35 protein-coding genes are annotated in these 42,738 nt (G+C 60.5%); 22 read left to right on the top strand and 13 right to left on the bottom strand.

From position 1 onward, the window contains the following. The 12 genes from IG629_RS14265 to IG629_RS14320 form a co-directional block, all read right to left on the bottom strand. The coding region (locus tag IG629_RS14265) for a glycosyltransferase (RefSeq protein WP_193172615.1) at positions 1 to 964 on the bottom strand (964 nt) is incomplete at its 3' end. Beyond that, positions 921 to 2,021, bottom strand: coding sequence for a glycosyltransferase (locus IG629_RS14270; RefSeq protein WP_226886735.1), 1,101 nt, complete (start codon positions 2,019 to 2,021; stop codon positions 921 to 923). The genes IG629_RS14265 and IG629_RS14270, both read right to left, overlap by 44 nt. Beyond that, complete coding sequence (locus IG629_RS14275; RefSeq protein WP_193172616.1) at positions 2,018 to 3,517, bottom strand: GumC family protein; 1,500 nt, start codon at positions 3,515 to 3,517, stop codon at positions 2,018 to 2,020. The genes IG629_RS14270 and IG629_RS14275 overlap by 4 nt, the downstream gene beginning before the upstream one ends. After that, a complete protein-coding gene (locus IG629_RS14280; protein WP_193172617.1) occupies positions 3,514 to 3,864 on the bottom strand; it encodes a hypothetical protein in 351 nt (116 codons plus the stop codon). The genes IG629_RS14275 and IG629_RS14280 overlap by 4 nt, the downstream gene beginning before the upstream one ends. Before the next feature lie 45 nt (positions 3,865 to 3,909). Continuing rightward, entirely contained in the window at positions 3,910 to 6,291 is a 2,382-nt protein-coding gene (locus IG629_RS14285) for a hypothetical protein (protein WP_193172618.1), read from the bottom strand. Next, complete coding sequence (locus IG629_RS14290) at positions 6,288 to 7,427, bottom strand: glycosyltransferase (protein ID WP_193172619.1); 1,140 nt, start codon at positions 7,425 to 7,427, stop codon at positions 6,288 to 6,290. Before IG629_RS14290 ends, IG629_RS14285 begins: the two co-directional genes overlap by 4 nt. 1 nt (position 7,428) lies before the next feature. Beyond that, complete coding sequence (locus IG629_RS14295; RefSeq protein WP_193172620.1) at positions 7,429 to 9,096, bottom strand: asparagine synthase-related protein; 1,668 nt, start codon at positions 9,094 to 9,096, stop codon at positions 7,429 to 7,431. Positions 9,097 to 9,109: 13 nt separating this feature from the next. Further along, complete coding sequence (locus IG629_RS14300; RefSeq protein WP_193172621.1) at positions 9,110 to 10,294, bottom strand: glycosyltransferase family 2 protein; 1,185 nt, start codon at positions 10,292 to 10,294, stop codon at positions 9,110 to 9,112. Between the two features lie 8 nt (positions 10,295 to 10,302). Then, a complete protein-coding gene (locus IG629_RS22885; RefSeq protein ID WP_036553156.1) occupies positions 10,303 to 11,031 on the bottom strand; it encodes an acyltransferase in 729 nt (242 codons plus the stop codon). A gap of 5 nt (positions 11,032 to 11,036) precedes the next feature. Then, positions 11,037 to 12,827: a glutamine--fructose-6-phosphate transaminase (isomerizing) gene (gene glmS, locus IG629_RS14310; RefSeq protein ID WP_193172622.1), complete on the bottom strand. Its 1,791-nt coding sequence runs from the start codon at positions 12,825 to 12,827 to the stop codon at positions 11,037 to 11,039. Positions 12,828 to 12,884: 57 nt separating this feature from the next. Beyond that, positions 12,885 to 14,336, bottom strand: coding sequence for an O-antigen ligase family protein (locus IG629_RS14315; protein ID WP_193172623.1), 1,452 nt, complete (start codon positions 14,334 to 14,336; stop codon positions 12,885 to 12,887). Positions 14,337 to 14,339: 3 nt separating this feature from the next. Next, positions 14,340 to 15,278 carry a glycosyltransferase family 2 protein gene (locus IG629_RS14320; protein WP_193172624.1) on the bottom strand — a complete coding sequence of 313 codons (939 nt, stop codon included), beginning with the start codon at positions 15,276 to 15,278 and terminating at the stop codon, positions 14,340 to 14,342. Positions 15,279 to 15,350: 72 nt separating this feature from the next. On the opposite strand from IG629_RS14320, the gene IG629_RS14325 reads away from it, so the two are divergent. The 17 genes from IG629_RS14325 to IG629_RS14405 all read left to right on the top strand — a co-directional run bounded on the left by IG629_RS14325 (position 15,351) and on the right by IG629_RS14405 (position 37,188). Beyond that, positions 15,351 to 16,532 (top strand): glycosyltransferase, encoded by a 1,182-nt coding sequence (locus IG629_RS14325; RefSeq protein ID WP_193172625.1) that lies wholly within the window; start codon positions 15,351 to 15,353, stop codon positions 16,530 to 16,532. Continuing rightward, the gene (locus IG629_RS14330) at positions 16,532 to 17,920 is read left to right on the top strand and encodes a lipopolysaccharide biosynthesis protein (protein ID WP_193172626.1); all 1,389 of its coding nucleotides are present in this window, start codon (positions 16,532 to 16,534) and stop codon (positions 17,918 to 17,920) included. Before IG629_RS14325 ends, IG629_RS14330 begins: the two co-directional genes overlap by 1 nt. Before the next feature lie 12 nt (positions 17,921 to 17,932). Beyond that, entirely contained in the window at positions 17,933 to 18,625 is a 693-nt protein-coding gene (locus IG629_RS14335) for a sugar transferase (protein WP_193172627.1), read from the top strand. A gap of 15 nt (positions 18,626 to 18,640) precedes the next feature. Next, the gene (locus tag IG629_RS14340) at positions 18,641 to 19,006 is read left to right on the top strand and encodes a PilZ domain-containing protein (protein WP_193172628.1); all 366 of its coding nucleotides are present in this window, start codon (positions 18,641 to 18,643) and stop codon (positions 19,004 to 19,006) included. Next, on the top strand, positions 19,003 to 20,370 hold the full coding sequence (glmM, locus tag IG629_RS14345; RefSeq protein WP_193172629.1) for a phosphoglucosamine mutase: 1,368 nt from the start codon (positions 19,003 to 19,005) through the stop codon (positions 20,368 to 20,370). The genes IG629_RS14340 and glmM overlap by 4 nt, the downstream gene beginning before the upstream one ends. Positions 20,371 to 20,468: 98 nt before the next feature. Then, on the top strand, positions 20,469 to 24,053 hold the full coding sequence (locus tag IG629_RS14350; RefSeq protein ID WP_319025092.1) for a PAS domain S-box protein: 3,585 nt from the start codon (positions 20,469 to 20,471) through the stop codon (positions 24,051 to 24,053). A gap of 673 nt (positions 24,054 to 24,726) precedes the next feature. Then, positions 24,727 to 25,065: a Nif11-like leader peptide family natural product precursor gene (locus tag IG629_RS14355; protein WP_193172631.1), complete on the top strand. Its 339-nt coding sequence runs from the start codon at positions 24,727 to 24,729 to the stop codon at positions 25,063 to 25,065. Positions 25,066 to 25,308: 243 nt separating this feature from the next. Then, complete coding sequence (locus IG629_RS14360; protein ID WP_193172632.1) at positions 25,309 to 26,382, top strand: helix-turn-helix domain-containing protein; 1,074 nt, start codon at positions 25,309 to 25,311, stop codon at positions 26,380 to 26,382. Positions 26,383 to 26,685: 303 nt separating this feature from the next. Further along, on the top strand, positions 26,686 to 27,933 hold the full coding sequence (locus IG629_RS14365) for an NHLP bacteriocin system secretion protein (RefSeq protein WP_193172633.1): 1,248 nt from the start codon (positions 26,686 to 26,688) through the stop codon (positions 27,931 to 27,933). Between the two features lie 15 nt (positions 27,934 to 27,948). After that, positions 27,949 to 30,096 carry an NHLP family bacteriocin export ABC transporter peptidase/permease/ATPase subunit gene (locus tag IG629_RS14370; RefSeq protein ID WP_193172634.1) on the top strand — a complete coding sequence of 716 codons (2,148 nt, stop codon included), beginning with the start codon at positions 27,949 to 27,951 and terminating at the stop codon, positions 30,094 to 30,096. A 6-nt stretch (positions 30,097 to 30,102) separates the two neighbouring features. Next, on the top strand, positions 30,103 to 32,973 hold the full coding sequence (locus IG629_RS14375) for an NHLP bacteriocin export ABC transporter permease/ATPase subunit (protein WP_193172635.1): 2,871 nt from the start codon (positions 30,103 to 30,105) through the stop codon (positions 32,971 to 32,973). A 36-nt stretch (positions 32,974 to 33,009) separates the two neighbouring features. Then, entirely contained in the window at positions 33,010 to 33,291 is a 282-nt protein-coding gene (locus tag IG629_RS14380; RefSeq protein ID WP_193172636.1) for a hypothetical protein, read from the top strand. A gap of 206 nt (positions 33,292 to 33,497) precedes the next feature. Beyond that, positions 33,498 to 33,914, top strand: coding sequence for a Nif11-like leader peptide family RiPP precursor (locus IG629_RS14385; protein ID WP_193172637.1), 417 nt, complete (start codon positions 33,498 to 33,500; stop codon positions 33,912 to 33,914). Positions 33,915 to 33,986: 72 nt separating this feature from the next. Further along, entirely contained in the window at positions 33,987 to 34,406 is a 420-nt protein-coding gene (locus IG629_RS14390; RefSeq protein WP_193172638.1) for a hypothetical protein, read from the top strand. Positions 34,407 to 34,479: 73 nt separating this feature from the next. Then, positions 34,480 to 34,854: a hypothetical protein gene (locus IG629_RS14395; RefSeq protein ID WP_193172639.1), complete on the top strand. Its 375-nt coding sequence runs from the start codon at positions 34,480 to 34,482 to the stop codon at positions 34,852 to 34,854. A gap of 316 nt (positions 34,855 to 35,170) precedes the next feature. Continuing rightward, entirely contained in the window at positions 35,171 to 35,539 is a 369-nt protein-coding gene (locus tag IG629_RS14400; RefSeq protein ID WP_193172640.1) for a Nif11-like leader peptide family RiPP precursor, read from the top strand. An 83-nt stretch (positions 35,540 to 35,622) separates the two neighbouring features. Next, the gene (locus IG629_RS14405) at positions 35,623 to 37,188 is read left to right on the top strand and encodes an FAD-binding oxidoreductase (RefSeq protein WP_193172641.1); all 1,566 of its coding nucleotides are present in this window, start codon (positions 35,623 to 35,625) and stop codon (positions 37,186 to 37,188) included. A gap of 22 nt (positions 37,189 to 37,210) precedes the next feature. Here the strand turns inward: IG629_RS14405 and IG629_RS14410 are convergent, their stop codons facing one another. Further along, positions 37,211 to 38,698 carry a TolC family outer membrane protein gene (locus tag IG629_RS14410; RefSeq protein WP_193172642.1) on the bottom strand — a complete coding sequence of 496 codons (1,488 nt, stop codon included), beginning with the start codon at positions 38,696 to 38,698 and terminating at the stop codon, positions 37,211 to 37,213. 384 nt (positions 38,699 to 39,082) lie between these two features. Between IG629_RS14410 and IG629_RS14415 the strand changes: the two genes are divergently transcribed. The 5 genes from IG629_RS14415 (at position 39,083) to IG629_RS14435 (ending at position 42,408) form a co-directional block, all read left to right on the top strand. Next, positions 39,083 to 39,277, top strand: coding sequence for a PLDc N-terminal domain-containing protein (locus tag IG629_RS14415; protein ID WP_193172643.1), 195 nt, complete (start codon positions 39,083 to 39,085; stop codon positions 39,275 to 39,277). Between the two features lie 5 nt (positions 39,278 to 39,282). Further along, positions 39,283 to 40,422, top strand: coding sequence for an AI-2E family transporter (locus IG629_RS14420; protein ID WP_193172644.1), 1,140 nt, complete (start codon positions 39,283 to 39,285; stop codon positions 40,420 to 40,422). Between the two features lie 221 nt (positions 40,423 to 40,643). Then, a complete protein-coding gene (locus tag IG629_RS14425; RefSeq protein WP_193172645.1) occupies positions 40,644 to 41,537 on the top strand; it encodes a PRC-barrel domain-containing protein in 894 nt (297 codons plus the stop codon). An 80-nt stretch (positions 41,538 to 41,617) separates the two neighbouring features. Next, on the top strand, positions 41,618 to 41,962 hold the full coding sequence (locus tag IG629_RS14430) for a DUF883 family protein (RefSeq protein ID WP_193172646.1): 345 nt from the start codon (positions 41,618 to 41,620) through the stop codon (positions 41,960 to 41,962). 2 nt (positions 41,963 to 41,964) lie between these two features. Next, the gene (locus IG629_RS14435) at positions 41,965 to 42,408 is read left to right on the top strand and encodes a hypothetical protein (RefSeq protein WP_193172647.1); all 444 of its coding nucleotides are present in this window, start codon (positions 41,965 to 41,967) and stop codon (positions 42,406 to 42,408) included. Positions 42,409 to 42,738 lie beyond the last annotated feature (330 nt).

The raw sequence follows: 42,738 nt of genomic DNA on the forward strand, positions 1-42,738 counted from the left end.
AGCACTCGTCCCGGACATACTCCCAGCACCGCATGCCAATGATGTAACGCTCAGCTTCTCCGAGGCGGGACCAGACCCGGATCGCGTCGCGCAATGCATCCGCATCCTGGGCCGGTGCACACCAGCCACGTCCGGCATCTGTCAATTGCCGTAGCGCCCCGACATCGAACGCGGCAACCGGAATACCCTGTGCCATTGCTTCGAGCGCCGCCATGGGCAGGCCCTCCGCGCGGGACGGCATCACCAGCAGGCCGATGGCGGGCCAACGACGATCCAGATCCTCTACAGCTCCGTGAAAGGTCACGTTTGCAGGCGCGCCGGCTTTCAGAGTGTCGCCCATTGCGCCGTCGCCATAGATGCTGAAAGTGAGATCGGGCAGGCCGCGCGCGATGTCGCAGAAAAGGTCGGGGCCTTTTTCGTGCGAAAGCCGTCCGACGAATGCGATCTCAAGCCCGCGGCGCTCGGGGAAACTCCGAGGAACCGGCACACCGTTCGGGACCACGGCGGCGCCGCCCAATATCTTGGCTGCGATATTCTGGTTCACCGCGACGGCTTTACCGAGCGGCGCGCTCAGCCTGTCCAGCAGGGTGTAGAGCCGGACTTTGCCGGTTCCGGTATCACCGTTGTGAAAGGTCGAGACCAGTGGTGTCCTGGTGCGTCTGCAGGCGATCCGGCCGAAAATGTTGGCCTTGTAACCGTGGGTGTGAACCAGCGCCGGTTGCTCCTCCGCGATAGCCGTCACGAGATCCTTCATGGATCCCGGGAGGCAGCGCCACGGAATACCGGCTCGGTCCAGCCGGTCGCGGAGTGGATGTGCGCCATGATTGGCCAGGAAAATAACCCGGGTCTCCCGGCCAGCCTCTCGTTGTGCCTTAGCCAGTCCGAGAACATGGGTTTCAATTCCGCCGATAGCACTTGAATCAAGCAGCTGCCATGTCGGTCGGCAGGTCAGGTGTGCTTCCATGCCAGAGCTCCTCATAGTCGGTCATCATGCGGTCGAGCGAATAGTGCTCCATGACGAAATTTCGCGGGTTCGAGATCTGCATTCGGGCGAGAGACCCATATATGGCGTCGACCACGGCCGCTTGATCCGCTCTGGCTGCGATGAAACCCGATCCGGGATCCATGGCGTCGAGAACGCCTCCGACATTCGTCGCGACTACCGGGATGCTGCAGGCCTGCGCTTCAAGTAAGGAGAGAGGCAGGCCTTCGGCCCGGGAACTCAGGCAGAACCGGTCCAGAGCGCGATAGAAGTCGACCATGGCATCGACCCGGCCAAGGAAATGTATCCTGCCGGCCATGCCGTTGACGTTGACGCGCCGTTCCAGAGCTTCCCGCTCGGAGCCGTCTCCGGCGATTGCCAGATGCAATTCGGGGAATTCGGTCATCGCGTCGATAAGGATATCGACACCTTTCACATGCTCGAGACGTGCGGCGATGCCGAACAGAGGAACGCCGGATGGCAACCCCAGTCTGGCGCGCGCTGTCTCTGTGTCTCCGGGGGTGAAACGCTGGGTATCGACCCCGTTCGGAACCACCATGATATTCTCGAAGCCGAGATGGTGGCTCATTTGTCCGGCAACGTTCGGGGCGTCTGCGACAAGCAGTGGACGGAATGTCTGCATGGCGGTTCTGACAATGAACCTGCGGCGCGGTGAGTCGAGATGCCAGGCGTCATGCTCGGTATGAACAAGCCTGGAAATCCCGGCGAGACGCGCTGCGGCCCCACCGTAGAGAAGCGGGCCGACATGGTGCGTGTGTACGACATCGGCACCGATCTCGTTCAGTGTTTGCGCGAGCGAAAAAACCAGCCGTGGCGAAAGCCCCGGAGGTTTCTCCATGAACAGGATCCGGTCGGAGATTTCCTGCAGCCGCGGCCAGGCACTGACGGCTTCTTCCCGTGATCCCTCCAGGGAGATGATTGTGCTCCGGCAATGGCTTCGACGAAGCAGATCCAGGACCAGACATTCAAGGCCGCCGGGGCGCAGGTGCTGGACGATTTGGACGACATGATTGCTCATGCTTTTGCCTCCTGTCTGAAGAAGCGCATAAGGCGGCTTCCGCGATTGTTGCTTTGTGGGGGGGCGTAGCCGGCGACGCGGGGCAACCGGGTCAGAACCTTCAGCCCCGAGATGCGTTCCACATGGTCTGTGGTGCGAATGGTTGTGTCCGAAATGTCGACGACCACGGCGAGACCAATTCCGAGCGCGAAGCCGGCGACAACACCCAGAACGGTGTAGAATAAGGTCGGCAGGCCGCTACGGGCCTTGGGAACCAATGGCGGGTTAACGATCTTCACGGTTTCAGAAGAATCGAAGCGGCCGAGAGATCCGGTCACCTGTGCCATCTCAAATCGTTCGGCGAGTTGTCCCACGATCTTCCGGCGAACAGTCACGTCGCGTTGCAGGCTGGTCAGGGTTTGCTCGACCATGCCGAAGGTATTGACCCTCTCGCGCAGTACGACTTCCTCTCCACCGAGGGTCTCGATTTCTTTTTCGAGCCGCTCGATTTGATCCTTCGCTTCCTGCAATCTCTCCAGCTGGGAGACGACGAGCCCCTGTCCCTCGGCCACGCCGGAGGAAATCATGTTCCAGAGCCGGTCCGGATCGTTGTTCAGAAGGTTGCGGCCAAGTGCGATTCTTTCGCCGCGCTCCTTTTCAAGCTGACCGAGCTGACGGAGCACTGCCTTGACCATGCTGTGCTGGTCCGTATAGCGGGACCTCAGGATCGAGAGTTCTGTGCGCGCGGCGACCAGCGCCTTGTCCAGCTGCCCGACGACGGGATCGGTCTCCACAAGCTTCATCTTGATCGAGGCGAAACTCGCCCGGTCTCCTGCGAGCTGGCTTTTCTTGTCGGCAAGAAGGCGGCGAACTTCGGCGAGGCGATCGACGTTGCGGGTATGCAGCTCCGGCAGGGAGTCGGCATGCTCCGATTTGAAGTCGGCGAGCTGACGCTCTACCGTTTCCAGTTCAAGCCGTTTGGATTGCAGTTGTTTTCGCAGAAATTCTTCCGAGCCGTCGACGGCTGTCTGTCCGGGCGCCAGTAGTCTGGTCACGAATTGACGACTGATCTCGTTCAGCAGCTTGTCCATGCCCTCCGCCACGTTTGAGCGATAGGTAATCTCGACGACTTCGCCGCCGGTCAGGCGAAACATCAGGCTGGCATTGAGTCTTTCCGCCATCTGTTCGACTTGGCGCAAAGGGGTGTCCTTTGTGATCCAACCGAGATTCCAGAGAACTTCCTGAAGCGATTTCCGGATGCGAATCTGCTCCACAAGCGCGTCCATGCGATCCTTGAGACGCGTCGATATGGCGAGGTCCTGCAGAAACGGGTTGTGACTGGTCGGCTCCTGAATGAGCAACGTTGTCTTCGCCGTGAAATAGCGCGGCGTCACGATGCCGATGGCGGTGCCAACAAGGGGCATCAACAGGATAGGAACGACGATGAGATAGCGTCGCTGCCAGGCCGCAGAAGCGATCCTGAGAATGATGTCCCGCAGTGACAGGATCGAGATCATTTGCAGCCCGTGTCGGCGGTATCGACCTCTCTGGACGCGACCTGGCGTCGCAACTCCTCGAGCGTGATGTCCTCAGTCAGATCAGATCCTGCACCGGCCACAAAGTTGGTGCCGGACATGCCGTGCGTGGTGCCGGCCGTTTCGGCTGCGGGAGGCATGAAATCGCCACGTACCCGAGCCAGCATGACCTCGACGGAAAGCGGGTCGGACGGGACGATATCCCGGTCTGATTTCATGAGCGCGAGATCTGACGGTGCGATCAGATCGAATGGCGACTGGGCACAGGCGCCGGTGGCCAGTACGGCCAACAAGGCAAAGGCTTTCGCTGTGTTACGGAACTTCTGCATCGGAACCTCCTCGTCCGGCTCGTGCCGGATGCAAACTGAGACAACTCAGTCCGGGATCCGCAGGTTCCGTGCCAATGTCGCGATGCTCTCCCGCAGGTGAAATAAATCCATGTGACTCAAGTTCTTATCCGTCGACCAGTCGCCCGCGACGCGATCAAGTATGACCTCGCGAAGTGCGACGGCCGTTGCATTTCGCGTCGCTTCCTGGTCGAGCCACAAGAGCCAGCGCAGATCGGTGATACCATCGGCCATATCGAGCAGGCCGCGGTCGATATCGGGAACGCGCGGGCACTCGTCCGGCGTCGGATAGAGCCACTGCACGTCAGCCTCGCGACCATCGGTCGGATCGAACGGGTCTGCGGTGGGCATCCGGGCGTGCCATTGCAGGTAGCCGTCGAGATCGTTGCGCCAGAGGAAGGTGCCGGCAGCCAATCGGGTCTGGCCGACATTGTAGATCATGGTTCTGGTTCCGTTATCCCTGAGCGCATTGATCGAGTCCTGATCGAGCCCGTATCCTGAATTTATCAGGGCGAGGTCAAACAGGGGGGCGACCTCCTGATCGCGCTCTGCATTGAAATGGCCTGCTATACGAGCCGTCGGTGCCGCCTTGCGGATCTCGCCGATCCAGGCCCGGAGTTTTTCCAGGTCGTGACCGTCATTGGAGACTTCGTCTGCTGCCGACCAGTAGATGTTCTCTCCTCTGCCGGTAAGCACGGTTTCCGCCTGCAGCAGCAGGTCCGTCCAGTTGTCCCGGCCCTGGAGGCGTTTCAGCGGCGTATAGCCGAGCAGCGGCGTGGAGAACCCGGCGAGCCTGACGACCTGGATATCCCGCATCATCGCTTCACGCGCGTCGGCGGTCTTCGGTGCGGTCATGGGAGGCGCTACGCCGGTCAGACCGAGAGACTTCAGCGCGGAGAGATCGCAAAGCCGCGCTTCTGTCGCGGAAGTCTTGAACCAGCGGTGCAGGGGCAGATCTTCGAGGTAGAGCCCGATGGTCTTGTCTGTTTCAGGAAGTGCGATGTCGAGCACGTCGACCGAGATCGGCAAGGCCCGGCCAGCAACCGTGATCTGGCCCCGGTAAAGCCCGGGAGGAGTGGCCTCCGGTACCGGAACGAGCACTGTGTAGCGTCTCGGCAACCCTGGAACTATGGAGAGGGCATCTGCATCGCCACGCAGGTGACGGTCATCGGCGACGAGCAGAGTTGACGCTGTTTCCGGTCTGGTCAGGCGCCAGTGTCCCGCGAAAATGGTTCCCGGCAGGAAGGTGCCGTGGCGCTCGGGCGCGGCGAGAGACGGGGCCGGGTCGATGATTTCATGCGGTGAGCGTGCGGTGATTTCGAACCTTGCATGCGTCCCCGGCGCGGCGAAGACGGTGCCGCCGCCGGTGAGTTTGAGGGTGTCCGCCGCGGGTTCAGCCACTATGTCCGGCGTCTTGAAACGCCAGGTCTCGTCGAACCGTTTCCGGCGCTCCGCCTCGATGTTTTTGAGAGTCTGGGCATCACCGACAGATGTAAGGACAAGGCCGGACAGGAAAGTGGCCGAGAGATTGGAGCCGGCGAATTCGATGCTGATCTGGCCGTCGGGGCTGTCGACCACATGCGTCACTTTTCCGCCGCGCCGTGCTCCGAAACCGTCCCAGGCGGTTTTGCCCAGATGCCATTCGTGACCACGGCCCTCAAGATAGATCTGGCGCCGCCAGTCGGCATGGGTCATCCGGCGGTAGAATGCGGTCTCGCCGTTGATCCGGATACGCCGTTCGAGGGCATGGGGCAGGTACTCCCATTCGCCGACATCCTCGGTCCAGAGAGTCACCTGCCAGACGCCGGGACGGTGCTTGAGAACTAGGCGTTCTATGCCCTCGATACCGTCGGCGACCAATGCGTCTCCGCCCGGGCGGTCGCGGGTGTGCAGGTTTCGTCCGATCATCATCGGGTCGCCGGGAGCGACCTTTGCAAATCCGGGGAAGATCGCACCGTCTTCGGGACCGAAATCGAGGGCGATCACATCGCTTGCCGGAGCGTGTACCGGTACGGGAATCTCGACCGTCGCATGCTCGACGGCGACGCGTTGATCGGAAGGGGACGCGAACAGCTTGGCGAGTGTCAGCGTCTGCCGGTCAAGGGGATGCCGGCGCGGTGTCTTCAAAGAGGCAATGGGAACGCGAAAGGTGAACAATCCGGGCGGTACTTTGCGCTCAAGATTGACCCGGCTCCAATAGTCGGTCGATTGCGCATCGTCGATCCGCAGAACGATGACCGCCGGTCCGTCGAGGCCGTTCTTGCCGGTAACCACGATCTCGGCATCGTTGGGAGCCGATGCAAGCGCGTTAATCGGCAGGTCGTAACCGGTTGCGCCGGCATTGTTGTGGAACCAGGCGCCGCCGGACAGGAGTGCCGCGATCAGTACGGCGAATATGAGGGTTTTCATGCTGCGATCCCTTCGAGCGCAGAAAGAGCCTGATCCGCCCGGGCGTGCCAGGTCTCGGATGCGACAAGTTGTTTGCGGGCCGCCCGCGCCGCCGGACTGTTATCGATCCGGTCGAGAGCGGCACTGAAATCCGCTGTGTCGGCGACGACAGAAACGGCATCTCTATAAGGGGCGAGGCTGCGGAATTCGGTGCTGATCACCGATGTCCCACTGGCGAGATACTCGCGCAGTTTCAGGGGATTGCAGGCCCGGATCTGCGGCGTGTCCAAAAACGGCAGCAGGGCGACATCCGCATGCTGGACGTAGCCCGGCAGGGCGTGGTGTGGACGCGGGCCAAGCAGGCGGATGTTGGCGATGGATGAGAGCCGGTCCAGGGAAATATCGGCCTTGCCAATCAGGACGAAAGTCCAGTCGGGCCGGGCTTCGGCCGTGCGCGCCATCAGATCCTGATCGAGCCAGTCCGAAATGCTGCCGTAAAACAGGGCAATCTTGCCGTCGGGAAGGTCGGCAGGTCGGTCCGCCGGACGGTCGAAAAGATCGAAATCGACGCCGTGCGGCAGGGCCGAGATCCGGGATCCCTCGAATTTTCTCTCCAGCGCCTCATTGGTCACGAAGACAATGTCGGACTGCTGCGCGAGCTTCTTTTCCATTCGTGTGACCGGCATGTGGTCGACGCCGACAAGTCCGGAGAAATCATCGCAGCAGTAATAGGCGACTGCCGCTTCGCCGAGAGTTCCGACAACGTCGACGGCGGTCGGCAGCGAGGCCCAGAGAATGGGGTTTTCAAGGTCTTGCTGTTTGAGCGCCGCCCTGATCTGGGCGCCGAGACTGGCACGATTGATGGCCGACGCTAGCGTGTTTCCGGGCCAGGAAACGGCGCGGGGGTGAATGATTGTCAGGTTATCCGGCTTGTCCTGCGCTGCCGGGACCGCGGCCGGTTTCTGGTTGCTGCGTCCCATCGACCGGAGTTTGCGCAGGACGCGCCCGGCGTCGCTCGCATTCAGCCGCGGCCGCCGAAGGCCGATTGAGTTGACCCAGATGACAGGGCGATCAGCGGCAAAGCGTTTTGCCAGGTGCTGGCTGCTACTGGGAAGGCCGCCCCAGTCTTCTCCGAACATGACGAGCGGACGTTTCATCTCACGCGGCCTCCGAATGATCGTTGCGGGCGAATGCCGAGATGCTGGCCAGGGCGGACAGCGTGCCGGTGGCTCGGAGCTGGTCGAGACCGGCCGCCCAGTTGACGAAGGACGTGCGGTTTTGCCCGGCAACACCGGTCCAGTCGGCCACATGTCCCGCGAGCTGCGATACGTCTGCGCCTCGGGCCCAGGCCGAGTAGTCGGTGAGAGGCGCGCCTGATTTTCCGTAACGTGCCGAAACGCCGACCCGCGCGGCCAGTCCCGGCCAGCGCTCGGCAAGGGTCAAGCCCTCCGACAGAGGACGTCCGGTCTTGTCCCAGTCGATCGCGGCAAGCTCCGGAGCCAATCGTTTGATGGCCCAGCGATGGAAGCCTCCGGCCATACGGCGATGAACCGGCAAACCCGACATTGCTGTAACGACATCGCGGTCGAGGAACGGATGGAAACGGGGGTGAACATCGTCCAGAAGCTGCTGTCCCGCGACAACGAAACGCGGAACGCGAAGGCGCAGATAGGCGAGGTCGAGACCAGTGGCGAGTGTGTCCGTCTGTTCCAGAAGGCAGGAGACTTCCTGTTCCAGCCTGGCCAGGGCCTCTTGGCCCATCGCCACCCCGGATGAGGCAAGTGCTTCGAGACGCCCGCCGGACATATGTTCCATCACATACCGGAGCGCCCTCGGAGCGAGGTGTTTGCGTGCCAGTGATGAGCCGAGCAACTCAAGTCCCGGAGCGCCGCGGTCGTAGTAGAAGCAGCGGAATGTTTCAGAACCCGTGCCGGTGATCAGCGGCCGTCCGGCGATCTCTGTCAGCGTCTCGGCGGCGAGAAGACCATGGGCGTGGTTTACGGCGACCTCTCCGGCGCCGATCCAACCGACTCTGTCGGCGTGACAGGCAATCTGCTCGGCCTCGATGTCGGCTTCGAAATGCCAGCATTCTGCGGCACCGGCGAGACCGAGTGCGATGCGCCGGTCGGAGCTCGTCCGGGCGCCGTAACTGAAGGTGTCAGGCTGATGGCCGGAAGCGAGGGCACAGGCGAGCAGGAGGCGGGAATCCAGCCCGCCCGACAGCGGGATCATGGCCTCGGGAGAGGCCCGGAGGCAGCGGTCGACGGCGCTGACCAATGTGTCCAGTGCTTGTCGCGGGCTGCTGCTCGTGGCGCCGAGTGTCGGGTATGTTTCGCTCAGTTGCTTGGGTGCGTGACCAGGTTGCAGGCAAACCAAAGCGCCTGGGCGACACTGGTAAACCATCGGAAAAACGGTTCGGTTGCCGAGGAGCTGGCCGAGGCCGAGCAGTTCGGTCGCGGCGGCGGGATCGCCGCTGCTTGCCAGTTCGGGACGATTTTCGAGGATCGTCGCGGTCGCGCTTGCCGCACCGATTTCCTTGTCGGAACGGAATAGCGAGACGGGATAGAGGCCAAGGACGTCCGTTGCGGCGACGATCCTGCCCCGGAGTTGGTCGAACATAACGGCACTGGTGCCCCAGAGTTCCGGAGCCCGGCCATCGCTGAGGGCCGTGAAGAGTGCCGTGGCGTCGACAGGCGTGCCTGGGTCGCCCCAGGCAATCAGAAGGCCTGAAGGGACATCGAAGCGGTGTATTTCAGTCGCACGGTTTGCGGAAAAGGCGACGGTGGAAATGTCACCGTTTTTCAGAGTGGCGAAAAATGCGGCCATCGCGCGGATCTCCTCAGGTGACGATGCGGCGCCAGGGGCCGCGCTTCGGGTTCCGAAGATAGTCGAGAGCGCCGATGCCGTTGGCGACATGGGCCTGGACCAGATAGTGGACGGTGCGGCCGACACGCCCCCATGGCAGGCCGGGGGCAATCTGCACCAGGGCGGCCAGCAGGTAGCCCGCGCTCTGGCCAGCGGCGAGTACGGCGAAGACCGGCGATGTCGGGGCGAGTGCAAGTGAGCCGAGCCAGGCGAGAACCAGGATCAGGGGCATGAAAGCCCGCAGGAATTTGCTGGAGAAGAAGGCGAAGGCCATGCCGCCATGCCGGGGATGGAGCAGGCCGACGAGGCGGATAGCCTGCTGCATGTTACCGGCGCCAATGCGCTTGCGGCGTTGACGGTCGACCGAGAGAGATGTGCCGTCGAGCTCATAGGTCAGGACCTCCGGGTCATAGACGGTGCGCAGACCGTTTGCCGCGATACACATCGGGATTACGAAGTCGTCATTGATCGTATCGGCAGGGATCGGCCGGAAGCTGGAGCGGCGGATTACATAGAAGGCGCCATGGGCACCGATCAGGCCGCCGATCCGCGCTTCCGCGGCTTTCATCGCGGTCTGAAAGCGCCAGTAGGCGGCTTCACCGGCTGATCCGGGCTCCATCAACTGGTAGGTCCCGGACACGACGCCGACCCGCCAGTCGGCAAAATGCCGGGCGGCGTGGAGAAGAGCGTCGATGGCGAGAATTGAGGATGTGTCGGTAAGCGCGACCAGATCTGTATCGCAGCGCTCGATCTGCTCGTTCAGGACGGCTGTCTTGCCCCGGTTTTCGAGGCAGTTGACGACTGTCACGCGCCCCAGGGCCTGTTCGTCGAATTCGACCGCGCGCGAGGCTTCCGCGTAGGTCTCGTCCGTGCATCCGTCGCAGATAATCCGCAACTCGAGCCGATCCGCCGGATAGTCCAGGCTGAGGATATTGGCGATCTTCTGGGCGATAGCCTTCTCCTCGTTATAGGCGGGGACCAGAACTGTCACGCTTGGCAGATCGCTGTCCGCCATGGTGGCGAGGAAGTCGCGCCCGGACGCTTTGGCGGGTTCGTTGCCGCGCCGGGCGATCACACGCAGCAAAGCAGGGTAGAAAGCGTGGTGATAGGCGACGAGGCCGGTTGCGGCGAGGGTCACGGATTCGAGAAATACGGACATGTCGGACCTCAGGCAGCTTCGTTCGTTGCCGCGAGCGGCACGAGAAGGCGAATGGGACGGGCTGGAACGCCTGCAGCGAGAACGCCCGGCGGCAGGTCTCGGGTAACCACGCTTCCGGCGGCGACGACGGTTCCGGCACCGATGCGGACGCCGGCACTGACAGTGACACCGGTTGCGAGCCAGACACCGTTCTCAAGGACGATGTCGCCGACCTGATCTTCGGTTTCAGGCTCGCCTGCGGCCCGAGCGAGCGGGTCGAGCGGATGGCCGGGATAGCCGGCGAGGAAGGCACGACCAGCGATCCGCACATCGTTGCCGATGACGACACGGCTGCCGACGGCAATCGTCGTCTGCCAGCCGATGTCGCAATTGCGGCCAACGCTGAGTGTCGGGCGGGGGGTAGCCCGAGTACGGCCGCTGATCGTGACCTGGGTGGACAGGCGAACGTCGTCGCCTATCTCGATTTCGACCGGTCCGAGCACAAGGGGCAGACCGGCGCCGTCCAGATAGAGCTGGCGGCCGGAGCGCGCGAGGCGGCTCCTGAATATCGGTGTCCGGTAGAAGATCCGGGTGCAGTCCCGGAATGCGGACACGACGCTTCCATGCAGATGGTAAAGACCCTTGTGAATGCCGGGAATAACCGGAACTTCAAGATGACGCCGCGCCGTGGCGATGCCGTAGATCGCCTTCGCGACGGGATGGCGGCGTTCCTTCACCCAGTGCCTGAAACCGCTCATGTCCGTCACTCCACCGTGACCGACTTGGCCAGGTTGCGCGGCTTGTCCACGTCGAGGCCGAGTTGGCTGGAAGTGTGATAGGCGAGGAACTGCATGGCGACGACATGCAGGATCGGTGCAATGAACGGGCTTGCCTGCGGCACGCGAATAACGTCGTCGGCAGCGTCACATTCGAGTTCTCCCCGTTCCGTAATCAGGACCGTGTAGGCACCGCGGGCCTTTACCTCGGCGAGGTTGGAAAGAGTCTTTTCCAGCGTTGGGCCGCGGCTGGCGCAGGCGATTACCGGCAGGCCATCGGCGATGACGGCAATAGGACCGTGTTTGAGTTCGCCCGCCGGGTAGGCCTCGGCATGAATGTAGGAGAGCTCTTTCAGCTTGAGGGCACCCTCGGCGGCCGACGCATAGTCGGCGCCGCGGCCGAGGAACAGACAGCTTTCGGACGTCTTGATACGGGAGGCGATATCACGTGCCTGCGCTTCACATCCGAAGATGTTCCGGATTGATGATGGAAGGCGGCAGAGTTCGGCCTGCAGTTCCACGGCCCGTGAGATCGATACCTCGCCTTTTAACCGGGCAACGCGCAGGGCTAGCTGGGCAATGGCGGTGAACTGCGAGACAAAGGTCTTCGTGGCCGCGACCCCGATCTCCCGACCGGCACTCGTCGGCCAGAAATAGTCGGCGCGCCGTGCGAGCTGGGAGCGGGCGACATTGACGATCGCGACGGTCGGCACGCTATTGGCTTCAAGAAGGTCGAGGGCGGCGATGGTGTCCGCCGTCTCGCCGGACTGGGATATCAGGATGGCGGCCGTCTTGTCGGTGTCGAGCATCGGACGCGTGGATAATTCGGATGCGATTTCGAGATCGACCCGGATATGCGCAAGTTCCTCGAACCAGCGCCGGGCCAGCATGCCGGCATAGTAGGACGAGCCGCAGGCGACGATCTGGATACGGTCCGCATTCACCAGACATTCCGGAATGTCGAGATTGGCGAGATTTCGCAGTGTTGTGGCGACAGCCGTCGGCTGCTCGTCGATTTCACGGCGCGTATGGTCGGGCCATTCGGTCGAGGCGGTTGTGCTTTGGCTCTCTTCGACGGGCGCCCATTCGCGGTCAACAACGGTACCTTTTTTGTCCAGGATCTTTATCTCGGAGCGTTTCAGGATGGCGATGTCGCCTTCCTCAATGCTCGCGATATCGGTCACGCGGTCGGTCAGGGCGACATCGTCGGACGCGACCCAGGCACCGTTGTTTCCGCGCCCGATCACAAGGGAGCTGCCCATGTGCAGGGTCACGATGGTGTCGCGATCCCTTTTGTCGAGCACGGCGATCGAATATCGGCCGCGCATACGCGCCGCGGCGCGCCGGATTGCGCTGACGAGATCGCTCGACCTGGCAAGTTCCTCGACGATCAAGTGTGGAATGACTTCTGTGTCGGTTTCGGAGAGGAAGCTGTGTCCGGCGGCAATCAGCTCGCGTCGCAGTTCCTGATGGTTCTCGATGATCCCGTTCTGCACGACAGCGATGCCGTCATGGACGTGCGGATGGGCATTGATCTCACTTGGCTTGCCGTGTGTGGCCCAGCGTGTATGAGCGATCCCGATGCTGCCGTCGGCAGGACGGTCGCGCAGCAGAAGCTCGAGCTGGTCGACTGGACCGACAGCGCGTCGAACTTTGATGCGTTCGCCGAGCACTGCGATGCCTGCGGAATCATAACCACGATATTCCAGCTTACGCAGGCCGTCGATCAGGGCGTGGGCCATGAAGCTGCCGTTTACTCCAGCGATTATCCCGCACATAGGATCCTCCAAAGATTGTTCAACCCAGCTTCCGCAAGTGGTGTGCCAGAAGTTAAGTTATTGAATTTTATTGATTTTTGTATTTTCGAGGACGGGAGATTCGCAACCTGCATCGGAGCTTGCATTGCGTCCTGCAACGCCGGGGAGAATACCGATGCGATCTGGCGAAATGCGGTCTGCGGCAACGATCAGGGCATGCATGATGTAGAAGGGCCAGATGAAGCCCTGGGTCAGGAACGTGCCCGAAACACAGAACCCGGCAAGTCCCGCCAGCAATGCTTCCCGGGTCGCACCTGTCCAGGCAACGCCCCGGTCCAGATGGGCCGGCCACTGGCGCGCTTCCTTCTCGCTCACTATGGCGCGGCGCAGGGTCACCCCGACCATGGTGCAAAAGACGCCGAAACCCAGGAAACCTGACTCAGCAAGGACACCGAACCAGGTGCTGTGCACAGCATGGTTCTTGCCGTCCCAGTGCGAGGAATAGAAAAAATAGTTGGCGTAGAAATTGTCGAGGCCGACCCCGGAAAGGGGATTGGAGAGGGCCATCCGGAACGCTGCCTCCCAGGCGTAAAGACGCCCCATGGAGGACTCGTCGATACCGTCTGCCGCAGCAACGACCGAACGGTCTCCGACACCGGCCAGGACGAAGAGAACAGCCCCGGCGGCTCCTCCGGCCAACACCAGCAGCATCTTGTTCTTTGTCCGGTTCCAGGCGTAGACGCCACAGACCGCCATCAAGCCGAGCAATCCGCCGCGGCTCTGTGTGTAGACGATCCCGAGGATGACTGTCGCCAGACCGGCGAGGCCGATAAGACGGTCATGAAATCCGAGCCCTCGGCGCAGGATCATTGCGACTGCGAAGCTGGCCGGAAACAGAAGCACCAGTGCAAGGTCGTTCGGATCCCCGAGCATCGAGCCGAAGCTTCTGCCGATGGTCACGCGCGTGCCTTCGACAAGACCGATCCCGTTATGCCGGTTCTGGATTGCGACCAGAGCGACCAGGAAGCCGGCTATGACGAACACCCGGCTGGCAAGCGCGAGGTCGCCCGGTTTCTGGACCAGCCAGGCAATGGCGAAGACCATGATCGCGATCTTCACGAAAGTGCCGCTCCAGAAGCCGAACGCCAGTCCGAAGTTGCTCGCGAATATGACGCCGAGAGAGACCAGTATGAAAAACGTGAGGGCGACTTTCAGTTCCGGGGTCAGAAACAGGGTCAGGCGCCGCGTCGCGAACTGATAGCCGAGGGTGGCCAGTGCCCCCATCGCCAGGAGCTGCGGAATGCGCAGCGAATAGAGCATCGGATAGGCTTCGTGAATCCTGAACAGTGAGAACACGACGAAGCCGACAACGATCGCGACCGGGAAGCGGAAAACGATCAGAACCGCGAAAGGTGCCAGTGCGAGAGCCAGCGCGGCCAGAGGGGTTTTGGTTGCATACCAGGCTGCACCTGCGAAGCAACTGATCCCGACAGCGGCCAGTGTCTGACCTATCCGAGAGCTCAAAAACATGGTTCAGGCCACTAGCAGATTGCGCATGTCGGCAATGGCCGAGCGTGCCGTGCGGCGGGTCGGATTGGCGCGCAAGGCGCGGAGATGGAAGCGCAGCGACTGGGAATGATCTCCAGTTTCGCGGGCCATCTCGGCGCGCGCTATATCGATTCTGGCCTTTGCTGCACGAACCGCGTGCCGGTCCATCGGCGCGATCAACGGCTCATAGGTCTCGACGATGCTGTTCATGCAGGAAATCCGGAGTGCCCGGTTGCTGGTGACCGAGCCGGGCATGACGAGATAGTCCATTGCCGGTTCAGTCGAGTAAGCGGCCGGGCCGCGTAGCGCGAGCCGCAGCCACAACTCCCAGTCCGAGGCGGACCGGAGGTCCGGGTCGAACCCGCCGCTCGCCTCAAAGGCATCCTTGCGGATGACGACCGTGGATGTGCCTACGGCGTTCTCCGCAAAGATCAGCGGGGCGGAGTTTTCGATCCGGCCGAAGTCCGCCCCTGTTTGGGGGAGCGCCTTGTAGAGAGGCCAGAATGGGAAGGCGAGGCCGAGAGACTGACCGGCGGGTGTGAAGTGCTCATAATCGGTAAAGCTGAGCAGCACGTCTGAATGGGCCTCGTGAAAGGCAACCTGCCGCGCCAGTTTGCCGGGCCGCCATCGGTCGTCCGCATCCAGAAAAGCGATGAGCGGCGCCTCGGCATGTTTGATCGCGAGATTACGTGCCGCCGCCGGTCCAATGCCGTCGCTGTGCAATTGCATAATGCGATAATCGTTGCGGCTTGCATCGGTCAAAACCGCATCCGTGCCGTCGGTCGAACCGTCATTCACGACAATATGCTGAAACTTGTCGATGCCTTGCGAACGGACGCTTTCCAGCGCCCCGGGCAGGTCTTCTGCGGCATTGCGGGCCGGTGTGACGATCGTAACGAGCGGTGTTTCGGTTCCGTGAGGCATGGTTTTCATCCTTGGCATTCATGTTGCGACTTGCCGGGTAAGCAGCAGCTACCGTGCCAAGGAGGTTTCCGGATGAAGCGCATCGCTTTCCTGATCGACGAGTTCCCTGTTCTCTCTGAAACCTTTGTCGGAAACGAGATCCGCGCCGTTGCGGCGCTCGGCCATCCGGTTGAAATCATCGCCATGCGGCGCCCGCAGGGGAAAAGCCAGCCGGCGGATGAAGCTCTGGCGGCGCAAACGGTCTATCTGGACGAGATCGGTTCGCTCGACGCCGGGCTGGAACTGATGCGCTCAGGCAGCCGGATCGGCCGGGCCTGGGAATTCATCTCGGAACAGCGCGGCCTTCCAGGCCGTTCGCTTCTGTTCAATGCGGCCAAGATCGCGTCCGTTCTGCATCGCCGGAACTGCGAACACATTCATGCCCATTTCGCCTGGGGCGCAGCCGGACATGCCATTGCGGCAGGACGCCTTGCCGGTATTTCGGTTTCCTTCGTAGGACATGGAACGGATGTCTTCGGGACCCCGGCCGATCTGGATACGAAGCTGAGACACGCGGATTTCGCGGTCGCGACGTGCGAGGACACACGCGCGCATTTCCTTGACCTGACCAGCAACGCCATCGTCGCCTCGATTGCCTGCGGGATCGAGGTGGACCGGTTCAAACGACCGGAAAGCGACGGTAACCCCGGTGAGCCGAGGTTGATATATGTGGGGCGTCTGATCGAGCGCAAAGGCGTTCAGGATGTGTTGAGTGCCCTGTCGCGGCTCGCACCGTCCGAACGCCCGGCCTTCGATATCGTCGGCGACGGGATAATGCGCTCCGAGTTGGAAGAACAGACCGTTGCCCTCGGACTGTCGGCGAGCGTGACCTTTCTCGGATCGCGTCCGGCCGAATGGCTGACAGCCAATCTCGGGAGTTACACGGCCTTGCTCGCTCCTTTCTTCGAGGGTGAGGACGGCGGCCGCGACACGGGTCCGCTGGTCACCAAGGAAGCAATGGCAATGGAAGTACCTGTCATTGCCTCGACTTTCATGGGGCTCAAGGAAATCGTCAATGAGAGTTGCGGCATTCTCGTGCCGCCGCGCGATCTTGATGCGCTCACGGCGGCGATCCGGACCGCGGTCTCCTGGTCGCCGGAAGAGCGGTATCGCCTGGGGCAGGCCGGACGGCAAAGGGTCATCACCAATTTTACGACCCGCCGTCAGGCGGAGTACCTGACGGCGGTTGTCTCGTGTCTGGGGCGGGCAGCTTGATGAAAGCACTGATCTGTAACCCGGCTGTCCGGAGCGCCGCGTTCTACGCGGTCGCCCTTGTTTTCGGTAAAGGCGTGTCATTCCTGATGCTGCCGCTGGTCACGGGACATCTCAGCCCCGCCGAATATGGCGTGGTCGAGCTTCTCGCATCCGTCGCCGACGTTGCCGGAATCGTCTTCGGGCTCGGGCTTGCGGATGTGCTTTTTCGTTTCGGCCGCGAGGAGGGAATGCCGTCGACCCTGCTCGGCTTTTCGCTGTCAGTCGGACTGCTGCTGGGGATCGCGGGGCAATTTGCAGCTCCCGCCCTGGTCGAAATGACGCCGGTGCCGGTCGCCCTGATCGACCTGCGGATTCTTTCCGCTTCGCTTGCCCTTACCGCGGCAATCCAGGTGCCTCTGGCTTATCTTCGATACCGGGATCGGCCGGCCCTGTTCGCGGTGGTATCTGTCGGGAAGGCAGCGGTTCAGGCCAGCCTGGTAGCGGTTTTCCTGATTGCCGGCGGCGGTGTTACAGCGGTGCTGGCTGGCGGTCTGATTGCCGATGGTCTGGTTGCTGTGATTCTGGTCGGCTTACAGGTCCGGGAAGCGGGGATCGGTATCCGGCGGAAGCACGCCAAGCTGGCGCTCGGCTACGGCATGCCTCTGGTTGCGAGTGGTATGGCCGGATTCTGTCTCGGCAGTTTCGATCGCTGGGTGCTTGCAGGACATGTTTCCGTGGAAGACCTCGCCTTCTACGGCCTGGCTGCGAAATTCGGGCTGATCGCGGCGCTCGCGATGCAACCGTTTGAGATGTGGTGGTTCCCGCGGCGCTTCAGCCTGCTTGAGACCGAGGAAGGGCGGCGCCAGAGCGCTGACATCGTCGGCATCGGCTTTGTCTATGGCGTTATGGTCGTCAGCGGGGTCGCCGCTCTGGGGCCATATGTCATCACCTGGATGACACCGCTCGCTTATCATCCGGCGGCCGGCCTGGTTCCGTGGCTGGCACTGATCGCACTGCTTCACACGACCTCCAATCTGGTCAATGTCGGCTGCTATGCCGGGCAGACCACGGTCCTGCCAATGTGCCTCAACGGCTTGGCTGCGGTGGTCGCCGTCACGGGATACATCCTTCTGATTCCGCCTTTCGGCGTGATGGGGACAATCGCGGCGACCCTGATCGCGCAGTCTGTTCGTCTTGTCCTCTTTTTCGTTTTCAGTCAGCGGCGCGTTCGCATTCCGCATCACCTGTTGCGTTCTGCGCTGCTGGCCTCTGCAACAGTGCTACTGTTTGTCGGGATGGGGGTTATTCAACTATCTGATTTTTATATATTTATTCCTTTGGCGTCACTTGGCGCGGCGTTTGCTCTTGGACTATTGAGAGCCCCTGAGCGGGGCGCCAATCCGGCCTGAGGAGTGATTGCCATGACGATTGAAATCGCCAAAACCTATGAACCGCTAGCGAACAAGGATCCTGTTTCGCAGCAGCCGTTTGTTCACCCGGTTGTGGTGGTTGCAAAACGCTTGGTCGACATCCTCGGAGCAGGCAGCTTGCTGATCGCGGCCCTGCCGCTGTTTCCCCTGATCGCGCTTGCTATCAGATTGGAGAGTCCGGGGCCGGTATTGTTCCAACAACTTCGCGTGGGGCGGACGACCGACTCGTTCTCCGAGTTATTCCAGATGAACAAGTTCCGTTCCATGAGGTCCGACGCAGAGAGCCGCTCAGGTGCGGTCTGGGCCTCTAAGAATGACAACAGGATCACCCGTGTCGGGAAGTTCCTGCGCAAAACCCGGCTCGACGAGTTGCCGCAGCTGATCAACGTCCTGCGCGGCGAGATGTCTCTTGTGGGACCCCGGCCGGAGCGACCGAGCTTCTGCCGCAAGCTGGAGCAGGAGATCCCGTTCTATATCGAGCGCACCTGGGGATTGCGTCCCGGCATTACCGGCTGGGCGCAAGTCAACCAGGGTTACGACGAGACACTCGACGATGTCCGGTCGAAGATTCTTTACGATTTCAGCTATGCGCTGGCGATGCGGTCGCCCTTTTCCTGGCTGGTTATGGAAGCCAAGGTCGTCTGCCGGACCGTGATGGTCATGGCATTCGGTCGAGGCCAGTAGAGAGAGGAGAGAACAATGGCCCGGCATCGTACAGCTTCCCACAAGCGTACCAATGGGCGGACCTGCCGTCCGCTCTGGATCGATATCGATCGCGTGCCCTATCTTGCGGCGAACTGGAGCCTTGGAGGGTTCCTACTTGCAGAAACGATTCCCAGTCTGGAGGTCGGCGACCGGGTGCTCACGCGGCTGTCGCTGGATCCGATTACGGAATCCCCGTTCGCTTACATTTTTGCGCGCGTGGTGCGGATTAATGCGTCAGGAACCGGCTTCGCATTCACCGAAATGCCGCAACTCGCCTTCGATTTAATGGAACGCGCGATTTTCGCGCGCAGCCCGATGGAAAAGCGCGCCGGTGGCGCGGGAAAAACGAGGTCAAAATGACTGATGCCCTCTTTGGTACAGACGGAGTTCGCGGCAAGGCAAATGCCGGTAACCTGCGTCCCGACGTTGTTGTCCGTATTGCCCAGGCTGCAGGGAGCCTGCATCCCCCGTCATCGGGCGAGCGCCACTCTGTCGTGATAGGCAAGGATACGCGACTGTCCTGTTACATGATCGAAAACGCCCTGGCCGCCGGTTTTGCGTCGGTCGGGATGGACATCGTGCTGACGGGGCCGCTCCCGACCCCGGGTGTGGCGATGGTAACCCGCTCAATGCGGGCAGATCTTGGAGTGATGATCTCGGCGTCGCACAATCCGTTCGACGACAATGGTATCAAGCTATTCGGTCCTGACGGACGCAAGGTGAGCAGCGATGTCGAGCGGCGAATTGCCGACCTTGTCGCCGCGCCCGAACAGATTACGCTCGCGGATGCCGGGTGTGTCGGACGTGCCCGCCGGGTCGAAGACGCGATCGGCCGGTATGCGGAGTTCGTAAAGGCGAGCTTCCCCCGCGAACTCAGCCTGCGTGGCATGAGGATCGTCGTGGATGCCGCCAACGGCGCGGCGTACAAAGTGGCGGAGAGCGTGCTCTACGAACTCGGCGCCGATGTCATCGCAATCAATGTCAGTCCGAATGGCCGGAACATCAATGACACCTGCGGTGCAGTTGAGCCCCAGGCACTTTCCGAAGCGGTGATCACATACCGGGCGGACTTGGGCCTTGCGCTCGATGGAGATGCCGACCGTGTCATGCTTGTCGATGAGCGTGGCCATATTGCTGACGGTGACCAGCTTCTTGCCTGCATCGCCCGGCGCTGGTCGTCGGCAGACCGCCTTACCGGCGACGGAATTGCGGCGACTGTGATGTCCAATTTCGGACTTGAGCGCTGGCTCGGCGAGCAGGGTCTGAAACTTCACCGTACCCAGGTCGGCGACCGGCATGTTGCCGAATGTATGTGGGAAAAGGGGCTTAACCTCGGCGGCGAGCAATCCGGCCACGTGCTTTGTGGTGATATCGCAACGACAGGCGACGGGCTTATCGCCGGCTTGCAGGCTATCGCGGCAGTGATCGAGACTTGCCGGCCGGCGAGCGAGGTTCTGCGCCTGTTTGAACCGGTGCCTCAACACCTTGTCGCCGTTCAGTGCAGGGACAGATCCGTTGTCCAGAGAGACGCCGTCAGGTCCGCGGTGTCGGAAGCTGAACGCGCGATTGCTGGTAAGGGGCGCGTTCTCGTGCGGCCGTCGGGCACCGAACCCGTTATCCGGGTCATGGTCGAGGGCGAGGCTCCCGCGCTTGTCGAGTGCCTGCTGGCGACCTTGACGGATGTGATTGCCTCCGAAGACCGTGTCACCAGCAAGGCGGCTTGAGGAAGCGCTTGCCTGAATCTGTTCAAAAGCTCTGCGCTCGTCGCTAGGATGGCTTTTGGGCAGGCTCGGGTTTGACGGGGGGAAGTCAGAACTTGAACGTGGAATCCAAGCGCTCGGTGCCGCTGGCTCTGGTTATTGCCAGTTTTGTCCTGTTCACGGCCATCTTTGGCATTGCCCTTTACACATTGATCGACCGTCACGAGAAATCGGAACGGGAAATGGGTGCTTTGCGGACCGCAGAGAACCTCACGCAGGGAATCTCTGCATTTCGCTCCTACTACTCGGAGCGGGTTCTGCCGCGCGCGATCGAGGCGGGTAGCGATATTGCCCACGGACCGGATGCCGAAGGCGGAAAAGCGCTTTTGCCTTTCACCATGGCCATGGACTTCAGCAATTTCCTGCGCGAACGCGGAGCCAAGCTGAATTACCTGCTCTTTAGCCGCCACCCCTTTCCAGGCCGGGAAGGCCGGATTTTGGACGATGCTGAGCGTCAGGCGCTTGAACGGCTTGAGGGGCACGAAGTCAAGAGCGTCTCGGTCCAAACTCATATCGATGGCCGGGATATGATTCGATATTTCACCCCGGTTCTGATGGCCCAGTCCTGTGTCGACTGCCACAATTCGCACCCCGAGAGTCCGAAGAAAGACTGGACGGTCGGAGCCGTTCGCGGCGTCCAAGAAGTAATCGTCCCTGTCGATGCTGCAGACGGCAGCTCCGAAGCGGCCGACGAGAGCTTTGCCAATATTCTCTTTCTTGTGGTCACAGGCTTGCTCGGGTTGAGCGGATTCGTCTGTTTTCTCCTCTACCGTGACCGTCAGGCGGTAATCGCACTCGGCCGTATGGCCGATCTGGAGCGCGGGAAGAATGTGGAGCTTGCTGAAACGGCATTGAAGCTTGAGGAAGGCGTGGCGCGCTTGAACGCTGTGCTCGAGAATGCTGCGGATGCTGTCATCACGATTGACGCGGAAGGGATCATAGAATCCGTCAATGAGGCGACGGAACAGATATTCGGATATCCGCGCGGCGAGCTCGTAGGCCGCAATGTAAAGATACTGATGCCTGAATCCGATGCTTCCAGACATGACGACTATATCCGCAGGCATCTGGAAACCGGCGAGAGCCGGATCATTGGCATCGGTCGGGAAGTTGAAGGCCGCAGAGCGGACGGCACTGTGTTCCCGCTGGATTTGTCCATTGGCCGCGTTGATGTCGGCGGCCGGAAGATTTTCACGGCGATCCTCCGCGATATCAGTGAACGCAGGCGGGCGGAAGAAACCGAGCGAATGCTGTCGCTGGTTGCATCCCGCACGGACAACGCGGTGGTGATCACGGACCGGGATGGTTTCACCGAATGGGTGAACGATGCGTTCGAGAGAATCAGCGGATATGCCTCCGAGGAAATTATAGGGAAAAAGCCGGGGGCGCTGCTGCAGGGCGACGATACTGACCCGCTGGTCGTGGAACGTATTGGCGCCGCATTGCGGGAAGCCCGCGGCTTCAACGAGGCGTTGATCAATTATGCGAAGAACGGGACGCCTTACTGGGTCTCGATCGATGTTCAGCCTGTTTATGACAGTGAAGGGAACGTTATCCGGTTCATCGCCATCGAGCGGGACATCACTGAGACCAAGGAGCGGGAAGAGGAACTCAGGCAGGCGCGCAGGCAGGCCGAGATCGTTCAGCGTCAGTTAACCGAAGCCCTCGATACCTTGCCTGACGCCTTTGTGATTTTCGATGCGGAAGACCGGATCTCGCTTTTCAATTCCCGTTACAAGGAGCTCTACGCCGCCTCGGCGCCGTTGATTGAGACAGGGAACAGATTTGAGGATGTTCTCCGATACGGACTCGAAATGGGGCAGTACCCCGATGCGGTCGGACGTGAGGATGAATGGCTCATTGAGCGTATGGCCGCCCACAACAATCCGTCCGAGCCGGTGGAGCAAAGACTGGAAGACGGGCGTTGGCTTCGTATCGTCGAGCGCCGAACGCCCAATGGCGGATGTGTCGGGTTCCGTGTCGACATCACCGAGTTGAAGGAGAAGCAGCAGGCTCTTGATGACTCAAGACTGCAGGCGGAAATAGCCAATGAGACCAAATCCCGGTTTCTTGCGACCATGAGCCACGAGATCCGGACCCCGCTGAACGGGGTCATCGGAGCTCTGAGTTTGCTTTCCGAGACGACACTCGACAATCAGAACCAGCAGTTCGTCGCTACCGGACGGCGTGCTGCCGAGAGTCTGCTCAGTCTGATCAACGACATCCTGGATTTCTCCAAGATGGAGGCGGAGCGGCTGGAACTGGACCCGGTTCCCGTCGACCTGACGCAGATTGTTGGGGATGTTCTTGCCGTTCTCCGTCCCAAGGCAGAGGAAAAAGGTTTGGCCCTGGCTGCGGAGTTCGATCCGGATCTGCCGACTGCAGTGATAGCCGATCCGGATCGCCTGAAGCAGATACTCTTCAATCTGGCCGGCAACGCGGTCAAGTTTACAGACCAGGGCAGTGTCAAGGTGCGCTGCCGGAAAATCGCTGTTGCCGAGCCTTCCGTTTTCCTGCGGTTTGAAATTCTGGATACCGGCAAGGGCGTGCCGGAAAGTGACCGGAAAATCCTGTTCGACGAGTTCTGGTCGACGGGGCGAGATGGCGGCACCGGCCTCGGTCTGGCTATTTGCCGACGCCTGGTCGACATCATGGGCGGAGACATCGGAGTCGAGGGCGGACCCGGCGGCGGTAGTTTGTTCTGGGTCGAATTGCCGTTGAGCCCGACTTCTCCAGAGGCTGTAGACGCGCGGCAAAGGCCGTTGGTCCGCGGGAGTGAACGACCGGAAGATGTCGGGACCCTCTCGGGCAACGTGCTTCTTGCCGAAGACAATCCGGCAAACCAGCTCATCCTGAAATCCATGGTCGAGCGCTATGGCTTGAAAGTGGAAACGGTCGGCGATGGACACGAAGCGGTGGAGGCTGTCCGGGGCCGTGATTACGATCTGGTCCTGATGGACGTGAACATGCCCCGCATGACGGGAACCGAAGCGGTCAAGGCCATTCGGGGAATGGGGAGCGGGAAGGCCCGTGTTCCGGTTGTTGCGGTCACGGCACATGTGATGTCGGGTGATCGGGAAACTCTTATTTCAGAAGATTTCGACGACTATCTCGGCAAGCCGGTGCACTGGTCGGAGCTCGGGCAATGTCTTGCCTATTGGCTTTCTCCTGAAAACCGTAGGGGCCGGGCGGAAACTGTCGCTGCATCGGAGGCAGCCGAAGACCAGGATGTGGCGGCGAGAGAGCAGGAACAGGAACCCGAAGCGGATGGGAGCGCTGCGGACATCTTGCCGGTGTCAGCTTATGACGCGGAAATGGTTGATGAACTTGTGCGCAATACCAGCGAGGAAATCGCCATTGAAATCATCGACCTTCTTTCGGGCGAGTTGCGCAAGACAGACGACGAGCTGCGCGGGTTGCTGGCGGAGGAAAAGTGGGCCGATGTCGGCCGGCTGGCGCACCGGATCAAGGGCAGTGTCGCCAATCTTGGTTTGACGGGACTTTCGGATCTTTGCTTTCGGATGGAGAAGGCCGCCGCCTCCGGCCGCTTTGAGGAACTGCCGGCGCTTAGCGATACTTATCTTGCTTCGATTGACGGCGCCTGCGATCGCCTTCGCCAGTTCCAGGATGAACTTGCCATGGCTTAAATATTCATCGGTCGTACTTGCTCTCGTTGTGCAACAGCTGGAACTTTGGCGCACCTTCCCACATCCGCCAAACTAGAGTGATGTTGTGCATTTTTGGGCTATCAAAAACACATCAAATCAGCGTTCTAATGATGAGTTTTCGAAAAACCATCTGTTGCGTAGGTAATTCAAACGAGCACAGATTTTTTTGAGCGGTTCGATGGCAAAGTCCAACTCCTGCAGACTGCGAATTTTGGGTTCAGTGGAGGTCCTGGCCGTCTTAAGTAAGTCGCGGTCGCGCCATTAAACGCTGTCAAACGATTGATGCGTGGCTTTGTTGGCATGCTTGTCTGCACATACTTTGACTTGAAGCCCACCTTCAAAGGTTGGGTAATGCATCCTTAGCATTTGGATGAGAATTGGTTTGCCGCGGAGAGACCCAAGCGCACCTGTGCAGCAAGCTGTTCAGGAAACCGCCGGTTATATACGGCCCGAGGCCAGTCCCATAAGGGCGTGCCGTGCATCTCAATTGACCGGCAGCGTGTTCTATGCAGACGCGCTGAAAATGGATGTTCAGCATGGTACCGCGAACATCCGGCAAGGTGCGCTCTAATGGAGCCGGTATAATAAAGGACAGAAGAAGACGGTCATAACGCCTTATTGTAACTCGAACGTGGCGGTGTTGAGGGGGACTATGAAACAGAAGATGATCGCGCGGCCTTTGGCGAACTTTCTCAATCGTGTCTCCATTGACAGCGAAGTGAAACAGAAACTCCTCGTTATTCTTGATCGTTCGAAGTTTGCTTGCGACATCACGGCATTCGCCAACGAGCTTGGCTATGTATTCTCAGAATCTGATCTGCACGATGCACTGGGTGCGATTTTATCGCCGCAGTCCAATGCTTACGAAGCTGATCTATCGGATGAGTCCCTTGATGCCGTTGTTGGCGGCGGGATGCTCGCGGCCTTTCCAGCTGAGCTGCATGCTGCTTTTGGCGAGCTGCAGTTCGGGCCCTCGTTATCCGGTTCATGACAGATAACGAGTCACGTCGCAATTCATGACCCTTGTCTCATCACCACGATCTTTGCCGTATGTCCAATATACCGTGCAAAGCTGTAAGACATGGCATAATTCCTTATGAAAAAATCAAATGCGGAAGTATTTTATTTAATAGTGTAATGAAAATAATGCTTGTTTGGTCTCAATGTAGAATTCGCAGTTCGTTTTGCTGAATCTGCTCAGGCCTTTCTCGAGTCACCTCAGCGGGGGCAAAAGATGACTCATGTCACACGCATAGAAGACGATGGCGCGGCGACGCAGCCAGTTCCGAATGCGGTATTCCATCTTGACGATGTTGCCGGAAAAGAGCGCTACGATCTCTGGAAAGACAGCATCGCCTGCATCTTTGATGTAGATAGCGAGAAAGACGTGCGGGATGAGTCTTTCACCGCTCAGGTAGATGCAAACATGTTCGGTCCGGTCATGGTGGCCCGGACCCAATCTCTGGGACAGAGCTGGAAACGAACGCCGTCCATCATGGCCCGAGATGGGATGGATCATTACATGGTTCAACTCTATGAGCGGGGCCAGATGCAATGGGAAGACAGTTCCGGACTGCGGGAGCTTCCGGAAAAAGGATTGGTCATCTTCGATCTGGCGCGGGAGATGGCATCAAGAACCAACGACTTCGCAAATATTTCCCTGATTATTCCAAGGGACATGCTCGAAGGTGCGCTAAAATCCCAGAATGATCAGCATCTCCGGACCTTGTCCGGGGAAGAGCCGATGGTGAAACTGTTACGCGACCATATGATGTCGTTGAAGGCGCTGGCCAGTCAGATGAGCCATCGGCAGGCGATCGAGATCGCCCCTGCGACGGTCGGCCTCACTGCAGCCTGCCTGAATGCTGCTATTGATCAGGAAGCTCCAAGCCAGACGGCGGGCGTCGCCATGGCGCAATTGACTATGATCCGGCGCTTTATCGAAGCCAATCTCTCCGAATCTGACTTGTCGGCGGAATGGATCGCAAGGCGCGTCGGAGCCTCGCGTTCAAAACTGTATCAGCTTTTCGATGTGTTTGGCGGAGTCGGCGCCTATATCCGTGATCGCCGTCTCCGGCGAGCGTTGCTGGCCTTGACCGATGAGCGGTCGAAACATCGGCCGATCTATGACATCGCACTAGCCTCGGGCTATACCAGCGATGCTGCCTTCAGCAGGGCTTTCCGGACACGGTATGGCATCGCTCCGCGAGATGTCCGGAACAAGAAATGGCAGGCCGAGAGCATGCATCGGCTTACCGATGAACTTGACCGCCGGTATGAGCGCTGGTTGCATCATCTGTCTGTCTAGACCGATCACTCCCTAAACCCTTGCCCCAACCGTCCACCGGCGCCGTACATCACGGCGCCGGTTTTGTTTTTTCCCGCATTTCCATCCGGACCATTCATCCGGCCTAGCCGGTTCCAGACTCCCGATCCATTCGGCAAATGATTCGGAACACCCGGCAAATACCCCCGGATCAACTGCAAGAAATGCCGGACGTTCGGACAAGTGGCGTCGATTTGCGCCGTCATACTTCCTTCCAGATTCGAGTGCGGGAATGTTGTCCGAAAATGGATGGCCTTCCGCGCAAACAGAAGTGCCGGAGGAAGCATGTCCATTTTTCGCGAGAAGGCTCTCAAGCGACTGTCATCGCCAGAAAATCTGGACGAAGCGCTGGTTGCTGCCTCTCCTTTTCACTGGGTGGCCTATGCCGCGGCCGCGCTGCTGGTCGGCATCACTGTTGCCTGGGGATTCTTGGGTGAGGTCCCCACTCGCGTTAATGCGGACGGCATTCTGCTGCACCGGGACAGTGAGGTTTTTTCCGCTTCGGCCGAAGGCAGTGGCGAACTGATCGAGATTCGCGTTCGCCTCGGCGACCATGTCGAGGCGAATGAGACCGTTGCGGTTCTCGACCAGGACGTGGATGTACTCCGACTGGAAACTGCCAGGGACAAACTGTCCAGCGCGGAGGCTCGGCGGGAGGCCGATCTGTTTGCCCAGGAGGAGGATGTTGAGCTCCGGGCGTCGCTGACCCGGAAGGAGCGAGCGTCTCTGCAGGAAAAGATCACGAATGCCCGCGCCCGGCTCGTCAACCTGGAGGCGCTTGTTGCCGATATGCGGCGTTTGCTCGACCGGGGCTTCATTGAGCGCTCGCGGCTGCTTGCCCGTGAAAACGAACAGATCCAGGTCCGGGAAATGATCGCGGACCTGAAGAATGCGCTGGTCAAGCTGGAAGTACAGGACCGCGAACGGGCCGAATACTGGAAGGACCGGATGCAGGCCTCCGACAAGGAGATAGAGGCCTATGAGGACGAGATCGACAATATCCGGGAGCATTTGCGCCGGATTCGTACCGTGGATGCGCCAATCTCAGGCACGGTGACGGAGATCTCCGCAAGCCTCGGCGATGTGGTGGCGGCGGGTAAGCCGGTGGTTCGCATCGTGTCCGAAGCCTCGGAAATGGATGCCTTGCTCTTTGTTCCGCCGGCGGACGGGAAACTGATCAAATCGGGCATGACGGCAAATGTCGAGCCGACGGTCGCGAAGAAGGAAGAGTTCGGGACAATCATCTCCACCGTGCGGAGCGTCTCCGACCTGCCGATGTCCGCTTCGGCGATCCAGGCCATGTTGCATAACGAAAAGCTGGTCCAGCGCTTTACCTCGAAAGGGTCGCCTGTGGCCATCCGCGCCGACCTGAATGAGGCTGCGGGTGAGACAGAGCGCTTTCTCTGGACTGGTGGCTCCGGGCCGGATTTCGATGTCGAGCAGGGCACTCTGATCGCGGCGACCATCACTGTGCGCCGGCAACGTCCGGTCACATTGATCCTTCCATTCCTCAAATCATTTGTCGGGCTCTGAGACGTGGCAGAGCGGATGAAAATCGCCAACCGGCGCGTTAAAACGCCAACCGTCCTGCAGATGGAGGCGGTCGAGTGCGGCGCCGCGGCACTGGGCATCATCCTCGCGCATCACGGTAAGTGGCGGCCGCTTGAAGAGCTGCGTACCGAGTGCGGTGTCTCGCGAGATGGCTCGAAGGCGAAGAACATCTTGTATGGCGCCCGGCGCTTTGGACTGGAAGCCAAGGGGCGCAAGGCGCAGGTGTCGACCGCGCTGAACACGCAATTTCCTTTCATCGCATTCTGGAACTTCAACCACTTCCTCGTCGTCGAGGGCTACCGCAACGGCATCGTTTATCTGAACGATCCGGCGACGGGGCCGCGCACGGTGACGCTGGAGGATTTCGACAATGCCTTCACCGGCGTGATTCTGGTCTTCGAAAAGGGCGCGGATTTTACCCGTGATCCGAAGCCCCCGGGGGTGATCTCCCGATTGCTGCCCCGGACGCGTCCCATTCGCATGGCTATCGTTCTTTCGATCCTGATCAGTCTCACGCTGGTGATCCCGGGACTTGTCGTCCCCGGTTTCTCGAAGGTGTTCGTCGACGAGGTGCTGATCAACAGCAAGGATGACTGGCTCGTTCCGCTGCTCTTCTTCATGGCGGGCTCGGTCGTCGTCACTGCGAGCCTTACCTGGCTGTCACAGGCAGTTTTGCTTCGTACTGAGTCGAAGCTCGCGCTTGTGGCTTCAGCGCAGTTCGTCTGGCATTTGCTGCGCCTGCCCGTCGACTTTTTCAATCAGCGTCATCCGGGCGATATCTCCAACCGGATCGATGCCAATGACCGGATCGCCGCCTCCATCGCCGGTGATCTCGGGGAAAGCATCGTCAGCGTGATCCGCGTGGGTTTCTACGGCGCTGTCATGCTGTTCTTCGACTGGATCCTGGCACTCGCCGCCATGTCTCTGTCGCTGATCAACATCCTGGTCTTCCAGCAACTGATGCGCCGCAGGGCCGATGCGAGCCTGCGGGTGCAGCAGGAATTCGGCCAGTTCCAGTCTGCATCTGTCACCGGCATTCAAGCCATCGAGACGCTGAAGGCGACCGGAACTGACGATGACTATTTCGAGCGCTGGGCCGGGTTTCAGGCGAAGAACCTCAATAACCAGCGCCGGCTCGGACTCTACGGCATCGTCGCCAACGCGTTTCCGCCACTGCTCGACGGGCTGACCATCGCTGTTGTTCTGGGTCTCGGCGGCTATCGCATCATGCAGGGCGAAATGACCATCGGTACGCTGGTCGCCTTCCAGGCCCTGATCCAGAACTTCTCGGGCCCGATCAATGCGCTGGTGGCGGCTGGTGGCGCCATTCAGGAATTGAACGCCGATCTGATCCGGACCGACGACGTGGTCAAGCAGGCCCAAGACCGGCGTTATGCGGAGCGTCCCGAGGGCGGTCCCGCCCGGCTCAGCGGACGCATCGAGCTGCGCAATGTCACTTTCGGCTACAGCCGGCTTGAACCGCCGCTGATTGAGAATTTCAACCTGACCATCAAGTCCGGCGCCCGCGTGGCTCTGGTCGGCGGCTCCGGAAGCGGCAAATCGACCATCGCCAAGCTGATGACCGGGCTTTACCGGCCCTGGTCCGGAGAGATCCTCTATGACGGCGTGCCGCTGGACAGCCTGCCGGTAAGCACGCTCACCCAGTCGATCGCGTCGGTGAGCCAGGAGATTATCCTGTTTGGCGGTACGGTCCGCGACAATCTGAGCGCCTGGGACGACCACATGCCGGCGGAAGACATGCTCGGCGCGCTCGGCGATGCCCGAATCCTGGATGTGATTTCCAGCCGTGGCGGTGCGCTTGAGGCCGAGGTCGATGAGGGTGGCGGGAATTTCAGCGGCGGCCAGGCGCAACGTATCGAAATTGCCAGAGCTCTCTCCGGGGATCCCTCGATCCTGATCCTGGACGAGGCGACGAGCGCCCTGGATGCCACGACGGAAGGGGATATCGACGTGGCCATCCGCCGGCGTGGCTGTACCTGCGTCATCGTCGCCCACCGCCTGTCCACCATCCGGGATGCGGACGAAATCGTCGTGCTGAATTTCGGCGAGGTCGTCGAGCGGGGCACCCACGAAGAGCTGGTGGCCCTCGGCGGCCCCTACGCTCAGCTGATCGCGCAGGGGTAGGCCGATATGAGTATCGCGGAAGAGATCAAGAACGTGGGTGAGCTTGCCCGGATCAGTGGCCGGGACAGGCTGGTCATCGATGTTGAACACCGGGTTCTTGCCATAGAGCAGGGCGCAGCGAACCTGTTTGTGCAGCTCATCTCCGAAGACGGTGAACCGCTCGGCGCCCGGCGCATGGTGGCGACACTGGATGAAGGCGCGATGCTGCCGCTGCCTGACAGTGAGTTCAAGGGAATGCGACTACTGCTGGTCGGTGTCGGAGATGCATCGGTCCGCTTGTTCTCCGGTGAGCAGCGGAGCCAGCTGCTGGACAGACCGCAAGAGATGACCGCCGCCTTTGAAAATGGGCTCGGAGATTTCCTGCACCATATGCTGCACGGTGACCGGTCTGCGCATTCGGCTTATGCCATTGCCATCGGCGAGACGGCCACTCTTGCCGCTGACGGCACTGTCTCAGCCGCGCGGGCGCTCTGGATCGCGTTCGAGGCGGCTGACGGGGAAGACGATGTGTCGGTAACGACTGTCGATCTCGTCGGCCCCGGCAGGGCCGCGAACGTTCCGACCGGGTGCGAGATCCAGGCGTTTGGCGCAGGAGATGCGGTCAGGCGTTTCGGCTGGGAGCCGGTTGATCGCTGGATAACCAAAGCGGTGATGGACGTCGCTATGGCGCTTTTCGAGGCGTCTCAGGACAGGGAGGCGCGCCAGGCCCGCCGCCTGGAAGATGACGCCGAACAGCTCTCAAATGCGCTTGGACGGCTTCCCGCCATCGTGAATTCGGCGCCGGATAGTACCGTGCGGGCTCTCCGTGGAGGCACGGTGCCGCCAGTGGTCTCCGCGCTTGCAATGGTCTGCGAAGCTCAGCGCATCGAGTTCGAGGCGCCGACGGAAATGCCGGACGGGCCGGATAGCCAGGTCATGCTGCAGGATGTCCTGCGCCGGGCAAATCTGCGTTTCCGCAAGATTGTGCTGACGGAGGGATGGTGGCGCCGGGAAGGCAGCGACGCGGTCGGGTTCGATGCCGAGACCGGTGAGCCGTGCGCTATTCTGCGCACCGGAGCGGGCCGGTTCGAACGGGTCGATCCAAGCGGCAAGCCGAGGATGCGGATATCTGCGCGCGTTGCGGAGCGGATGCATGACGAGGCATTCACCGTTTTCAAGCCGTTACCGTTCCGCAAGCTCAAGGCCATGGATCTGGTGCGTCACGTCCTGAGCGGACGCGCCCGTTTCGACATGCGCTGGGCGGCGGGGCTGGCCATCCTCACCGCCTTGCTTGCCCTCCTGCCGCCGATGCTGACCGGCACGCTGCTGAACGAGGTCGTGCCGTTCTCGGAAACAGGGACGCTGGTGCATCTGGCTCTCGGTCTCGGCTTCGTCGCGCTTGGCAGTGCCTTGTTCCAGCTTGTCCGGTCGATTGCCCTGCTGCGGGTGGAGGCCTTTGCGGACGGCGCCCTGCAGGCCGCGGTCTGGGACCGGATGCTACGGCTGCCACTGACATTCTTCCGGCGCTACGAGATCGGGGATCTGCTGATCAAGGCCATGGGGCCGACCCAGTTGCGTCAGGCGGTCTCCGATACGGCATTGAGCTCGGCGCTCTCGGCAATTTTCTCCGTCGTCAATTTCGTCCTGATGATGACCTACGATTCAACACTCGCTGGAGCGGCGTTCCTGTTCACTCTGGTGACCAGTCTTGTTCTGCTGGGCCTTAGCCGCCTGCAGCTCCGGTTCGAACGGGTTCAGCTCAAGGCCGACGCGGCGGTTTCCAGTTTCATCATCCAGATCCTGGTCGGTATCCAGAAGATCCGGCTGATGGGGGCCGAGGACAGGGCCTTTGCGCGCTGGGTTCACAAATTCTCCGATCAGCGCCAGCACACGGTGCGGGCCGCCCGGATCGGCAATGCCATTCAGACGCTCAGCTCGATCCTGCCGGTGCTCGCCAGCATCATGTTTTTCTACCTGGTCGGTACCGGCGAGAACCGGCTCTCGGTCGGCAGTTTCGTCGCCTTCAACGCGGCATTCGGTGGCTTTCACGGCGCGCTTCTCGGGCTCGTGAGCGCGGTCTCCACCTCCCTGTCGGCGATCCCGATCTACGAAAACATGAAGCCGATCATGGACGAGCAGCCGGAACTGGACCCGGAACGTAAACCCGCGCCTGTTCTGGACGGGGGCATCCATCTCAGCAATGTGTCGTTCCGCTACGATGCCGACGGGCCGCTGATCCTGGACGGGGTGGACCTGGATATCGGGGCCGGCCAGTTCGCCGCTTTCGTCGGCCCGTCAGGCTCCGGAAAATCGACGATTTTCCGGCTGCTGCTGGGGTTCGAGACACCGGAGCAGGGGACGGTAGGTTATGACGGCCTGGACCTCTCCCGGCTCGATCTGAAGACGGTGCGGCGCCAGATCGGCGTGGTGCTGCAGCGCGGTGCCATCCTGCCCGGTTCGATCTTCGAGAACATTGTTGGTTCAGCCCCTCTCAGCCAGGAGGAAGCATGGGAAGCGGCCCGCATGGCCGGCTTCGACGAGGATGTCCAGCATATGCCGATGGGCATGCACACGGTCCTCACGGAAGGCGGCAGCACGCTTTCGGGCGGACAACGTCAACGACTGATGATCGCCCGTGCCGTGGTCCGGCGCCCCAGAATCCTTCTGATGGACGAGGCCACCAGCGCGCTCGACAACCGCACTCAGGCCATCGTTTCCCAGAGCCTGGCGCATTTGAACGCCACCCGGGTGGTGATCGCTCACCGCCTCAGCACCGTTGTGAACGCGGACCGGATTTTTGTCGTCGTCGCAGGGCAGATCGCCCAGTCGGGGACCTATGAGGAACTGATGCAGGTCGAGGGCCCGTTCCGCGACCTGGCACAGCGCCAGATCGCCTGACCGGAGGGCAAATGACGTCTCAAAGGAGCAACGCCGATGGTGGAGCAGAACTCGGACCTCAAGAAGCTGTTGGCCCGGTTCGCGGCCGATACGGAATTCTTCGCAGTCTGCCGCGCCGAAATTCACGGCAAACATGGCGACGAAGCCATTCTCGCGGTGATGAATTTCGCGGCCCGGCATGGCTACGAAATCACCTTCCAGCAGGCCAGCGAAGCACGCCGCGAGGCTGTGAAAGCAGTCACCGCAGTGCTGCGTGCGGCGGTCGCGGATGCGACGGACGGGGAGGGCAATCTGAAGGGGTTCCTGAAGCAGTGGTAGCGGCCGCCGGTCGGGCTGCCGGGAAACCCGCTTGGGACGATAACGGTGCCGTCTCGGCATCGGGAGACTGGTTCGGATGGGCAATTCATGACCCGTCGTCCGCCGAACATGACGTTGCTCTCGGGGACACGCGCCCCGGGATGGTGTTGAGGAACGCACGGGTCGAAACAGCGTTCACAGGGAACGCTTCCAAAAGGAGACTGATAATGAGCATGCAGACAATGGCGGCGTTTCTGGAAAAAGCGCAGGCAGACGAGCAGGTGGGCGAGCAACTGGTCGCGATTATCGACGAGAACGAAACGCAGGAGATCTTTCCGAAGGTTGTCGCGCTCGCCAACGACAATGGCTTCACCGTCACGGTCGACGATGTGAAGGAGGTTCGCGCGCAGTTCGAGCAGGCTTCGGCTTCCGCCGAAGGCGAGTTGAGCGACGACGATCTTGAAAATGTCTCCGGTGGTATCGCCACGAGTGTCGTTGCCGCTTTGATCTCTGGCGGTCTTGGCGTGGGTTCGGTTGGTGTCGGTGCCGGCGTCCCCGGCGGCGGCGCCATGTCGGCTGCCATGGCCGGTCGCGTCATCAATAAAACCGCTAGTGACGTCGGGAATTTCTTCAAGAAGTGGTGACCCGTACTCGTGCCGTGAGCGCCTAGGCGCTCGCGCTCTCTCTCATACAAACCTTTAAATGGAGAATTGATGATGACCACTCAAGCTATGTCCGAAATGCTCGAAAAAGCCATGACAGACGAGACTTTCGCCAAGGGATTGGTGGAAGCGGTCGGCGATAAACAGGGCGAAAGTGCTCTGTCTGCCGTGACCGGTTACGGCTCTGCTAACGGCTTCTCCGTCACGTTGGAGGATGCAGCCGAGATGCAGCGTCAATTGCTCGCGGCAGCTGACGGTTCCGATGGCGATCTCGACGATGCGGATCTCGAAAATGTCTCCGGCGGCATTGGTTTCGGAGGTATCGGCGATCTGCTCGGTGGTGGTAACGCGCTCGGTCATATGCTCGGCGGCGGTATCGCCCCGGGTGTCGCGCAAAGTGTCTTTGGAGGCACGGTCAGCAGCGCCGCCAGTTCTGCCGGCGGCGCGATCAGCAATTTCGTCAAGCAATGGTGATCCGCACCTTGTCTGCGGGCGCGGAGTCGTCCGCGGCTCTCTTGTTTCCTTTATTCCGAATGGAGAACTCACAATGACCATGCAGGCAATGTCCGAAATGCTCGAAAAGGCCACGACCGACGAGATCTTTACCAAGGGGCTGGTGGAGGCCGTCGGCGAAAAACAGGGTGACCAAGCCATTGCGGCGGTGACCGAATACGGAACTGCGAATGGTTTCGCGATCACGGCGGAGGATGTTGCTGAGATGCAACGGGAATTGCTCACGGCCGACGACGGTTCCGATGGCGATCTCGACGACGCGGATCTCGAAAATGTATCGGGCGGCAATTATCTGCGTCGTCTGGCCGACACTCGGGATGAGGAGCCAAGCCTAATTGATTATGCTACAGGCCGCGTCCCGAATTATCGCGGTAGAAATGGTCGTCCAAATTTGCTCAAGCAATGGTAGTTACGCGATTGCGATCAAGATGGCCGGCTTCAGGTCAAGATGGAAAGGCAGCTGGTCTGCCTTTCCATCCCGTCAGAACCAGTATGGCGGCGTAATTCCGGAAGGTTCGGTGACGCAGGGCCCGGTGCAGTATCGGCGGCCTGACCGGATCTGATCTTCCTCTTTCATCACCCCATTTGTTCGGCCGGGCAGTTCCTGACCCGTCGCCCGCCGGACCCCGCTGCTGTTCGAGCAAGGCAAAGCTTTGATTGCAGTTCTGTTTTTAACGGCGGGTCGGAACTGCGTTCGCAGGGAGCGCATACAACAGGAGAAAATGATGAGCACGCAAACGATGGCGGCATTTCTTGAAAAAGTGCAGGCAGACGAAAAACTGGGAGAGCAACTGGTTACTGTCATTCACGAAAATGAAGCCCAGGAGATCTTTCCGAAGGTTGTCACGCTCGCCAATGACAATGGTTTCACAGTGACGGTCGATGACGTGAAAGAAGTTCAAAGGCAGTTCGAAAAGGCCGGTGATTCCGCTGATGGCGATCTGAGTGACGAGGACCTTGAAAATGTCTCCGGTGGTATTCTCCTCAGCACCTGCATTGAGCTTGCCGGCATTGTGGTCAGCGATGTTACCAGAAGGATTGACCCTAAGCGATCGGAAGCAGAGGTGATCGGAGATCTTTTCAAGAAGTGGTAGCCGTCCGGCTCCTGTCACGTGTTTGAAGCCAGGCTTTCGCGTTTTTCTGATGCGTCCGGCCGATTGTTCTCAGAGGTACATGGATGACACAGATATCGGAACTGACCGGCCTCAATGGTGACACCGGCGACGCTACGGATATGGCAACCGGGGCGCGGAGTTCTGCCGCTGGGCCAGTCTGGTCCGATATTATCGAGCCGGGGAACATTGTCCTCGATGCGGACCAGTGCGGCGCCTGGGGGCGCCGCACCTTCGGGGCGGACAAGGCGGTCTCGGCGATCCTCCGGCCCGGATCCAGGCACGAGGTCGCCGCGATTTTGCGCACTGCGACCATGCATCGTCTCCCCGTTCATCCGGTCAGCCGGGGGGCGAACTGGGGCATGGGATCGCGGGCTCCGTTCGAGGACGGCTCGGTCATTCTCGACCTGTCAGGCCTTACGGTAATTTCGGATTACGATCCCATGCAAGGACTGGTTCGGGTCGAGCCCGGCGTGACTTTCGGGATGCTGGCCGCCTATCTGTCGGAGCGCGAATCCCGGTATTTCGTTCCGGAAATCGGAGGTTCGCCCGAGGCCAGTGTGCTCGCCAATGCGCTTGACCGTGGAGACGGGGCGATCGGGGATCGCTGGGCGTCTCTCGGCGATCTTGAGGTCGTGCTCGCGGACGGCCGGACCCTTGAGACCGGCTACTCCGCCACGAAGGCATATCGCCTGAAAGGGCTGCATTCCGGAGCTGCCGGCCCGATCGTCGAGGGGCTGTTCAGCCAGTCCAATCTCGGTGTTGTTGTGGCGGCCTGGATCCGGCTTGAGCCGATGCCCGGGAATCTAGCGGTGTTCACGTCCCGGATCGACGGTCTTGACCTGCTTCCGGGGCTGATCTCGGCCTGGCGGGAAGCACAATTTGCCGGCGCCATCCTGGGTCGGTCGGTCACGCTCTGGAACGGTGTGAAGTATCTCGCCCGGGAGAACCCGCGCTCATCCTATTCCGAAGACGAAGTGCGTCTGGCCGAGACCGACACCTGGCACCTCTCTGGTTATCTGCTGGCGGAGGACAGCACGATCCTCGGTCTTCGCGCAGACCGTGTCGTGCAGTCTTTCAATGCGGCCGGTGCCGCGACTTCCGGCGCGATTGTGCGAACCGATGGCGTCTGGCGAGAAGGGTGCGAGGGACTGCTCGGCAAACCCAGTCCGCGCAATCTCAGGACCGTTTACTGGTCGAGCGACAGCATTCCCGGCTTCGAGGATATGGACCCGGATGCGGACAGATGTGGGCTGCTCTGGCTCTGCCTTGCCTTTCCATTCGACGGTAAAGTTCTGGCTGAATTTGTTCAATGCGCCGCAGCTGTGCTCCGGCCCTACGGTATCGACCTCAATATCGGCGTTGAAGCTACCAGCTTCCGGTGCCTGCTTTCCTATGTCAGCCTGTCTTACCGGCGGAAGGGAGAGGAGAGCGATACGGCGGCGCTTGATGCTTATCGCGCCCTTCTCGCCGAAGCCGAGCGTATGGGGCTGGCGCCGTACCGGCTGGCGAACGGTCTGGCAAAGACCACGGCAACCGAGCCTTCCTCGCTGCAAACTTACCTGGAAGAAATCCGCGCCGTCGGCGATCCGAACGGGATATTGTCGAAGGGCCGCGCCGGTATTGGCTGAGCGGCTGGGGCGCCCGTCTAGTCTAGTCGCGGAAATACTCTGAATCGCTGGTCTCGGTGCCGAGCCACCGGGTCCGTACTTCGCGATAATGCTGGTCATAGTCGTAATAATCGACTGGCAGTTCGAGATCCTGAGCCGTTAGTCGCCCAATTGCGGATAGCAGACGGTAGCTTGAAACCAGGACGTCATACCTGGCCCGAACAAGGCGGACCCGGGCATCGAGCAGGGCCTGCTCGGCGTCGAGAACGTCGATCACGGTGCGGGCGCCGACAGAGGCTTCGCTTTGCACCCCTTCCAGGGCGATGGCGGCGGCGTCGATCTGTGCCTGCAACGCGTCGATTTGGGAGTAGCTGCCCTGCAAGGCCTCATAGGCATTGGCAGCGCCTTCACTCGCAACCCGCTCCTGATCGATGGCGCTAAAGCGCAGGCGACGGAGATTTTCGTGTGCCTCACGTGCTTTCGAATAAGTAATGCCTGACTGGTAGAGCGGAACCGTAAGCCGGACGCTCACCGCAGCGTTCCAGCTTTCGTTTTCGTTGACGCTGGAATCTTCGGAATGATTGAGGCTGGTGACCAGATTTACCGTGGGCAGGAGATCGGCCCTGGCTGCTTCCAGCTGGCGCGCGGCGGCCGCTTCGGAGAATTTGGCGCCAAGCAGTGAGAAACTGCCGCCTACCGCGATTTTGATGGCTTCGTCTCTGGTCTCGGGCAAACCCGAAGGCAGATCCGGAACGGTGAGTTCCTCCGGAGATTGTCCGATCACCCGGGCGAAGCTGACGCGTGCCTGCGCCAGTGAGGCTTCTGCACTGGCCACATCCGCTTCCGCCGAGGCAACACTGGCTTGTGCCTGGGCAACGTCTGTGCGGGTCAGATCCTCAACCTCGAACCGGGCCCTGGTGGCTTCCAGTTGCTGGCGAAGCCTTGAAAGGTTGTTTCGCTGCAGGTCCAGAGTCGCGCCTTCGCGTATGACCGTCAGATAGGCGGTGGCAGTGGAGACGAACGTATTCTGCTCCGTCTGGAAAAGCTGAGCCCGCTGGGATTCTATGGTGGCGTCCGCGGCATCGACCCGGGCTTCGACCCTTCCGAAGGTGTAGAGCGGCTGAGTTGCTTCAAGAGAGAGTGTGCGGTTGTTGTAATTGTCGTCGTTAATGGTGCGGCCACGACTTGACTGTTTGACGTCTGTGTATCCGGCTGTCCCGTTGAAGGATACCTGTGGCCGCCAGCCGCCGCGTGCCTGGGGTGCCAATTCGTTCGTCTGACGCAATAGGGCCCTTGCGGAGATCAGACCTGGATTGGTTCTGTAGGCCAGAACAAACGCTTCCTCCAGAGTCTGCGCCGACCCGTGCCCCGGGAGCAGCGCCATCGATAGCAGGATGCCAATATGCGCGGCGCGCAGTTTCGGGATTGAAAGAATACGCTTTCCGGTGCTGGTAAGGCAGAGTCGCAGATGCGGAGCCCGTCGGCATACGCCTGAGGCGTCCAGGTTTTCTGTATTAAAGAGAGTTCCCATGATTGAGCAGTGTCGGAAAACCGCATTGTAAACAACCAGGCTAGGGCGTTCTCGTTACTGTTTTGAATAAAGTGCAAAGAATTGGAGACGCTGGGTACGTTGACCCGTCACCGGGCAATCAATTCGGGACCTGCGGGGATACTCTAGTTCTGGTGACGGTGAGACGCGGCATACATTCAAGGACACCGGCCTGTCTGGAAATCGGTGATCTGCGCTACGAATAGGTCAACGGCATGTTTTTTCGCGGCCCCGGACGGAGCACGGCTGCCGTCGGCTTTGCAGATCGTCCGCTTTGCCGTGACCTGAGACTGTGGTCAGCACATTGGGGAACCATTTGAGCATCGGCACGTTGTTAAGGCAGATACAACAACGCGAGTCGAAACCATGGAGCTCTTTTCAGGTCTATTCGCCCTGATCATTTTGATCGCCGATATTTATGCCGTAATCCAGGTGCTTTCCAGCGGGACTTCCGGTGTGAAAAAGCTCGTCTGGATCCTCTTGATCGTCGTGCTGCCGGTTATCGGTCTCATCATCTGGATGTTTGCCGGTCCGCGCAGCGCTTCCGGGGTCAGGGTTTAATCCCCTTGGCGCACACGGCAGAACCTTGCGACACGGCGCGTGACGAGCAGCGCTCCGAGACCGCCTCTCCGACACATCGCGCCCTCCGCCGGAGGGCGCGGTTACGTGACGTTCAGTCATATGCGGTGATCGGTCTGTTCGTGCTCGCGGCCGGCTCGGCACTCTATGTCGCGTCCGAGCTTTTCCTGCCGATCTTTCTGGCCCTGTTTCTGTGCGTCATTCTCTATCCTGTAGTCCGGACGATCAGCGCTGCAGGTCTGCCCGACTGGTGTGGTGCCCTGGTGGTCGTGCTGGGGCTTGTCGGCATTGCGGGGCTTGCTCTCTTTCAACTTTCCGATCCGGCCATGTACTGGTTCGACAAGCTGCCGGAGATCGTCAGAAAGCTCGAACGTGAGTTCTGGGGACTGAGGCAATCCATCGAGGAAGCGTCGCAGGCGACAGAAAAGCTCAAGGACATGGCGGGCAGCGGTGGCGACGGGTCCGGCGACACAATTGTCGTCCAGGGGCCGTCATTCCTCCGGCAGCTCGCCAATTACACCTGGCTGACCATGGCGCAGATCGTGATGACGCTGGGCCTGCTCTACATGCTGCTCGCCCAAGGCCGCCGCGCAGCGCGGTCCTTCGTGCGACGTATCGACAACCGGTCGGCCTTTGTCGCTTTCATGGGCGCGGTACAGGAGAAGTTCTCCACTTATGTTCGGGCGCTGACAGCGATCAATCTCTGTGTTGGAGCGTTGACAGCACTGGCCATGCTGCTGCTTGGCATGCCGAACCCGGTCATGTGGGGGCTGCTTGCCTTTTTTCTCAATTTTCTACCGTTTGTCGGCCCGCTTGCCATGTTGGCGATCCTGACGCTCGCCGGCCTCGCGAGTTTCGATGCCTGGCTTGCGATTGCGTCCGTGCCGGCTGCCTTCGCGCTGATCAACGCGATCGAATGCTATGCCGTCACGCCGGTGGTGATGGGGCGCACCATGACGCTCAGCCCGATCCTGATTTTCATCTCGATGCTGTTCTGGACCTGGTGCTGGGGCATGCCTGGCGCATTCCTGGCCGCGCCGATCGCAGTATTCGCGAAGCTTGTCTATGATTTCGTGATTGTTCAATCGACGGATCGTCCGCGAAACGACGCCGTATCGGCTCAGTAAATTAAATAGTTACTTTCACATCAACGCCGATCACTAAATGATCGGCGGAATTTTATGCGATCATAGATTTTTCAATACTTAAAAATTTTCCTCCCTGCCTGTTTTTGCAAAAAATTAAGGAACCTCATCGGGCCTCGCGCGTTTCTTAACTGAGAGCGGCGCGTGATCTGCCGCTCCTATACTGAACTCCAGATTTCTTCACTTGAAGAGGAGAAAAAAACATGATCCGCAAGCTTCTTACGACGACCGCGTTGAGCGCGACCATTGCACTTGGCGGCCTCGTGACGGCCAATGCTGCCGGCACCGGCTCTGCCAAAAGCACGGGTGTTTTCCAGCCGCATTCCGGTGCCGCTGCAAGCAAGCCGTATCTCAAGCCGCAGACGGACCAGATTCTGGCCTCCGCGCTGATCGGCAAGTCGGTTTATGGCTCGACCGCCAAGGACGCAGAGCCGATCGGCGATATCAACGACGTGGTCATGACCACTGACGGTGACGTCCTGGCGGCCGTGATCGGCGTCGGTGGCGTGCTTGGCATCGGCGAGAAGGATGTCGCGGTCGATATCAATCGGCTGCAGTGGATTCCGGTCGAGGATAGCCGCCGTCTGGTGGCTGACGCGACCAAGGACGAGCTGAAGAAGGCCCCGGCCTTTGACCGAAGCGCGTTCGACGATTACGCGACCCTGGGCTTTGTTGCCCCGGCGATGAAGAAGATCGACGACGGCTTTGCCTCTCTCAAGAAGCAGTCCAAGGACGCGGTCAATTCCCTGACCAAGGACGACGAAACCCTGGTCACCGTCGATCCGGCAAAGCTCACGACCGACGAGCTCATCGGCGCCCGTGTCTACGGGGCGAATAACGAGGATATCGGTGAGATCGACAAGGTGCTGCGTGGTGCCGGAAACCGTGTCGAGGCCTATGTCGTCGATGTCGGCGGTTTCCTTGGCCTGGGTGAGAAGCCGGTCGCGCTCGCTTCCGGTACCGGCCGGCTGATGCAGGCCGAGGACGGCGGCGAGGTCGAGGTGCATGTGCCCTTTACCCTGGCCCAGCTGGAATCCCATCCGGCTTATTCGGATGAAGAGTACGACACCATGCCGGACTCCATCATCCTGCGTTAACAGCGCACAAAGTGACTTTCCAACAGGCAGGGGCCGGCTGACCGGCCCCTGCCTCCCCATACATTCAAAAGGAGACCATCATGGCAACCGCCCAGGCGAATGCCCGCAGTAAGCCGGCAGCAAACGAAACAACTGCGAAGTCCGGCGATGTCGAAGCCCAGCTCGAAGCCCTTCGCGCCGATCTCTCCGCGCTGGCTGACAGCGTGTCCGGCCTTGGCCAGAGCAAGGTAGGCGACCTGAAACAGCGCGGTGAAGATGTAGCCGCGAAAATTGCCGCTAATTCCTCTGCCGCTGCCAAGCGGGTGAAGGATGACCTCGACCGCATCGAGAAGAATGTGAGCACGGGTGTGCGTGCCAAACCGATCCGCTCGATCGCAATTGCGGCCGGTCTTGGCCTTGCGGTCGGCTATCTGATCAGGCGCTAACCGTGCTTGATCGTCTGGCAACCCACGCCGCGCAGATTGCCTCCTGGAATGCCGGGCGGCTGGCGTCGCGGACGAAGCGCAACGCGGTCCTGTATGGTCTCGCCGTCCTCTTTGGCGTGACCGCTTACGGGGCCGCCGTTGCCGCCAGCGGGCTGTGGCTTGCCGAACGCCTCGATCCGATAGCGGCGCTGTGCATTGTCATGCTTGTCTCCGGTGCCATGGCCCTCGCAGTTTGGGCGATTACTTCTGCTGTCAGCGCCTATGAACGGCGCCACGAAGCTGAAGTTCGCAGGCAGAGCATGAATGCGGTCACAGCCGCGCTTAAAGTCGGCCCGGTCCTCGGCAATACCAAGCCTCTGCTGCTTGCGCTTGCCGGCGCGGGGCTGGCGTATCTTGCGGTGAGCGGTGGCTCCAGCGAAGAGCAGCACGGCGACGGGCAATCATAGAGAGCGTCGATTGACCTATCGGAATTGACGACTGGACCGGAAAGCCCGGTCGCCGTGCATAAGCCAAGCAGTATCGAGATTGAGCAGGGCGTTCCCGTTCGGTGGTTAGGTTAATCGCCCGGGGATCGCTGTAGATGAAATCGATAGTATCTTCGAGGAATTCACACAGGCTGCCGCCTGCAACGTGGAAAAATTACCCATCATCGAACGGACCGCGAACGCCTTTCAGGACCAGAAAGATGAGTATTTGAGCGGACAACATTGGGAGCCTCAGCGCACCGGCTGGTCATAGCCGACAGTCACCTGACAGATTGCCCATACAGAAAAGCG

Origin of the sequence: Nisaea nitritireducens (assembly GCF_014904795.1) — a bacterium.
Classification (GTDB): Bacteria; Pseudomonadota; Alphaproteobacteria; order Thalassobaculales; family Thalassobaculaceae; genus Nisaea; species Nisaea nitritireducens.

What these genes read in the sequence shown, in the direction of transcription:
- IG629_RS14270 (WP_226886735.1), bottom strand. Translation starts at nt 2,021, where the DNA reads ATGAGCAATCATGTCGTCCAAATCGTCCAGCACCTGCGCCCCGGCGGC.
- IG629_RS14275 (WP_193172616.1), bottom strand. Translation starts at nt 3,517, where the DNA reads ATGATCTCGATCCTGTCACTGCGGGACATCATTCTCAGGATCGCTTCT.
- IG629_RS14280 (WP_193172617.1), bottom strand. Translation starts at nt 3,864, where the DNA reads ATGCAGAAGTTCCGTAACACAGCGAAAGCCTTTGCCTTGTTGGCCGTA.
- IG629_RS14285 (WP_193172618.1), bottom strand. Translation starts at nt 6,291, where the DNA reads ATGAAAACCCTCATATTCGCCGTACTGATCGCGGCACTCCTGTCCGGC.
- IG629_RS14290 (WP_193172619.1), bottom strand. Translation starts at nt 7,427, where the DNA reads ATGAAACGTCCGCTCGTCATGTTCGGAGAAGACTGGGGCGGCCTTCCC.
- IG629_RS14295 (WP_193172620.1), bottom strand. Translation starts at nt 9,096, where the DNA reads ATGGCCGCATTTTTCGCCACTCTGAAAAACGGTGACATTTCCACCGTC.
- IG629_RS14300 (WP_193172621.1), bottom strand. Translation starts at nt 10,294, where the DNA reads ATGTCCGTATTTCTCGAATCCGTGACCCTCGCCGCAACCGGCCTCGTC.
- IG629_RS22885 (WP_036553156.1), bottom strand. Translation starts at nt 11,031, where the DNA reads ATGAGCGGTTTCAGGCACTGGGTGAAGGAACGCCGCCATCCCGTCGCG.
- glmS (WP_193172622.1), bottom strand. Translation starts at nt 12,827, where the DNA reads ATGTGCGGGATAATCGCTGGAGTAAACGGCAGCTTCATGGCCCACGCC.
- IG629_RS14315 (WP_193172623.1), bottom strand. Translation starts at nt 14,336, where the DNA reads ATGTTTTTGAGCTCTCGGATAGGTCAGACACTGGCCGCTGTCGGGATC.
- IG629_RS14320 (WP_193172624.1), bottom strand. Translation starts at nt 15,278, where the DNA reads ATGCCTCACGGAACCGAAACACCGCTCGTTACGATCGTCACACCGGCC.
- IG629_RS14325 (WP_193172625.1), top strand. Translation starts at nt 15,351, where the DNA reads ATGAAGCGCATCGCTTTCCTGATCGACGAGTTCCCTGTTCTCTCTGAA.
- IG629_RS14330 (WP_193172626.1), top strand. Translation starts at nt 16,532, where the DNA reads ATGAAAGCACTGATCTGTAACCCGGCTGTCCGGAGCGCCGCGTTCTAC.
- IG629_RS14335 (WP_193172627.1), top strand. Translation starts at nt 17,933, where the DNA reads ATGACGATTGAAATCGCCAAAACCTATGAACCGCTAGCGAACAAGGAT.
- IG629_RS14340 (WP_193172628.1), top strand. Translation starts at nt 18,641, where the DNA reads ATGGCCCGGCATCGTACAGCTTCCCACAAGCGTACCAATGGGCGGACC.
- glmM (WP_193172629.1), top strand. Translation starts at nt 19,003, where the DNA reads ATGACTGATGCCCTCTTTGGTACAGACGGAGTTCGCGGCAAGGCAAAT.
- IG629_RS14355 (WP_193172631.1), top strand. Translation starts at nt 24,727, where the DNA reads ATGAAACAGAAGATGATCGCGCGGCCTTTGGCGAACTTTCTCAATCGT.
- IG629_RS14360 (WP_193172632.1), top strand. Translation starts at nt 25,309, where the DNA reads ATGACTCATGTCACACGCATAGAAGACGATGGCGCGGCGACGCAGCCA.
- IG629_RS14365 (WP_193172633.1), top strand. Translation starts at nt 26,686, where the DNA reads ATGTCCATTTTTCGCGAGAAGGCTCTCAAGCGACTGTCATCGCCAGAA.
- IG629_RS14370 (WP_193172634.1), top strand. Translation starts at nt 27,949, where the DNA reads ATGAAAATCGCCAACCGGCGCGTTAAAACGCCAACCGTCCTGCAGATG.
- IG629_RS14375 (WP_193172635.1), top strand. Translation starts at nt 30,103, where the DNA reads ATGAGTATCGCGGAAGAGATCAAGAACGTGGGTGAGCTTGCCCGGATC.
- IG629_RS14380 (WP_193172636.1), top strand. Translation starts at nt 33,010, where the DNA reads ATGGTGGAGCAGAACTCGGACCTCAAGAAGCTGTTGGCCCGGTTCGCG.
- IG629_RS14385 (WP_193172637.1), top strand. Translation starts at nt 33,498, where the DNA reads ATGAGCATGCAGACAATGGCGGCGTTTCTGGAAAAAGCGCAGGCAGAC.
- IG629_RS14390 (WP_193172638.1), top strand. Translation starts at nt 33,987, where the DNA reads ATGACCACTCAAGCTATGTCCGAAATGCTCGAAAAAGCCATGACAGAC.
- IG629_RS14395 (WP_193172639.1), top strand. Translation starts at nt 34,480, where the DNA reads ATGACCATGCAGGCAATGTCCGAAATGCTCGAAAAGGCCACGACCGAC.
- IG629_RS14400 (WP_193172640.1), top strand. Translation starts at nt 35,171, where the DNA reads ATGAGCACGCAAACGATGGCGGCATTTCTTGAAAAAGTGCAGGCAGAC.
- IG629_RS14405 (WP_193172641.1), top strand. Translation starts at nt 35,623, where the DNA reads ATGACACAGATATCGGAACTGACCGGCCTCAATGGTGACACCGGCGAC.
- IG629_RS14410 (WP_193172642.1), bottom strand. Translation starts at nt 38,698, where the DNA reads ATGGGAACTCTCTTTAATACAGAAAACCTGGACGCCTCAGGCGTATGC.
- IG629_RS14415 (WP_193172643.1), top strand. Translation starts at nt 39,083, where the DNA reads ATGGAGCTCTTTTCAGGTCTATTCGCCCTGATCATTTTGATCGCCGAT.
- IG629_RS14425 (WP_193172645.1), top strand. Translation starts at nt 40,644, where the DNA reads ATGATCCGCAAGCTTCTTACGACGACCGCGTTGAGCGCGACCATTGCA.
- IG629_RS14430 (WP_193172646.1), top strand. Translation starts at nt 41,618, where the DNA reads ATGGCAACCGCCCAGGCGAATGCCCGCAGTAAGCCGGCAGCAAACGAA.